50 protein-coding genes, 1 tRNA gene, 1 pseudogene and 1 riboswitch (2 of these 53 cut by a window edge) are annotated in these 57,671 nt (G+C 49.5%); of the genes and pseudogenes, 24 read left to right on the plus strand and 28 right to left on the minus strand.

The annotated features are described in order from the left end of the window. A protein-coding gene (fadR, locus tag AACH44_RS09935; RefSeq protein ID WP_261847518.1) for a fatty acid metabolism transcriptional regulator FadR crosses the window boundary here: on the plus strand, nt 1-93 show its end. The gene continues 627 nt to the left of window position 1, outside the view; only the last 93 of its 720 coding nucleotides appear in the window; its start codon lies off the left edge, out of view; the stop codon is at nt 91-93. A gap of 97 nt (nt 94-190) precedes the next feature. Here fadR and AACH44_RS09940 read toward each other — a convergent pair whose 3' ends face one another. Beyond that, nucleotides 191-1,732 carry a SpoVR family protein gene (locus AACH44_RS09940; RefSeq protein WP_261847517.1) on the minus strand — a complete coding sequence of 514 codons (1,542 nt, stop codon included), beginning with the start codon at nt 1,730-1,732 and terminating at the stop codon, nt 191-193. A gap of 344 nt (nt 1,733-2,076) precedes the next feature. Here AACH44_RS09940 and AACH44_RS09945 point away from each other — a divergent pair, with 344 nt between their 5' ends. Further along, the gene (locus tag AACH44_RS09945) at nt 2,077-3,330 is read left to right on the plus strand and encodes a D-amino acid dehydrogenase (protein ID WP_338659581.1); all 1,254 of its coding nucleotides are present in this window, start codon (nt 2,077-2,079) and stop codon (nt 3,328-3,330) included. A gap of 24 nt (nt 3,331-3,354) precedes the next feature. Here the strand turns inward: AACH44_RS09945 and AACH44_RS09950 are convergent, their stop codons facing one another. From AACH44_RS09950 to yeaG, 3 genes are all read right to left on the minus strand, one after another. Continuing rightward, a complete protein-coding gene (locus AACH44_RS09950; protein WP_261847516.1) occupies nt 3,355-4,554 on the minus strand; it encodes a multidrug effflux MFS transporter in 1,200 nt (399 codons plus the stop codon). 156 nt (nt 4,555-4,710) lie between these two features. Continuing rightward, entirely contained in the window at nt 4,711-5,985 is a 1,275-nt protein-coding gene (locus tag AACH44_RS09955; protein ID WP_261847515.1) for a YeaH/YhbH family protein, read from the minus strand. 36 nt (nt 5,986-6,021) lie between these two features. Further along, nucleotides 6,022-7,956, minus strand: a complete 1,935-nt coding sequence (gene yeaG, locus AACH44_RS09960; protein WP_261847514.1) for a protein kinase YeaG — start codon at nt 7,954-7,956, stop codon at nt 6,022-6,024. A gap of 454 nt (nt 7,957-8,410) precedes the next feature. Here yeaG and AACH44_RS09965 point away from each other — a divergent pair, with 454 nt between their 5' ends. Next, the gene (locus AACH44_RS09965; RefSeq protein WP_261847513.1) at nt 8,411-9,160 is read left to right on the plus strand and encodes a MipA/OmpV family protein; all 750 of its coding nucleotides are present in this window, start codon (nt 8,411-8,413) and stop codon (nt 9,158-9,160) included. A gap of 158 nt (nt 9,161-9,318) precedes the next feature. Continuing rightward, complete coding sequence (locus tag AACH44_RS09970; RefSeq protein ID WP_261847512.1) at nt 9,319-10,170, plus strand: aldo/keto reductase; 852 nt, start codon at nt 9,319-9,321, stop codon at nt 10,168-10,170. 61 nt (nt 10,171-10,231) lie between these two features. Here AACH44_RS09970 and AACH44_RS09975 read toward each other — a convergent pair whose 3' ends face one another. Both AACH44_RS09975 and gapA read right to left on the minus strand, forming a co-directional pair. Next, nucleotides 10,232-11,101, minus strand: a complete 870-nt coding sequence (locus AACH44_RS09975; protein WP_261847511.1) for a D-hexose-6-phosphate mutarotase — start codon at nt 11,099-11,101, stop codon at nt 10,232-10,234. Nucleotides 11,102-11,208: 107 nt separating this feature from the next. Beyond that, nucleotides 11,209-12,204 (minus strand): glyceraldehyde-3-phosphate dehydrogenase, encoded by a 996-nt coding sequence (gene gapA, locus AACH44_RS09980; RefSeq protein WP_165325068.1) that lies wholly within the window; start codon nt 12,202-12,204, stop codon nt 11,209-11,211. A 342-nt stretch (nt 12,205-12,546) separates the two neighbouring features. Between gapA and msrB the strand changes: the two genes are divergently transcribed. Both msrB and AACH44_RS09990 read left to right on the plus strand, forming a co-directional pair. Beyond that, nucleotides 12,547-12,972: a peptide-methionine (R)-S-oxide reductase MsrB gene (gene msrB / locus AACH44_RS09985; RefSeq protein ID WP_261847510.1), complete on the plus strand. Its 426-nt coding sequence runs from the start codon at nt 12,547-12,549 to the stop codon at nt 12,970-12,972. A 131-nt stretch (nt 12,973-13,103) separates the two neighbouring features. Next, nucleotides 13,104-13,382: a YeaC family protein gene (locus AACH44_RS09990; RefSeq protein WP_261847509.1), complete on the plus strand. Its 279-nt coding sequence runs from the start codon at nt 13,104-13,106 to the stop codon at nt 13,380-13,382. 52 nt (nt 13,383-13,434) lie between these two features. Here the strand turns inward: AACH44_RS09990 and pncA are convergent, their stop codons facing one another. The 3 genes from pncA to sppA all read right to left on the minus strand — a co-directional run bounded on the left by pncA (nt 13,435) and on the right by sppA (nt 17,071). Next, a complete protein-coding gene (gene pncA / locus AACH44_RS09995) occupies nt 13,435-14,082 on the minus strand; it encodes a bifunctional nicotinamidase/pyrazinamidase (protein ID WP_261847508.1) in 648 nt (215 codons plus the stop codon). 19 nt (nt 14,083-14,101) lie between these two features. Beyond that, nucleotides 14,102-15,121 carry an asparaginase gene (gene ansA / locus AACH44_RS10000; protein ID WP_261847507.1) on the minus strand — a complete coding sequence of 340 codons (1,020 nt, stop codon included), beginning with the start codon at nt 15,119-15,121 and terminating at the stop codon, nt 14,102-14,104. Between the two features lie 99 nt (nt 15,122-15,220). Beyond that, the gene (sppA, locus tag AACH44_RS10005; RefSeq protein WP_261847506.1) at nt 15,221-17,071 is read right to left on the minus strand and encodes a signal peptide peptidase SppA; all 1,851 of its coding nucleotides are present in this window, start codon (nt 17,069-17,071) and stop codon (nt 15,221-15,223) included. 268 nt (nt 17,072-17,339) lie between these two features. Between sppA and AACH44_RS10010 the strand changes: the two genes are divergently transcribed. The 3 genes from AACH44_RS10010 (at nt 17,340) to AACH44_RS10020 (ending at nt 20,203) form a co-directional block, all read left to right on the plus strand. Next, on the plus strand, nt 17,340-17,891 hold the full coding sequence (locus AACH44_RS10010) for an NAD(P)H nitroreductase (RefSeq protein ID WP_261847505.1): 552 nt from the start codon (nt 17,340-17,342) through the stop codon (nt 17,889-17,891). A gap of 96 nt (nt 17,892-17,987) precedes the next feature. Beyond that, nucleotides 17,988-19,913, plus strand: coding sequence for a DNA topoisomerase III (locus AACH44_RS10015; protein WP_261847504.1), 1,926 nt, complete (start codon nt 17,988-17,990; stop codon nt 19,911-19,913). Continuing rightward, nucleotides 19,910-20,203: a YnjH family protein gene (locus AACH44_RS10020; RefSeq protein WP_261847503.1), complete on the plus strand. Its 294-nt coding sequence runs from the start codon at nt 19,910-19,912 to the stop codon at nt 20,201-20,203. The genes AACH44_RS10015 and AACH44_RS10020 overlap by 4 nt, the downstream gene beginning before the upstream one ends. 108 nt (nt 20,204-20,311) lie before the next feature. Here AACH44_RS10020 and xthA read toward each other — a convergent pair whose 3' ends face one another. Next, the gene (gene xthA / locus AACH44_RS10025; protein WP_261847502.1) at nt 20,312-21,118 is read right to left on the minus strand and encodes an exodeoxyribonuclease III; all 807 of its coding nucleotides are present in this window, start codon (nt 21,116-21,118) and stop codon (nt 20,312-20,314) included. A gap of 309 nt (nt 21,119-21,427) precedes the next feature. Beyond that, nucleotides 21,428-21,523: riboswitch (glycine riboswitch) on the plus strand. A 21-nt stretch (nt 21,524-21,544) separates the two neighbouring features. Here xthA and AACH44_RS10030 point away from each other — a divergent pair. Both AACH44_RS10030 and AACH44_RS10035 read left to right on the plus strand, forming a co-directional pair. Beyond that, the gene (locus AACH44_RS10030; RefSeq protein WP_137739659.1) at nt 21,545-22,171 is read left to right on the plus strand and encodes a trimeric intracellular cation channel family protein; all 627 of its coding nucleotides are present in this window, start codon (nt 21,545-21,547) and stop codon (nt 22,169-22,171) included. Between the two features lie 171 nt (nt 22,172-22,342). Continuing rightward, nucleotides 22,343-22,654 carry a type VI secretion system tube protein Hcp gene (locus AACH44_RS10035; RefSeq protein WP_261847501.1) on the plus strand — a complete coding sequence of 104 codons (312 nt, stop codon included), beginning with the start codon at nt 22,343-22,345 and terminating at the stop codon, nt 22,652-22,654. A gap of 1,197 nt (nt 22,655-23,851) precedes the next feature. On the opposite strand, the gene AACH44_RS10040 is transcribed toward AACH44_RS10035, so the two are convergent. The 3 genes from AACH44_RS10040 to AACH44_RS10050 all read right to left on the minus strand — a co-directional run bounded on the left by AACH44_RS10040 (nt 23,852) and on the right by AACH44_RS10050 (nt 25,490). Further along, nucleotides 23,852-23,936: transfer RNA gene (locus tag AACH44_RS10040), tRNA-Tyr, on the minus strand. Nucleotides 23,937-24,090: 154 nt separating this feature from the next. After that, nucleotides 24,091-24,939: a formyltetrahydrofolate deformylase gene (gene purU, locus AACH44_RS10045; RefSeq protein WP_005968735.1), complete on the minus strand. Its 849-nt coding sequence runs from the start codon at nt 24,937-24,939 to the stop codon at nt 24,091-24,093. A gap of 83 nt (nt 24,940-25,022) precedes the next feature. Continuing rightward, nucleotides 25,023-25,490 carry a YchJ family protein gene (locus AACH44_RS10050; protein ID WP_261847500.1) on the minus strand — a complete coding sequence of 156 codons (468 nt, stop codon included), beginning with the start codon at nt 25,488-25,490 and terminating at the stop codon, nt 25,023-25,025. A gap of 132 nt (nt 25,491-25,622) precedes the next feature. On the opposite strand from AACH44_RS10050, the gene rssA reads away from it, so the two are divergent. The 3 genes from rssA (at nt 25,623) to galU (ending at nt 28,775) form a co-directional block, all read left to right on the plus strand. Further along, nucleotides 25,623-26,534 carry a patatin-like phospholipase RssA gene (gene rssA, locus AACH44_RS10055; RefSeq protein WP_261847499.1) on the plus strand — a complete coding sequence of 304 codons (912 nt, stop codon included), beginning with the start codon at nt 25,623-25,625 and terminating at the stop codon, nt 26,532-26,534. 113 nt (nt 26,535-26,647) lie between these two features. Continuing rightward, complete coding sequence (gene rssB, locus AACH44_RS10060; RefSeq protein ID WP_261847498.1) at nt 26,648-27,664, plus strand: two-component system response regulator RssB; 1,017 nt, start codon at nt 26,648-26,650, stop codon at nt 27,662-27,664. A 199-nt stretch (nt 27,665-27,863) separates the two neighbouring features. Next, a complete protein-coding gene (gene galU / locus AACH44_RS10065) occupies nt 27,864-28,775 on the plus strand; it encodes a UTP--glucose-1-phosphate uridylyltransferase GalU (RefSeq protein WP_261847497.1) in 912 nt (303 codons plus the stop codon). 141 nt (nt 28,776-28,916) lie between these two features. Here galU and hns read toward each other — a convergent pair whose 3' ends face one another. Next, the gene (gene hns / locus AACH44_RS10070; protein WP_261847496.1) at nt 28,917-29,324 is read right to left on the minus strand and encodes a histone-like nucleoid-structuring protein H-NS; all 408 of its coding nucleotides are present in this window, start codon (nt 29,322-29,324) and stop codon (nt 28,917-28,919) included. Between the two features lie 394 nt (nt 29,325-29,718). Between hns and AACH44_RS10075 the strand changes: the two genes are divergently transcribed. Further along, nucleotides 29,719-30,315 carry a thymidine kinase gene (locus AACH44_RS10075; RefSeq protein ID WP_137739666.1) on the plus strand — a complete coding sequence of 199 codons (597 nt, stop codon included), beginning with the start codon at nt 29,719-29,721 and terminating at the stop codon, nt 30,313-30,315. A 143-nt stretch (nt 30,316-30,458) separates the two neighbouring features. Here AACH44_RS10075 and adhE read toward each other — a convergent pair whose 3' ends face one another. After that, nucleotides 30,459-33,134 carry a bifunctional acetaldehyde-CoA/alcohol dehydrogenase gene (gene adhE / locus AACH44_RS10080; protein ID WP_261847495.1) on the minus strand — a complete coding sequence of 892 codons (2,676 nt, stop codon included), beginning with the start codon at nt 33,132-33,134 and terminating at the stop codon, nt 30,459-30,461. A 1,036-nt stretch (nt 33,135-34,170) separates the two neighbouring features. Here adhE and oppA (AACH44_RS10085) point away from each other — a divergent pair. The 6 genes from oppA (AACH44_RS10085) to oppF all read left to right on the plus strand — a co-directional run bounded on the left by oppA (AACH44_RS10085) (nt 34,171) and on the right by oppF (nt 41,529). Further along, nucleotides 34,171-35,769, plus strand: coding sequence for an oligopeptide ABC transporter substrate-binding protein OppA (gene oppA / locus AACH44_RS10085; protein ID WP_261847494.1), 1,599 nt, complete (start codon nt 34,171-34,173; stop codon nt 35,767-35,769). Nucleotides 35,770-35,964: 195 nt separating this feature from the next. Next, nucleotides 35,965-37,602, plus strand: a complete 1,638-nt coding sequence (oppA, locus tag AACH44_RS10090; RefSeq protein WP_261847493.1) for an oligopeptide ABC transporter substrate-binding protein OppA — start codon at nt 35,965-35,967, stop codon at nt 37,600-37,602. A gap of 54 nt (nt 37,603-37,656) precedes the next feature. Continuing rightward, nucleotides 37,657-38,577, plus strand: coding sequence for an oligopeptide ABC transporter permease OppB (gene oppB / locus AACH44_RS10095; protein WP_005968711.1), 921 nt, complete (start codon nt 37,657-37,659; stop codon nt 38,575-38,577). Nucleotides 38,578-38,588: 11 nt separating this feature from the next. Continuing rightward, a complete protein-coding gene (gene oppC, locus AACH44_RS10100) occupies nt 38,589-39,497 on the plus strand; it encodes an oligopeptide ABC transporter permease OppC (protein WP_137739669.1) in 909 nt (302 codons plus the stop codon). An 11-nt stretch (nt 39,498-39,508) separates the two neighbouring features. Continuing rightward, the gene (locus AACH44_RS10105; RefSeq protein WP_261847492.1) at nt 39,509-40,504 is read left to right on the plus strand and encodes an ABC transporter ATP-binding protein; all 996 of its coding nucleotides are present in this window, start codon (nt 39,509-39,511) and stop codon (nt 40,502-40,504) included. After that, nucleotides 40,501-41,529 carry a murein tripeptide/oligopeptide ABC transporter ATP binding protein OppF gene (gene oppF / locus AACH44_RS10110; RefSeq protein ID WP_261847491.1) on the plus strand — a complete coding sequence of 343 codons (1,029 nt, stop codon included), beginning with the start codon at nt 40,501-40,503 and terminating at the stop codon, nt 41,527-41,529. The genes AACH44_RS10105 and oppF overlap by 4 nt, the downstream gene beginning before the upstream one ends. A gap of 96 nt (nt 41,530-41,625) precedes the next feature. On the opposite strand, the gene AACH44_RS10115 is transcribed toward oppF, so the two are convergent. The 3 genes from AACH44_RS10115 to cls all read right to left on the minus strand — a co-directional run bounded on the left by AACH44_RS10115 (nt 41,626) and on the right by cls (nt 45,185). Beyond that, on the minus strand, nt 41,626-43,098 hold the full coding sequence (locus AACH44_RS10115) for an IS1182 family transposase (RefSeq protein ID WP_338659582.1): 1,473 nt from the start codon (nt 43,096-43,098) through the stop codon (nt 41,626-41,628). Between the two features lie 123 nt (nt 43,099-43,221). After that, the gene (locus AACH44_RS10120) at nt 43,222-43,545 is read right to left on the minus strand and encodes an HI1450 family dsDNA-mimic protein (protein ID WP_005968702.1); all 324 of its coding nucleotides are present in this window, start codon (nt 43,543-43,545) and stop codon (nt 43,222-43,224) included. Between the two features lie 179 nt (nt 43,546-43,724). Next, on the minus strand, nt 43,725-45,185 hold the full coding sequence (gene cls / locus AACH44_RS10125; protein WP_261849777.1) for a cardiolipin synthase: 1,461 nt from the start codon (nt 45,183-45,185) through the stop codon (nt 43,725-43,727). A 213-nt stretch (nt 45,186-45,398) separates the two neighbouring features. Here cls and AACH44_RS10130 point away from each other — a divergent pair, with 213 nt between their 5' ends. Next, complete coding sequence (locus tag AACH44_RS10130; RefSeq protein ID WP_133169874.1) at nt 45,399-45,575, plus strand: YciY family protein; 177 nt, start codon at nt 45,399-45,401, stop codon at nt 45,573-45,575. Between the two features lie 75 nt (nt 45,576-45,650). Here the strand turns inward: AACH44_RS10130 and AACH44_RS10135 are convergent, their stop codons facing one another. Further along, the gene (locus AACH44_RS10135) at nt 45,651-47,324 is read right to left on the minus strand and encodes a Tar ligand binding domain-containing protein (RefSeq protein WP_261849778.1); all 1,674 of its coding nucleotides are present in this window, start codon (nt 47,322-47,324) and stop codon (nt 45,651-45,653) included. 130 nt (nt 47,325-47,454) lie between these two features. Further along, nucleotides 47,455-47,751 (minus strand): YciI family protein, encoded by a 297-nt coding sequence (locus tag AACH44_RS10140; RefSeq protein WP_338659609.1) that lies wholly within the window; start codon nt 47,749-47,751, stop codon nt 47,455-47,457. Between the two features lie 251 nt (nt 47,752-48,002). On the opposite strand from AACH44_RS10140, the gene tonB reads away from it, so the two are divergent. Continuing rightward, on the plus strand, nt 48,003-48,758 hold the full coding sequence (gene tonB / locus AACH44_RS10145; RefSeq protein WP_261849807.1) for a TonB system transport protein TonB: 756 nt from the start codon (nt 48,003-48,005) through the stop codon (nt 48,756-48,758). A 132-nt stretch (nt 48,759-48,890) separates the two neighbouring features. Here the strand turns inward: tonB and yciA are convergent, their stop codons facing one another. From yciA to AACH44_RS10160, 3 genes are all read right to left on the minus strand, one after another. Continuing rightward, the gene (gene yciA / locus AACH44_RS10150; protein WP_261849808.1) at nt 48,891-49,313 is read right to left on the minus strand and encodes an acyl-CoA thioester hydrolase YciA; all 423 of its coding nucleotides are present in this window, start codon (nt 49,311-49,313) and stop codon (nt 48,891-48,893) included. A gap of 22 nt (nt 49,314-49,335) precedes the next feature. Beyond that, nucleotides 49,336-49,902, minus strand: a complete 567-nt coding sequence (locus AACH44_RS10155; protein ID WP_261849809.1) for a septation protein A — start codon at nt 49,900-49,902, stop codon at nt 49,336-49,338. 198 nt (nt 49,903-50,100) lie between these two features. Then, nucleotides 50,101-50,853: a YciC family protein gene (locus AACH44_RS10160; RefSeq protein ID WP_261849810.1), complete on the minus strand. Its 753-nt coding sequence runs from the start codon at nt 50,851-50,853 to the stop codon at nt 50,101-50,103. 347 nt (nt 50,854-51,200) lie between these two features. On the opposite strand from AACH44_RS10160, the gene ompW reads away from it, so the two are divergent. After that, the gene (ompW, locus tag AACH44_RS10165) at nt 51,201-51,833 is read left to right on the plus strand and encodes an outer membrane protein OmpW (RefSeq protein WP_261849811.1); all 633 of its coding nucleotides are present in this window, start codon (nt 51,201-51,203) and stop codon (nt 51,831-51,833) included. Between the two features lie 126 nt (nt 51,834-51,959). On the opposite strand, the gene AACH44_RS10170 is transcribed toward ompW, so the two are convergent. The 5 genes and pseudogenes from AACH44_RS10170 to trpD form a co-directional block, all read right to left on the minus strand. Further along, entirely contained in the window at nt 51,960-52,679 is a 720-nt protein-coding gene (locus AACH44_RS10170; RefSeq protein ID WP_261849812.1) for an oligogalacturonate-specific porin KdgM family protein, read from the minus strand. Between the two features lie 384 nt (nt 52,680-53,063). Next, entirely contained in the window at nt 53,064-53,870 is an 807-nt protein-coding gene (gene trpA, locus AACH44_RS10175; RefSeq protein WP_261849813.1) for a tryptophan synthase subunit alpha, read from the minus strand. Then, on the minus strand, nt 53,870-55,063 hold the full coding sequence (gene trpB / locus AACH44_RS10180) for a tryptophan synthase subunit beta (protein WP_261849825.1): 1,194 nt from the start codon (nt 55,061-55,063) through the stop codon (nt 53,870-53,872). Before trpB ends, trpA begins: the two co-directional genes overlap by 1 nt. Before the next feature lie 13 nt (nt 55,064-55,076). Continuing rightward, nucleotides 55,077-56,444, minus strand: a complete 1,368-nt coding sequence (trpCF, locus tag AACH44_RS10185) for a bifunctional indole-3-glycerol-phosphate synthase TrpC/phosphoribosylanthranilate isomerase TrpF (protein ID WP_261849814.1) — start codon at nt 56,442-56,444, stop codon at nt 55,077-55,079. 7 nt (nt 56,445-56,451) lie between these two features. Further along, nucleotides 56,452-57,671: pseudogene (gene trpD, locus AACH44_RS10190) on the minus strand (bifunctional anthranilate synthase glutamate amidotransferase component TrpG/anthranilate phosphoribosyltransferase TrpD); it runs 426 nt beyond the window's last position.

The raw sequence follows: 57,671 nt of genomic DNA on the forward strand, positions 1-57,671 counted from the left end.
GATGTCGTCAGACATTACGGTAAAGAAAGCGGGGCGATCTGGCACAGTATGCAGAGCGCCATCCCGCGGGATATCGCGGAAGTACGCCGCTAAGGCTCATACCGCAGTTTCATTGTGAAAAGGGGATTCAGGCAATAGCCTGAATCCCCTTTGTCTTTGGTCGTGTTGCTGACCTGTTAGGCGAGTTCCGTTATGCGGATGCAGTTCCGTTACGCTGCGGGCAGCGTTCAATCAACTCGATGCTGCCATCCGAGTTAGCCTGTTCCAGATAGACGTCAAACCCCCATAGGCGATGGACGTGTTTTAACACTTCCTGGCTGCTTTTATCGAGCGGTGCACGGTTATGCGGAACGTATCGCAGCGTCAACGCGCGATTGCCGCGTAAATCCACGTTCCAGACCTGAATATTTGGCTCCAGATGACTCAGGTTATACTGTGCGGACAGCTCTTGTCGGATCAAACGATAGCCTTCTTCGTCGTGAATCGCGGAAATTTCCAGATAGTTATTGCGGTCATCGTCCAGCACGGTAAATAGCCGGAAATCGCGCATCAATTTAGGCGACAGGAACTGGCTGATGAAACTTTCATCCTTGAAATTCTGCATCGCGAAATGCAGCGTATCCAGCCAGTCTTTACCCGCGATATCGGGGAACCAGTAGCGGTCTTCCTCTGTCGGCGTCTGACAAATACGTTTAATGTCCTGAAACATCGCGAAGCCCAGTGCATACGGATTGATGCCGCTGTAATACGGGCTATTGTACGGCGGCTGATAAATCACGTTGGTATGGCTGTGCAGGAATTCCAGCATGAAGCGCTCAGAGACCCGACCTTCATCATAGAGATGGTTCAGGATAGTGTAATGCCAGAAGGTGGCCCAGCCTTCATTCATTACCTGAGTCTGTTTCTGCGGATAAAAATATTGGCTGACTTTTCGCACGATGCGCAACACTTCTCGTTGCCAGGGCTCCAGCAGCGGGGCGTTTTTTTCCATAAAGTAGAGTAGGTTTTCCTGCGGCTCTTGTGGAAAGCGTCTTGCTTGTTCTGGCGCAGCACCCTGTTCACGGCGCGGTAGGGTTTTCCAGAGATCGTTGACCTGGCTTTGCAGATAGGCTTCACGGCTTTTCTGGCGGGACTTTTCCTCTTCGAGCGAGATTTTCTGCGGGCGCTTATAGCGGTCGACGCCGTAATTCATGAGCGCATGGCAAGAGTCTAACAGGTGCTCGACCTCATCCACGCCATAACGTTCTTCACATTGTGCAATATACTGCCGGGCAAACAGCAGGTAGTCGACGATAGAGCTGGCGTCGGTCCAACTACGGAACAGATAGTTGCCTTTGAAGAACGAATTGTGTCCGTAGCAGGCGTGTGCCATGACAAGCGCCTGCATTGGCAGCGTATTTTCTTCCATCAAATACGCGATACACGGATCGGAGTTAATGACGATTTCGTAAGCCAGCCCCTGCTGCCCGTGTTTGTACCGCTGTTCGGTTTCGATAAATTTTTTCCCGAACGACCAGTGGGCATAGTTGATAGGCATACCTATGCTGGAATAGGCATCCATCATTTGTTCTGAGGTGATTACCTCGATCTGATGAGGATAGGTCGCCAGACGATACAACTTGGCTACCCGATCAATTTCATCAAGATAAACCTGCAATAACTCAAACGTCCAGTCCGGTCCATCACTCAGGCGAAGTGTTTTTTTTACCTGATTATCCGTCGATATAGCCATCAGCGCGCCCCCTACGTGACCAACCTGTACGCAATCGCACAGGCATAATTAATCGTAGCTCAATCTGATAAAAGTGATGAGAAAACGGTGGCTTGGCGCAATAAATTGGCAGATAGCAGCAATAGCGAAATGCTATCGTTATGGCGGATGACAATTTCTTGCCAAATGGTAGAGTAGTCTTGGTTTTTGTCTTTTAGCTAGTGTTTTACCCCATAAAATAAGCATTTTTCCAGCGTATTAGCCCTTAAGTAATTCAAGTTGCAGGAAAGGCAGCGCACAGGTAGCTTGAAATAGAGTGGGTAGCGGCAAACAGTCGAGAACGGTGCAAAAAGGAGAGTAGTCGCATGCGGGTTGTGATTCTAGGAAGTGGCGTAGTGGGCGTAAGTACCGCCTGGTATCTTGCGCAGGCAGGGCATGATGTCACCGTTATCGACAGGCAACCAGAGCCTGCGTTGGAAACCAGCGCAGCGAATGCAGGGCAGATCTCACCCGGTTATGCTGCGCCGTGGGCGGCACCCGGAATACCGCTGAAAGCGATAAAATGGATGTTCCAGCGTCATGCCCCGCTGGCTATTCGGCCGGATTTCACGGCGACACAGCTTTGCTGGATGTGGCAAATGTTGCTCAACTGCGATGCGCGCCACTATAAGATCAATAAAGCTCGGATGGTGCGTCTGGCGGAATATAGTCGTGACTGCCTGCAACAACTGCGGCGTGATACCGGCATCCAGTACGAAGGTCGACAGGGGGGAACGCTGCAACTGTTCCGCACTGAACAGCAATATGACAATGCGACACGGGATATTGCCGTGCTGGAAGAGGCTGGCGTGCCTTATCAACTGTTGACACGACAGGCGCTGGCCTCGGTTGAACCTGCGCTGGTGAGTGTGGCGGAGAAGCTCACCGGTGGGCTGCGGTTACCTCATGATGAAACCGGCGATTGCCAACTGTTCACCCGTCAACTGGCGGCGATGGCCGCTGACGCAGGAGTCATCTTCAAACTGGGGCGTCATGTTCGTCAGTTGCGGGTTGAAGGGCAAAACGTCACGGGGGTGCAGTGCGATGATGAAATGATCGTGGCGGAGTCCTATGTGATGGCCTGCGGCTCCTATTCTACGGGGCTACTGCGCCAGTGGTTCGATATTCCGGTCTATCCGCTGAAAGGTTATTCACTGACGATTCCGCTGGCGGATGATGCTGCTGCACCCGTTTCTACCGTGCTGGATGAAACGTACAAAGTAGCGATTACACGTTTTGATCAGCGTATCCGCGTTGGTGGCATGGCGGAAGTGGTGGGGTTTAACACCGATCTGAACCTTAAACGGCGTGAGACGCTGGAAAGGGTGGTGCGCGATCTGTATCCCCATTGCGGGCCGATTGAGCAAGCAACATTCTGGACAGGGCTGCGTCCGATGACGCCGGACGGTACGCCGCTGGTGGGACGCTCTCCGCTGAAAAATCTGTATTTGAACACGGGTCACGGTACATTAGGCTGGACGATGGCCTGCGGTTCGGGGAAATTGCTGGCAGATATTCTGTCAGATAAATCACCGGAGATTGAGTCCGATGATTTATCCGTGTCTCGCTATACTCGGTAACGTATCGGTATGCTGTTTTTTGAATTATGTGCGGGGCAGCGGCGTAATGCTGCCCTTGTGGTGCCGCGTGAGCAGACGGGCGCGTATCGCCAGCAGGGCGGCACAGAGCATCACCAGCGCCAGTGATATTTTTGACGGCAGAGGGAGCGCCATAGCAATCAACCCCAGCGCTGCACCGCCCGCCATCTGCACAAACCCTACCATTGCCGATGCAATTCCCGCCTCGTTAGAATAAGGCTCCAGCGCATAGCTGGTGGACGGCCCAATCAAAAATGCCAGACCCGCACAAGCTAGCGCGACGGGTAACATATACGTTGGCCAGGTGTCTTGCATCGCGTCGGGCAAGAGCGCGACACCGCCAAGTAGAGAAAGAAAACCTGCCCCCATCAGCAGACTACCAACGGCCAGACAGCGTGGCCGACCGACTTTGCGGATAATACGATTTGCAAAGAAACTGACCAGCATGATCCAAAAACCGTTCGCGCCGAAGGCAATAGAAAACTCAAGCGGGGTGAGCTGTGCCTGATTCATTAACACTACGGGCGAGAACGTGACATAAGTTAGCGCCATCCCCATTGCCCCCGCGTTGACTGACGCGAACCCTAGAAAATGACGATCGGATAACAGACGGGCATATTGCCGCAGCGGTAAACCATGTACCGCTAAGGTTGAATCTGGACGCGTTTCTGGAAGAAAGCGGATGACCAGTACCAGTACCACAATGCTGTAGCCTGCAAGGAACCAGAAGGGCGCACGCCAGCCGAAAGCTTCGGCTAACAGTCCACCTAATAGCGGAGCCAGCGCGGGCACAATGTTCAACGTGCCGTTAAGAAAACCATAGGTTCTGGCGGCATCGTCGCCATTCAGTTTGTCACGTACGCTGCTGAAAATGGCAACGGCGGTACAGCAGACGGCCAGTCCCTGAAAAAGACGTGAAAGGACGAATAGCGTGGCGTTGGTAGCTAGTGCCGCCATGATCGCGCCGATGAGGTAGATAACCACACCTGCCAGCGCCATGGGACGCCGACCGTACTTATCGACCAGCGGCCCCGCCAGAAGCTGGCCTAATCCCATGACCAGAATAAAGAGGGCAACGGTGGACTGAATCAGCGATTCAGGGCTGTTCAGCGCGATGGCGATAGCGGGAATAAGCGGTAAATAAATGTCGATACCCAGCGGGCCGAGTAGAACCAGAGTCAGTAAAATCAGAACAAATCGTTGCATAACAAAACAGGAATCTACGTTTTATGGGTTCGACAGGGTAATGCGCACAGTAGCGGAAAGGAAGTGTTATCTTTGTGACAATGTCACGAAAATGGCAGTCAACCTGTTGGGAAAGGAATCAGCCAGTTAACAGATAACTGGCTGATTGAGAGGCGACTAATGTCCTACGGTTTGCTTGCGGAAGAGTTCACGGAAGACCGGGTAAATATCATCCTGATCGCGGATATGCTGCATGGCGAAATTGTCGAACGTATCGCGCAGCGTTTCATATTCGCGCCAGAGTGTCTGGTGTGAACGTCGGGTGATTTCAATGTAGCTATAGTAACGCACCATCGGCAGAAGCTGGTTCGCCAGAATCTGGTGACACAGCGGCGAATCATCTGCCCAGTTGTCGCCATCTGATGCCTGTGCGGCGTAGATATTCCACTGTGACGGATCGTAACGCTCACGCACCACTTCCTCCATCAGCTTTAACGCACTGGAGACAATGGTGCCGCCGGTTTCCTGAGAGTAGAAGAACTCCTGTTCATCGACCTCTTTTGCCTGCGTGTGGTGGCGAATATAGACAACGTCGACGTTTTTGTAATTTCTGCTGAGGAACAGGTACAGCAAAATATAAAAGCGTTTCGCCATGTCTTTCGTCGACTGATCCATCGAACCAGACACGTCCATCAAACAGAACATCACGGCCTGGCTCGATGGCTCGGCTCGACGCTCGTAGTTCCTGTAACGCAGGTCAAATGTATCGATAAAAGGTACGCGCGCGATTTTCTGGCGCAGTTCGGTAATTTCCTGCCGCAGCCGTTCCTCTTCCAGCAATTGTGCCGGTTCGGTGTGCGCCAGCCGTTCCAGCGAGTCTTCCAGTTCATGTAGCGTGCGGCGTTTACCCGCCGTCATCGCCATACGGCGTGCCAGCGAGTTTTGCAGCGAGCGTACCACGCTGATATTGGCAGGAACGCCGTTAGCGGTATACCCGGCACGGTGCGTTTTGTATTCGGTCATCTGCCGATGCTGGGTTTTCTTCAGATTCGGCAGCGCCAGATCTTCAAACAGCAGGTCTAGATATTCGTCTTTGGAAATCTGAAAGACAAACCCATCCTCGCCTTCGCCGTCTTTACTGGCATCCCCCTGACCAGAACCACCGCTGCCACCTCCTTGTGGCCGCTCGATTTTGTCATTCTGTACGAAGTGATCGTTGCCCGGGTGGACGCGGTGGCGACGTCCTCCACGGCCCTGATGGAACATCGGTTCGTTGATGTCTGCATTGGGGATCGACACCGACTCCCCGCTTTCGATGTCGGTCACCGAACGCTTATTAATGGCCTCGGAAATCGACTGTTTTATTTGCGACTTATAGCGGCGCAGAAAGCGTTGGCGATTTACCGTGCTTTTGTTTTTGCCGTTCAGTCGTCGGTCAATAAAATAGGCCATGTTTCCCCCAAACGCTGTTGCCAGCATCGTGCGTCATTATGATGATTTCCTCACCCGCAGATACCATTCGCACAGCAAACGCACCTGTTTCCGGGTATAGCCTTTCTCCATCATGCGATCGACGAAGTCATCATGTTTTTTCTGTTCATCCGTTGAGGTCTTGGTATTAAACGAAATTACAGGCAACAGCTCTTCCGTGTTGGAGAACATTTTCTTCTCGATAACCGTGCGCAGTTTCTCGTAACTGGTCCAGTTTGGATTCCGGCCGCTATTGTTGGCGCGGGCACGCAGGACGAAGTTGACTATCTCGTTACGGAAGTCTTTAGGGTTACTGATACCCGCAGGCTTCTCGATCTTTTCCAACTCGGCGTTCAACGATTCACGATCAAATAGCTGACCAGTATCTGGATCACGGTACTCTTGATCCTGAATCCAGAAATCCGCATAGGTAACATAACGGTCAAAAATGTTCTGTCCGTATTCGGAATAGGATTCGAGATAGGCAGTCTGGATCTCTTTACCAATAAACTCAGCGTATTTCGGCGTCAGATACCCTTTCAGGTGCTCCAGATATTTCTCTGCCAACTCCTGCGGGAACTGCTCACGCTCGATCTGTTGTTCCAGTACATAGAACAGGTGTACCGGGTTGGCGGCAACTTCGCTGTGATCGAAGTTAAACACGCGCGACAGAATTTTGAACGCGAAGCGGGTCGACAGACCGTTCATCCCTTCATCCACGCCCGCGTAATCGCGATACTCCTGATAGGATTTCGCCTTTGGATCGGTATCTTTCAGGCTTTCTCCGTCGTAAACCCGCATCTTGGAGTAGATGCTGGAGTTTTCGGGATCTTTCAGGCGCGACAGAATGGAAAAACGGGCCAGCGTTTCCAGCGTGCCGGGTGCGCAGGGGGCATGCGTCAGTTCGCTGTGATCCAGCAATTTGTCGTAGATTTTGACCTCTTCGGATACGCGCAGGCAGTACGGCACCTTCACGATATACACGCGGTCAAGAAACGCTTCATTGTTCTTGTTATTACGGAACTGCACCCACTCGGATTCATTGGAGTGCGCCAGAATAATCCCGTTGAACGGCAGGGCAGCAATGCCTTCCGTCCCGTTATAATTGCCTTCCTGTGTGGCGGTCAGCAGCGGATGGAGCACCTTGATGGGGGCTTTGAACATCTCAACGAACTCCATAATGCCCTGGTTCGCACGGCACAACGCGCCGGAGTAGCCGTAGGCATCGGGATCGTTCTGGGCAAAATGTTCCAGCTTGCGGATATCGACTTTACCGACCAGCGCGGAAATATCCTGATTGTTCTCATCGCCGGGTTCGGTTTTCGCGATCCCGATTTGCGCCAGAATGGATGGCCACACTTTGACGACTTTGAATTTGGTAATGTCGCCGCCAAAGTCCTGCAAGCGCTTGGCTGCCCACGGCGACATGATGGTGCCAAGGTAACGCCGTGGGATCGTGTACTCTTTTTCGAGTATTGCCGCATCTTCCTGCGGGTTGAACAGGCAGAGCGGGTGGTCGTTTACTGGGCTGCGTTCGCCGTTGGCGCTGAGGATATAAATCGGCACACGCTGCATCAGCGCTTTCAGTCGTTCGGCCAGAGAGGATTTCCCGCCGCCGACCGGCCCCAGCAAATACAGAATCTGTTTCTTCTCTTCCAACCCCTGCGCGGCGTGTTTCAGGTAGGAGACAATCTGTTCGATAGCCTCTTCCATACCGTAAAATTCTTCAAAAGCAGGATAACGGGCAATTACCCGGTTCGAGAATAGGCGTGACATGCGTGATTCTTGGGCGGTATCCACCATTACAGGTTCACCGATAGCCGTTAACAATCGTTCAGCCGCATTCGCATAAGCATTGCGATCCTGCTGACAGATAGTAAGGAATTCCTGCAGAGTGAACTCTTCGTCCTTGGCAGCGTCGTAGCGCTGGCGGTAGTGATCAAATATGTTCATAGCGATGCCCGTCCTTCGTCGATTAGCACAGATTAAGAGAGCGCGTGGAATATATGCCTATTAATGTATTGCCCCCGAAAGGATAAATCTTCTTAGCCCAGCAACCCTTATGCCAACTTGCCGCGTCAGGGTGTCGTGATTTTATTCATACCAGTGGGTCAGGAAGATGTCACCTTCTGTATTAAAGCGTAGTTTGCATCCGCAAAATTTCCTCTAGTCCACGGACGTATTTTTAAGATATTTCAAGGACTCACTTTCAGGAAAATCCGTGTAACATTATAGAGAATGGGCGTTCAGCCTTAAGGACACTGGTTATTACCGACGTTAGCGCACGTAAAACCTATCGAATAGTTAGGTTATTCGTTAATGTTATTTTTATATAACCTGAACGCAAACGTGTGTAATTGGCCTATCATGTTTCATGATATTTATCTGTAATAGGAAATAGAAAACTGTGAAAAAACCTCAACTATGTATGCTGGCCGCGCTGATTTCTGGTGCCGTGCTCGTGCCTTCAGTCTATGCCGCAGATATCTCTCTGGGTCTTGGCGCTGCGGGTTCAACGTCTGTATACCGTGGTGTTGATAATGACGTTTATCCGCTTCCTGTACTGAATTATGAAAGTGAAAATTTTTATTTCCGCGGACTGGGTGGGGGATATTACCTGTGGAATGACGGCGTAAATCGTTTTTCTTTAACGGCCTACTACCTGCCTTTAGGTTTTAAACCGGGAGATAGTGACGATCAACGCATGAAACAGTTGGACAAACGCCGTGGTACGCTGATGGCGGGTGCGGCTTATCGCCATACCGCTGACTGGGGTGAAATCCGTACCGTTCTGGCGGGCGATACGCTGGATTACAGCAACGGCTTCGCATGGGACACCGCCTACCTTTATCGGTTCACTATGGGCGATCTGAGCCTGACTCCGGGGATCGGTGCGACCTGGTTCAGCGAAAATATGAACCAATATTACTACGGCGTGAGTGCGCAAGAATCTTCGCGTTCTGGATTTAACCAGTACAGCCCTGGTGATGGCTGGGCTCCGTATCTTGAACTGAGCGCGGGTTATCAGATTAACGAGAGCTGGAGCGCGTGGGCAGTCGGTCGTTACACGCGTTTGTCTGACGAAATGAAAGACAGCCCGATTGTTGATAGTAACCACAGCATTTTAATGAGCGCGGGCGTCAGCTATCGCTTCTGATGCTTTTCGTGAGCGCTTTTAATGCTCTTCGTAAGCATGGTGCATCTGCCGTACAATAATGGGGTGATATCACCCCATTTGCACATTTATGGTGCGCCGAATGCTAGGTAAGGTTGACGGCAAACCAGTCACGTTGACGGTAGCCAAGGGAGGGACTCATGACAAAAGCGATTCGTTTTCCTGATGACACGCGTGTACCAGCGATCGGTCAGGGAACGTGGTACATGGGTGAAGATGCCCGAATGAGAGCACAGGAAGTGACGGCGCTGCAAGCGGGCATCGACCTTGGGTTAACGTTGATTGATACAGCGGAAATGTACGCGGGAGGCGGGGCAGAGGACGTGGTCGGTGAAGCGATACGTGGCCGTCGTGACAGCGTTTATCTGGTGTCGAAAGTCTACCCGCACAATGCGGGAGGCGAAAAGGCGATACAGGCGTGTGAGCGCAGCCTGAAGCGACTGAAGACCGAGCGTATTGATTTGTATCTGCTGCACTGGCGCGGTGGCATCCCATTAATCGATACGATTGCGGCGATGGAGCGGTTGCAGCAGGCAGGTAAAATCGGGCAGTGGGGCGTGTCCAATCTTGACCTTGAGGATATGCGGGAGCTGTGGTCGCTAGAGGGCGGACAGCGCTGCATGACCAATCAGGTGCTGTACCATGTGGCATCGCGCGGTATTGAGTTTGATTTGTTGCCGTGGTGTCTTCAACAGCAGCTTCCCGTGATGGCGTATTGCCCGCTGGCACAGGCTGGACGTTTGCGCGAGGGGGTATTCTCGCATCCGGTGGTGAAGCGTATTGCGCGAGAACACAGCATCACGCCAGCTCAACTTCTACTGGCATGGGTGATTCGCCAGCCGGGCGTGATCGCCATTCCAAAAGCCAGTTCTACAAAGCATGTGCAGGAAAATGCGAAAGCGCTGGATGTGGTGTTGTCTGAGGATGATCTCGGGCAGTTGGATCAGGCTTTTCCACCACCGATGTGCAAACAGCATTTGGATGTGGTGTAGCGAAAGCATTTACAGAAGAGGGGGGGTATGGCGAACCGTGTCGCCATACACATAACGGAGGTTATTTCTTGATGCGGATAACCGTCGTCAGACGAGCCGGAGCTTTGACTGACGCGACAAACGGCTGATTAATTCGCGCGGTTTCTACGCACACGAATGTTTTATATCCCTCATCAGGCATATCGCTAATTGTACGAGACAGTTCTGCACCAGGGTTCCATGACACCACATCGCTATGGTGCGTATGGTGTACTTCAATAGTGCGTTTCAGTACTGCATCATGTACCACGCTGGTGTCCTGCGGTTGGGTATAGATACGGTCTGTACGGTCGGTAAAGACCAAATCGCCTTGCTGCGTAGACAGCTTGCCCTGATCCACTTTATCGATGAATGACTCACCCAGACCGGCAATGCGAATATTACTGATGTCACCAATATTGAAATAGGTGTGCAGCGCGCTGGTAATGCTGTAATCACCATGCGCTTCCAGCTCAATACCGCACGCTTTACCCAGCTTGAAACGGGCGATGAGAGTGAACTCATGCGGCCAACTTTTACGTGTTTCTTCATTATCGCGCAGCGTGAACGTGAGCTGCACACCGTGCTCATCTTCGCTGTGGGCGGTAAACTCCCATGGCAGTAAACGAGCAAAACCGTGGTTAGGCTCGGCGAAAGGGCCGAACCACGGGAAACAGATAGGGACACCGCCGCGAATAGCAACGTGCTGAGTAAAAGGCGTATTGTCGCTCAGCCAAAGCACCGGCTCTTCGTTTGTCGGCTGCCAGCTCAGTAGGTGTGCCCCTTGCAATGCGACCGCTGCGCGAACTTCAGGATGATCAACGACGATGACGGGTAATTGCTCCAACTGACGCTGACTGAGGGTTGCGCTAATTTGTTGAGTGACGGGGAGTGAGAAAATTGTGTTATGCATGATAGTGCCTTTTTTTGATTGTTTTTCGTTGTAAAAAGAAATCTGCAATTAACAATAAAAAAGGGCGACATCACGTCGCCCTTTTTTCACCGAATCATCGCTGACACTTATTTAGAAATGTGAGCAATCAGATCCAGAACCTTGTTTGAGTAACCTGTTTCGTTGTCGTACCAGGAAACCAGTTTCACAAAGTTGTCGTTCAGTGCGATACCGGCTTTGGCATCGAACACGGAAGTCAGTTTTTCACCGTTGAAATCGGTAGAAACAACGTCGTCTTCGGTGTAGCCCAGAACGCCTTTCAGTTCGCCTTCAGCAGCGGCTTTGATTGCTGCACAAACTTCTTTGTAAGACGCTGGTTTTTCCAGACGAGCGGTCAGGTCAACAACAGACACGTTCGGGGTAGGAACGCGGAACGCCATACCAGTCAGTTTGCCGTTCAGCTCAGGAATCACTTTACCTACTGCTTTAGCTGCACCGGTAGAAGATGGGATGATGTTCTGTGCTGCGCCGCGGCCGCCGCGCCAGTCTTTGTGAGACGGGCCATCAACCGTTTTCTGCGTTGCAGTGGTGGCGTGAACGGTGGTCATCAGTGCTTCAACGATACCGAAGTTGTCGTTGATGACTTTTGCCAGCGGTGCCAGGCAGTTAGTGGTACAAGATGCGTTAGACACGATGTCTTGACCCGCGTAAGTTTTGTGGTTTACGCCCATAACGAACATCGGGGTGTCATCTTTAGATGGACCCGTCAGAACGACTTTCTTCGCACCCGCAGCAATGTGCTTACGTGCCGTGTCGTCAGTCAGGAACAGACCTGTTGCTTCAGCAACGATATCAACGTTGACTTCGTTCCACTTCAGGTTTGCAGGATCGCGCTCTGCGGTAACACGAATGGTTTTGCCGTTAACAACCAGGTGGCCATCTTTAACTTCAACGGTGCCGTTGAAACGACCATGAGTTGAGTCGTATTTCAGCATATACGCCATGTACTCAGCGTCTAACAGGTCGTTGATTGCAACGATCTCGATGTCAGAACGCTCTTGTGCAGCGCGGAAAACAATACGGCCGATACGGCCAAAACCGTTGATACCTACTTTGATAGTCATATATTCCACCAGCTATTGGTTTGTGAATAAAAGGTTGGTTGTAAAATTACAAAAACCTTGCTGAGCGTCAAGCGGAATCGTGTCAATAGTTGCTGTAAGTCAAACCTATGACCAAACTTTGTGCGAAAACCGCTCGACCCTGTAACTAAGTAACACCTAAGACTGATATGAGGGCGGAATGCATCATATAAAGCCTGTGTTGTCACAATATGTGATGTACATCACAATTAAATATTCATGCTAATAACATTGCTAATATTAGGTCAGAACGGCCTGTCAGGTTGTTAATTTTTTGTTATAATCAGTGATTAATTGAAGAAATAACACCGCGGTGAGACTTCCATGACTAACGACTACGACTCTGCTTCGCACACTTCGCCCGACAACACTGAACTGACAGAGATGCAGCGCTATGTCACTCAACAGCGCGGTACGGAGCCTGCGTTTTCAGGTAAATTGCTGCATAACAAGCGCACGGGTGCTTATCACTGCCTGTGCTGTCAGGCTCCGCTATTTTATTCTGACAGTAAATATGACTCCGGCTGTGGCTGGCCAAGTTTCGATCAACCCGTGTCCTCAGAGGCGATTCGCTATCTGGAAGATGATTCACACAACATGCGCCGTATTGAGATCCGCTGCGGGCAGTGTGATGCGCACCTGGGGCACGTTTTCCCTGATGGTCCGAAAACCACGGGAGAACGCTACTGCGTGAATTCTGCTTCGCTGAGCTTTATCGATGACGTTGATGGCGGACGCGTTGACGGGTAATCTGTTTGTGAGCGGTGTGGCGGTGACAGTGTGATAATGTTTTGCTTTAAACGGTTCAGCTGACGTAAAGCGCTGCCCGCACAGGAATCCCGCAATAATAAATCTGACCTTTCTCGGAGCAGAAACCGGATATGGAACTCAATGATCTGATCGACGCCATGACGCCAGAAATCTATCAACGGTTGGTCACGGCAGTAGAGTTGGGCAAATGGCCAGACGGTGTCGCGTTGACCGCTGAACAGAAAGAAAACTGTCTGCAAATGGTGATGATGTGGCAGGCTCGCCATAATGAACAGGCTGAGCACATGACCATTGGCACCAATGGCGAGATTGTGATGAAGAGTAAGCAAGAGTTGAAGCGCGAGTTTAACATCGCTGACACCATTATTACGTTGAAACCCAACGCGTAACGTGTGAGCAGGCAGCCTCATTGGCTGCCGCTATTTTCAGTTGTCAGTCGCGTTAACGGGCAGAAGACAACGTAGTAAGAAACTGCGTCATATCCGTCAGTATCGCACCACGCTGCGCCATTTCCCGTAAAGCGTACTCACTGTCGTCGGATGAAAGATTAACGCCACGACAGCCGTCCACCAGGACTTCGGTGTGATAGCCCAGCGCAATCGCATCCAATACGCTGAACTTGACGCAATAATCTGTTGCCAGCCCCAGAATCGTCAAATGGGTGATGTGATTAGCATGTAGCCACGTATCCAATTCGGTTTTAACCCGATGCCCATTATCGAAAAAAGCGCTATAGCTATCGATCTCCGGCTGCGTCCCTTTTTGTACGATCCACTGAATGGCCGACTGATTCAGCGCTGGATGAAAATCAGCCCCGGTGGTTCCCTGCACACAGTGAACCGGCCACCAGATCTGCGGCCATCCGTTTAATTCACCGAGTTCTCCGACCCTGGTATTCGCATTAACCGCAAAGCTGCCGTGATTAGCCGGATGCCAATCCTGACTGGCAATCACCGTGACGCCAGCGGCCAGACAAGCCTCAATAGCACGATTGGCAACGCCAATGACGCGGTCGCCTTCGTTAACGGCCAATGCGCCGCCGGGGAAAAAATCATTTTGCAAATCAACTAATAGCAATGCTTTTTTCATTATCTACTCCGTGATTAACTCAATCTTTATCGCTCAATTCCCCATGCAGGTTCTGCTGCATCAACTGGCGGATTTCATCGGCGCTTAAGTCTTGCTGGCTCAATAAGTAATGCAGCTTGGTCAAGGCGGCTTCGACGGTCATATCAAAGCCACTGATGACGCCCGCATGCGCCAGCGCATTGCCCGTCGCATAGCCTCCCATGTTCACGCGGCCGGAAATGCACTGCGTCAGGTTGACGACCACAATACCGCGTGCGGAGGCTTCACGTAACTCGTGCAGCAGCCCAGGGCTTTGCGGCGCGTTGCCGACGCCATAGGAGCGCAGGATAAGCGCTTTCACCGGCTGACGGAGGAAATTGCTGATGACATCGGCAGAAATGCCGGGATAAATCGTAATCACCCCAATAGGCTGCGGCGTAATGTGATGCACTTTCAACGGCGGACAGTTGCTGCATTCCACGGTAGGTGCCAGCCGGCGAATATGGATACCGGCTTCCAGCAGCGGCGGATAATTAGGGGATGCAAAGGCATCAAAACCATCCGCATGGGCTTTGGTAGTGCGGTTGCCGCGTAATAATTTGTTATTGAAGAAGAGGGCGACTTCATTGATCGGATGGTTAGCCGCCACGTATAGCGCGTTCAACAGGTTAGTCTGGCCGTCCGAGCGCAATTCCGCGAGCGGTATTTGTGACCCTGTCACGATAACTGGCTTGGCAAGATTCTCCAGCATAAACGAAAGGGCAGAGGCGGTGAACGCCATGGTGTCAGTGCCATGCAGAATCACGAAACCGTCGTAATCATCGTAGTGGGCTTGAATATCGTCTGCGATGGATTGCCAATCCGCGGGCGTCATGTCAGACGAATCGATTAGCGGGTCATATTCATGAATCGTGAACGATGGCATTTCCTCGCGGTGGAATTCCGGCATTTTTGCCAATTGCTGCTGTAAATGACCGGATACTGGGACATAGCCATTGGCGGATCGCTGCATACCGATGGTGCCGCCCGTATAGGCGACATAAATGGATTTCTTTCGCATGGTGGTGTGAGTCAGGATCAAAACAAGAGTATAGAGGGAAAAGGAGCCCGGTAATATCACCATAAGCAATGACTATTATCGGGCTAGTAATGGTAAACCTTACCGGACTTCTCCGCAGGTGAGGCAAAATGCGTACCGATTTTGCGGATCATTCAGGTTATTCATGATGGACGGCTGTGAACGCATGGCTTCTGCCAGTTGCGCGACCGGTGCTGGCAGCATGGACTGGACAGCAACGGGTAACAGGGCGTAGACCGAAGCGTTTACCTGATTCAGCATGGTGTCGAGCAAGCCTGGTTGTTCGGCATACCAATTCAATTGATATTGTCCCAGTTTAGCTAACTCAGCGGCCTTCTTCACGGCATCATCAAAATCGCCGATCTGATCGACCAGACCATTCTCTTTCGCGTCGCTACCGACCCAGACGTGCCCTTGCGCGATCTGATCGATTTGCTCCGGTGTTTTCTTACGTGCCTGTGCCACGATATCGATGAAATTCTTATAACCGCGTTCGATGCTCAACTGCATCATTTGCGAGAACTCAGGTGGCAATGACTTGGTGATCGACAGATCGGCCAGCGGGGAGGTGGCAACGCCGTCCGTATGGACGCCAAGGCTTTCCAGCGAATCTTCGAACGTGGTAATCACGCCAAAAATACCGATAGAGCCAGTCAGTGTACTGGCGCTGGAGATGATCGCGTTGGCTGGTGTTGAGATCCAATAGCCACCGGATGCCGCCATGCCCCCCATGGATACCACGATCGGTTTACCGGCCAGACGCAGCGCCATCAATTCGGAGCGAATAAGCTCTGACGCAGTGACGCTGCCGCCGGGGCTATTGACGCGCAGTACCAACGCTTTGACTTTAGGATCGAGGCGGGCAGCACGAATTTGTGCCGCCGTGGTATCACCACCGACCATTCCCGGTGTTTCCGGCCCATCAATGATGGCGCCATTGGCAAAGACAACCGCGATCTGGTTGTTATTTTGCACCGGCGGTTTGACGACATAGTCGTAGATACTGATGAAGTTAAAGTGGTTCTTCTGGCTATTCCAACCGAATGCTTTAACCAGCGATTGTTCGGTCACAGAACGTGAGGCGACTTCATCAACCAGTTTGTTATCGAGCGCATAGCGGGCGGTATCGCCCTGAACGGCCTGCAAGCCCGCAAGAATGTTGGTTGCACCGGGGAAAAGTTGCTGGGGCGTAATTTGGCGGTTAGCGGAAACGGTATTTAAATACTGCTGCCACAGAGCGTTAATCCAGCGACCATCGGCATCGCGCGCAGCAGGTGACATATCGTCACGCAGATATGGCTCAACGGCTGATTTATAGGTTCCCACGCGGAAGATATTGGTGGTCACTTTCAGTTTGTCGAGCATGGATTTGAAATAGAGGTTGTTGGTCGCGAAACCGTGTAGATCGATACTGCCTTGTGGCGTCAATGACACTGTATTGGCAAAACTGGCCAAATAATATTGAGACTGGTTGTAGCTATCACCGACGGCATAAATAGGTTTACCGCTATCGCGAAATTCGCGCAGCGTCTTACCGATATACTGCATAGAGGGTTGGTCGGCACCGGTAAAATCGCTGAGATCCAGCACGATCCCCGTGATGTTATCATCGCTTTTTGCCTGACGAATGCTGTCGACGATATCAAACAGTGAGTTTTCCTGCCGACGATTATTGGATGCGCCAAAGAACTCGCGCCCTAATTGACGCAGTTTGTTATTGACGGAGGGCTGATCAACCACCACGCCCGTCAGATCGACCAGCAGTGCTCCTTTCGTGGCCTCTTCCGGCGTCGTTTTTACCTGTGAGTAGATCCCAACGCCAACTAAAATCAGTGCGATAAGGAAAATATTGAGAATAAATTCTCTGATAAAATTAAGCAGACGCCATGTCCACTTAAAAAATCCGCTAAAAATTCGCCACAATGTGCGCATGATATCTCCATGAACGGGTAAACAGCGTGTGCCATACGTCCTTCAACTGGCCTTCTGGCAAGCGGTGAAGCACAAGGAGTGATAGTATCCTAATGAGCGGGCAGTAAAAAGTCAGCATTAAATCATCGTAGGCGCGCGCGCTGTTGGGGCTATCTTGTAACAAAACTTCTACTTGTGCTAACGTGGCGCGCAACGTTGCCCTATAACCGTTTTTTGCCGATAAATCGGTTGTATCGCAGAAATTATATTGCCAGACAGGAGATGTGCGATGGATGCTCTTGAGTTGCTATTGAATCGTCGTTCGGCCTCGCGCCTGACCGCGCCAGCACCCGCGGGTGATGCATTGAATAACATTATCCACGCTGGTATGCGTGCGCCGGATCATGGTGCGATGCAGCCATGGCGCTTTTTTATGATCGAAAATGATGGTTTGGATCGGTTTAGTACGGTACTGACTCGTGCGGCGCAGCAGGAAGGCCTGGATGAGGCTGGTATCGATAAAGCGCGTCAGGCTCCTTATCGTGCGCCACTGATTATCACCGTTGTTGCACATTGTGAAGAGAACCCGAAAGTGCCGCTCTGGGAACAAATTGTTTCCGCAGGCTGTGCGGTTCAGGCGATGCAGATGGCGGCATTAGCGCAGGGCTTTAATGGCATCTGGCGTAGCGGTGCCTGGACGCACAATGCGCTGGTACGTGAAGCATTCCACTGCCGCGAGCAGGATGAAATTGTGGGCTTCCTCTATCTAGGTACACCACAGCTCAAAGCCTCTACTACGGTCACGCCGCTTGATACTGACACGTTTGTTCACTATTTCTGATCGCCATCTTTTGAATAACATCAATTTCCACCCCGTTTTACAGCGTGCTTTCCCGCGAGTTATGCGGGAAATGCCCAGTCTGCTTAATGGTGAATAATGCGACTTTTTATTGCCGAAAAGCCCAGCCTTGCGCGGGCGATTGCAGACGTGTTACCCAAACCGCATCGACGCGGCGATGGCTTTATTGCCTGCGGTCAGAATGATGTTGTGACGTGGTGCGTAGGACACCTGCTGGAGCAGGCGCAGCCGGATGTTTATGATGCGCGCTATGCGCGCTGGTCTCTTGCTGACTTACCTATCATTCCCCAAAAATGGTTGTTGCAACCGCGCCCTTCGGTTAGCAAACAGCTCAACACCATAAAAAAGCTGCTGAATGACGCCAGCGAAGTGATTCACGCGGGAGACCCCGATCGTGAAGGACAATTGTTGGTCGATGAAGTACTGGAATATCTTTCTCTGGCAGAAGAGAAACGCCAGCAGGTACGTCGTTGTCTGGTCAACGATCTCAACCCACAGGCGGTAGAGCGTGCGGTTTCTCGTCTGCGTGAGAACAGAGAGTTCATTCCTTTATGTGTCTCGGCCTTGGCGCGCTCGCGTGCAGATTGGCTCTACGGCATTAACATGACCCGCGCTTATACGATATTAGGGCGTAATGCGGGTTATGATGGCGTGCTGTCGGTTGGTCGTGTGCAAACACCTGTGCTGGGGCTCGTTGTACGCCGAGATGAAGAGATCGAAAACTTCGTTTCCAAAGACTATTTTGAAGTTAAAGCCCATATCGTGACGCCAGCCGATGAGCGCTTTATCGCTATCTGGCAGCCCAGCGAATCGTGCGAACCTTATCAGGATGAAGAGGGGCGATTGCTGCATCGATCGTTGGCGGACCATGTCGTTAAACGTATCGAAGGCCAGCCAGCATTCGTCACCAGCTATAATGACAAACGGGAATCAGAAACCGCACCGCTGCCTTATTCGCTCTCAACGCTCCAGATTGAGGCGGCGAAACGCTTCGGGCTGAGCGCGCAGCAGGTGCTGGACGTCTGTCAGAAGCTGTATGAAACCCATAAATTGATCACGTACCCGCGTTCTGACTGTCGCTATCTGCCCGAAGAGCATTTTGCCGGGCGTCATGCCGTCTTGAATGCGATCGCCGTGCATCAGCCCGATCTGTTGCCGCAGCCCGTCATGGATGTCGAACGGCGTAACCGCTGCTGGGACGACGGGAAGGTTGACGCTCACCATGCGATTATTCCCACCGCGCGTAGCGCAAGCGCCTCGCTAACGGAGAATGAACGCAAGGTATATGGCTTAGTCGCACGGCAGTACATCATGCAATTCTGCCCAGACGCCGTATTTCGCAAGTGTGTCATTGAATTGGATATCGCGGGGGGGAGATTTATTGCCAAAGCGCGTTTCCTGGCCGAGGCGGGGTGGCGCACCTTGTTGGGAGGCAAAGAGCGGGATGAAGAAAACGAAGGCATGCCGTTGCCCGTGGTGGCAAAGGGAGATGAATTGCTGTGTGAACACGGCGAAGTCGTTGAGCGTCAAACCCAGCCGCCACGGCCTTTTACCGATGCGACACTGTTATCGGCGATGACGGGCATCGCACGTTTTGTGCAGGATAAGGAACTAAAGAAAATCCTGCGGGCGACCGATGGTTTAGGCACAGAGGCGACGCGAGCGGGTATTATCGAATTATTGTTTAAGCGGACGTTTCTGTTTAAGAAAGCCCGCTATATTCACGCAAGTGAAGCGGGGCGAGCATTAATTCACTCACTGCCTGACAGCGCGGCGCACCCGGATATGACTGCACATTGGGAAGCCACATTGACACAGATTAGCGAGAAGAAATGCCGCTATCAGGATTTTATGCAACCGCTGACGAACACCTTACAGGCGTTGATTCAGCAAGCGAAACAAAACGGCGCGGTGAAAGCGTTCAAAGGGCTTTCTGCGCCGCCGTCGGGTGCCTCAAAACGGCGCAAACCGCAGGCTAAAAAAGCGAAGGAGCAGAAGCAATGAAATTGTTGGTGTCTTTGTTTTTCGCCAGTGTGATGCTAGTGCTGCCTACGCTGGTGCAGGCTAACCGTGGCGGAACGGATATTGTCGTTCCCGTTCCACCGGAAGTGTGGGGCGCTGGGACGACGACGGTACGCGAGCAGAACAATAACTGCCTGCGCTGCTGTGTGTATGAAAACCGTAACTATTCTGAGGGTGCGGTGGTAAAGGTTGAAGGTGTGATTCTGCAATGCGTGCAGGACAAGCAAACGCTGGGAACAAACAACCTGATATGGCAACTGGTGAAGCAATAAATGTGAAGTAAGAAAAGACGTGCTTCAATGCTCAACATGGCAATCGATGTTAACCACCGCTGTGGTTTTACCGCACAGCGGTGATGTTATTTTTACTACACACGCGTTTTAAAGCGTGAACTCCGCCCAGATCGGGGCATGATCGGACGGTTTTTCCATTCCTCGAATATCGTAATCAATACCCGTAGCGATGCAGCGCTCTGCCAGGAAGGTACTGGCGAGAATCAGGTCGATACGCAAGCCACGGTTGTCATCGAACCCGGCAGAGCGATAGTCAAACCACGAAAAACGATCGTGACTCTCTGGATTCGCGGCACGGAAGGTGTCAATGAGCCCCCATCCTTGCAAACGTGCCATCCATTCGCGCTCTTCCGGTAGGAAAGAGCACTTGCCCGTACGTAGCCAACGCTTGCGGTTCTCTTCGCCGATTCCGATATCCAGATCGGTTGGGCTGATATTGACGTCACCCATCACAATCAACGGTTGTGTCGCGCTGTGGTGTTGCTCCAGATAGGTTTGTAGATCCTGATAGAAGCGCGTCTTGGCGGGGAATTTCACCGGGTGGTCGCGGCTTTCTCCTTGCGGGAAATAGCCGTTAACGACCGTCAACGTGCCATGTTCGGTAGCGAAGTCCGCCATGATAATCCGGCGTTGCGCATCGTCTTCATCCGTTGGGAAACCGCGACGAACCGCAATGGGCTGCGTTTTACACAGCAGTGCGACGCCGTAGTGACCTTTTTGTCCGTGATAATAAACGTGGTAACCGTACTGGCTGACATCCTCTAACGGAAACATGTCATCGTGGACTTTGGTTTCCTGCAACCCGATCACATCTGGCTGGTGTTGTTCGATAATGGCGGCCAACTGATGAGGGCGCGCCCGCAGGCCATTGATATTAAAAGATACAACTTTCATGTTCGCTGCCATTCGCTAAAAAATGTGACCAGATGGTAGCAGAAAATAGAGCGTGGCGTCACGGCGAGGCTGCGCTTTCGAATAGGGTTACTGGGCTTATTGCTGTGGCTTTAGAGACGGTTGGCGCAGATGAGAATCGTTAAAAATAAGATTCACTTATATTCAGTTGAACATGAGGCTTGTCGACCGCTATACTCCGCACCTCGCAGGAGAGAGGGCGCATACCCGTCATTATTTAGGGTATATATGACGCTCCGCCGAAGGCGCAAACTCCCATAATCGCTCAGGCTACCCTAACTGCGAATTCCATTGAAGCCAACTGGAGAGAGGTTGCGATGCAACCCACCGAAGGGGCAAGCAGCTCTGCTGCGTAAACTCTCAGGTAAAGCGGACAGAGGGAGTGGCACATTTCACAGGATAACTTGTGTGCTGACTTACATCTATCTGATCGCGATTACGGCAGAAGGGATGTCCGGGGCGCTGGCCGCCGGGCGTCGTAATATGGATATTTTTGGTGTAGGCATGATTGCCTTCATTACCGCGCTTGGCGGTGGCACCGTGCGCGATATTCTCCTCGGTAATTATCCCATCGGCTGGACGCAGCATCCCGGCTATATTTACCTCACCATTGGTGCAGGTCTTTTCACGATTATCATTGCGCGCTTCATGCACCATCTGCATCGCCTCTTTCTGGTACTGGATGCGATGGGGCTGATTGCCTTTACCATTATTGGCTGCAATGTGGCGCTGAAGTTGAATTATTCGATGACGGTGGTGGTCATGGCGGGTATCGTGACCGGTATTTTCGGTGGAATATTGCGTGATATTTTCTGTAACCGTACACCAATGGTGCTGAAGAAAGAGCTGTACGCCAGCGTTTCGCTGTTAGTTGCGCTATTATATCTGGGGCTAAAATCGTTTAACGTTAACCACGATATTAATCTGCTGGCGTCATTTACTATTGGTCTGGCTGTGCGTCTGGCGGCAATTCGCTGGTCATGGCAACTCCCTGTGTTCTCTTATGTACCGGGACGCTGGAAAGGGAAGGCATAAGACTCTATTTTTTGCTACCACGCCATGGAATGTCGCGCTGATGATGAGTGTTCGTTGTTAATCTTATAAATTGCAGGGATAAGATTAACAGCGTAGACTACTTTTCTGACGACGTTTTCATCATAAATCAGTGTTTCATTATTGGATTATTATTTCCAGGAGGAGATTTTTATGGCTAGTTTGATCTATATGAGCGTAACCGGTAGTAAACAAGGATTAATATCATCAGAATGTTCAACGGTTGCCTCAATAGGAAATAAAGCGATACCATTATTTGCGCAAGCATTAGATGATAATGAAAAGCTATACTGTGAATTTAAGTTCTATCGAACGGCCCCGATAGGGGGAAATGAATACTGTTTTTTACTACGGTTAAAAAGTGCGATTATTACCGATCTTCGTTTCTTTTTTCCCAATTCTATGACGCATAATGGAATGCAACCACAGGAAAGCGCTTCTTTAAAATATGCAACAATAGAATAGGAGCATATTGGAGCACGCACCAGTTCGTGTCTCTTCTGGCAGGACTCTTCTTATTAAGTTTTTGCTAATAAAAATCTCGAGAAACTGTCAGTAAGTTTAAAAACGCATAGTGATTCAGTGATGAACACTGTGTTTTATTCTATCTATCTGTTTATTATAGTTATTTTTTGTCTTCATGATATACCTCCCATCCTACAAATCCACTGATCAAACCAAATATGAAAGAACTGTAATGGGCAGGGTCATTGTTTTCAATAGATATGTCAATAAATGATATTTTCCCATCGTGATAGGTGTAAAAATGGAAAAGCATTAATGTGCAAGAGATGAGGATGCCAAAAAACTTATAGTAAACATCGTCATGCTCGGTAAGTTTTTTTATAGAAAAATAGGCGAAAATAAGAACGACTGTTGATATCGATATGTAAGTAAATGCCATTTTTAGTAATCTTTCAATATTTTTAACTTCGGTTGTGTGCTATCGCGCAGGTAGTCGCACACAGTAAAGCGAATATAAAAGAACTATTGTAGATAAATTCATTATCTTTTATGGAAATGCTTAGAATCGGTATTTCTTCTGTATGAAAAATATAAAGGTGAAAGCACATAAAAACGGTAGCTAACAGAATTGCGGTAAATCTAGTATAGATAAATTCAGAGGCTGTCAATTTCTTCACAGATAAGTAGAGCGGAACAAGAGAGATTGTTGAAAAAAGAAGGTATAAGAAGGTCATAATAATATAATTAGCTCGTAATTATACATGGCTTTATTAGATGTCTTTCATGACTTCTAATCTTCGTGATGAGCTGCCCAGCCTACAAACCCGCTGATAAATCCAAATATAATAGAACTGTAGTGAACCGTATCATTACCTACAATAGATATGTCAAAAAAAGGAATTCTTTCGGAATGATAAGTATAGAAATGAAAAGACATAAATGCACAAGAAGCAATAATTCCGCCAAATTTATGATAAATATCTTCTGATGAGGTAAGTTTTTTTATAATAAAGTAAGTTGGAATGAGCATAAGAAGAGATAAAAAAATGTAAAAAAAGGCATAATAGTTCTCTGCTATTTTTTTAGTGAGGGATACAAGAAAAGGGACTTAGTCTTAGTCGAAAGTTCTCACCTTCTCCCTTGACGGAAATGTGATATTTCTGCGTTGGGATGTCATTCAGAGGTGTTACTTTGAAATGGTGGTGGGGGAAGGATTCGAACCTTCGAAGTCTGTGACGGCAGATTTACAGTCTGCTCCCTTTGGCCGCTCGGGAACCCCACCACTGGCCTTGCTGCAAGACGCTTTCGCTTCAAGCGGGGCGCATCATATCAAATGACACACCCCTGTAAAGGGCTATATATCAAAAATAAATTCGCTTGCCGTTTTTTTATTCCGTTCGGTGCATCCTTATACAAAAAGATGTCCGATCAACCGATTACAGAATAATGGTGCGGTTACCGTAGACAAAAACACGCTGCGCCAGTACGCGATATAGGGCGCGGCTGAGGACGTTTTTCTCAACGTCACGGCCTGCACGCATCATGTCATCACCCGAGTAAGTATGGTCAACGTGAATGACGTCCTGCATGATAATTGGGCCTTCATCCAGATTATCGTTGACGTAGTGTGCTGTCGCGCCAATGATTTTTACGCCGCGTTCGTAAGCCTGATGGTATGGGCGGGCACCGATAAAAGCGGGTAAGAACGAATGGTGAATATTAATCACCTGATTCGGGTAGTGCTGAACAAATGCCGGTGTCAGGACTCGCATGTATTTCGCCAGTACGACGTAATCCGGTTTGTATTGGTCGATCTGCGCGATCATCTGTTGATCGTGTTCTTCGCGCGTTAACCCTTCATGGCTAACTAAATGGAAGGGAATATCAAACCGTTCAACCAATGTCTGTAAAGTATCGTGGTTACCGATGACGGCAGCGATTTCTACATCCAGGCCGCCATAGGCGCTTTTCATCAACAGATCGCCCAGACAGTGAGCCTCTTTCGTCACCAAAACCACGATACGACGGCGGCCCGCTGCGGTTAATTCGCGGGAAGATCCTTCGGGAAGCGCGCTGTCCAGATCGGCTAACAGCGTGGTGTCGTTGAAAATCCCTTCCAACTCGGTCCGCATGAAAAAACGGCCAGTGCGATGATCAACAAACTCATTGTTTTGTACGATGTTCAATTCGTGCTTATAACAAATATTCGTAATTTTCGCGATGAGCCCTTTTGCGTCGGGGCAAATGGTTCGTAATACTTTTCTTTGTATATTTTGGGATTGCATGAGCGTGTGGATCCTGTCCGAAAACTAAAATAACGATCTTATGGTAACGCAGCGATAAAGCTACGTGGACGACTGCCGGTGTTCTATTGTCCGCAACACTTTTTGTATTTTTTGCCGGAACCACACGGGCAAGGTTCATTTCTGCCTATCTGCAAATGAACGCCGTCTATATAGTACCAGCGATCCTGCTGGCGAAGGAAGCGTGAGCGCTCTCGCATCACTTCTGTTCGCTGGCTGTCAGTTTCCGAAAGATAACGTGCGGCGAATTCCACATAGCCTTCATCAGGCGTTTTTCCAGGGGACGTTGCCAGTATAGTAAGGCCGAGCCACTGTGAATTCTGGCAGCTTGCAGCGAGCGACTCACGCCAATTATCGGGCTGGCAATCGGGATGCCACGTAGCGATAAGGTAGTCGACATCGTGTTTGACGTAAGCCGTGTAACGCGATCGCATTAACAGAACGGGGTCGGCCGCTGTTGCGGCATGCGTGAGATAGGGCTGACAGCATGCGCTATACTGCAACCCACTGCAACAGGGGCAAGATTCTGACACAACGTCTCCTGAAGAAAATTTAAGATAAAAAATGATAGATAATAAACAGATCCCTATGCAGGATACCGATATGTTACCTAAGAAGCTCTACGTGTAGCAATGTGCGCTAAAATGAAGGAGGGTGGAGCAATCATGCAGCGGAAAAAGATTGGCATAGCCTTGGGATCTGGGGCTGCGAAAGGATGGGCGCATATAGGGGTATTTAATGCGTTAACAGAGCTGGGGATCGATGTCGATGTTGTTGCGGGTTGTTCTATTGGCGCGTTGGTTGGTGCGGCGTATGCGACAAACAATTTGCCTTCCATGGATCGGTGGGTGAGGGGTTTTGGCTACTGGGACGTGATTCGGTTGATGGATCTTTCTTGGCAGCGTGGCAGTTTGTTGCGTGGCGATCGTGTTTTTAATAGTGTGAAGCATTTGTTACATACAACACAGATTGAAGACTGTGCTATTAAATACGGCGTAGTGACGACCAACCTCAGTACAGGGCGTGAACTGTGGCTGACCGAAGGTGACTTGCATCAGGCAATGCGGGCATCTTGCAGTATGCCAGGCTTGCTATCCCCGGTTCGATTTAACGATTACTGGCTGGTGGATGGTGCAGTGGTTAATCCTGTTCCCGTTTCTCTGGCGCGGGCAATGGGCGCTGATATCGTGATTGCTGTCGATCTCCAGCACGATGCTAGCCTCAATCATCAGGATCTGCTGTCGATCAAGCCAACGGCATCAGAGGCCGACATTGATATAGAAAATGTTCCGCAAGATTGGCGGAGTAGAATCCGGGAACGTTTACTGAGAGGCAGACGTCAGCCAGCAGAAAGTTCACCCACGGCGATGGAGATAATGAGCACATCGATCCAGATACTGGAAAACCGGTTAAAAATGATGCGAATGGCGGGCGATCCACCTGACGTACTGTTACAACCCAATTGTCCCCAGATCGCGACGTTAGATTTTCATCGGGCGCAGGAGGCGATCGAGGCTGGCTATAAGGCGGTGGAAAAGATGCGTGATGAATTGTTGCCGTTAGCAAAAAAAGCATAGCAAAACGTGCATGCAGTTGAGACAACAAATGAAGAAGACAGGGTGTGCCATCTATCCGGCGCATTGGCGCTAAAGAAAGTGTGATTATTCGGTGTTTGAAGTAAGGGGTACTGATGGAACAACCACTGGCGGGTAAGCATATTTTAGTCATTGATGACGAGGCCGTTTTTCGATCTGTGCTCGCTGGTTATCTGACTTCTCTTGGGGCTTCTATTCAGGAAGCGATTAATGGACTGGATGCGCTAAGTATTCTTGAACATTACCAACCCGACTTAATGATTTGCGATCTGAAGATGCCGACGATGGGAGGGATCGAGTTCCTTGAACACCTGCGTTTGAAGGATAACGACACGCCAATACTTGTCATTTCTGCAACCAGCCAAATGGCGGATATTGCTAAAGTCTTGCGTCTCGGTGTCCAAGATGTATTGCTTAAGCCTATTCGTGATTACACGCGTTTGCGTGAAGCGGTGATGTCCTGCCTCTATCCTGATATGTTCACCTCGCAACTTAATGAGATGGATCAACTGATGCAGGATATGGATTCCCTCAATCAATCGCCTGAGGCGATAAACAAACTGCTTGCTCAATTGCAACCCCCTGTTCAGCAAACGCTTGCTCGCTGCCGCGTTAACTACCGACAGTTGACGACGGCGGAACAACCGGGACTCGTGTTGGATATCGCCGCGCTTTCCGAGGATGAATTGGCATTCTATTGTCTCGATGTCACGCAGGGTGTCAATAATAATGGGACGCTGGCAGCGTTACTGCTTCGAACGTTGTTCAATGGATTACTTCAGGAGCATTTGGTCGATCAACAACATCGTTTACCGTATTTACCGACGTTATTAAAGCAGGTGAACCAACTGCTACGGCAGGCGAGTTTAGAGGGGCGTTTTCCTTTGCTTGTGGGGTATTATCATCGGCCACTGAAACAGTTGATACTTATCTCCGCCGGGCTAAACGCCACGCTAAATGTTAACGAACAGCAGGTTGTATTGAATAGCGGGATTCCGTTGGGAACACTTGAAGGAGCCTATCTCAATCAGCTTAATTATCAGTGTGGAGCATGGCAATGTCAGATATGGGGTGGTGGTGGCCGCTTACGACTTATGTTGACGACAGAATAGCCTGATAGAACGAGACGGTGCGGGTAATACCTACCTTTCGGTATTATTCTTTATTTCTTACGATGTAGGGAGTTATCTTATTTTTTATTGAACGGTAACGTTGGGACAAGCACACCCTTGTTAAAGTCGTTATACTCCATTGGTTATCTTACTTAGATAAATAAAGTTCATTATTTGAACGGTATATAAGAGGCTGTCTATGTCTAGTGTGAATAAAAAAGTAAAAAAAGCGGTCATACCGGTTGCGGGATTAGGGACGCGTATGTTGCCTGCTACCAAAGCTATCCCTAAAGAAATGCTGCCGTTGGTAGATAAACCGCTGATCCAATATGTTGTTAATGAGTGTATCGCCGCAGGGATTAATGAAATTATTTTGGTTACACACTCGTCTAAGAATTCTATTGAAAACCATTTCGATACCAGTTTTGAACTGGAAGCGATATTGGAGAAACGGGTTAAGCGTCAGCTATTGGAGGAAATTCAATCCATCTGCCCTAAACACGTTACCATCATGCAAGTACGTCAGGGATTAGCGAAAGGATTGGGCCATGCTGTATTGTGCGCGCACCCGTTAGTTGGGGATGAGCCTGTCGCGGTTATTCTGCCGGATGTGATTATTGATGAATATGAATCCGATCTGAAGAAAGATAACCTGAGCGAAATGCTGCAACGCTTCTCTACTACCGGTCACAGCCAGATTATGGTTGAGCCAGTTGAGAATGTCAGTAGCTATGGTGTGGTTGATTGCAAAGGCGTGGAATTAAAAGCAGGGGATAGCGTCCCCATGGTTGGCGTGGTTGAAAAACCTAAAGCTTCCGAAGCACCGTCTAATTTAGCCGTCGTTGGCCGTTATGTGCTTTCTGCTGATATTTGGTCCCTGTTGGAGAAAACCCCACCGGGTGCAGGTAATGAAATTCAGTTGACTGATGCCATTGCGATGTTGATGGAAAAAGAAACGGTAGAAGCGTATCACCTGAAAGGTGTAAGCCATGACTGTGGTAATAAACTCGGTTATATGCAGGCATTCGTGGAATATGGCTTACGCCATGACGGTTTAGGTCAAGATTTCGCACAATGGTTGCAGGAAACGATTGATGCAGAAGAAAAATAACAGAAGGTAATTATTGCTCTCTGTTTACGCCAAACAGAGAGTTGGCAAGACGGTAATCTATCTGTTTTTTTCTTAAAAGGCGTATCAAAGAAAAACCCCCGATGTTATCGGGGGTTTTTAGTATTCAGAGTTTATGCAAAATTACAGCAGGAAATCGTCTAAAGATTTACCTTGCTCTTCGATTGCTTTTTTGATCACTGCTGGTGTACGACCTTGGCCGGTCCAGGTTTTAACTTCGTTGTTTTCGTCAGTGTATTGATATTTTGCAGGGCGGGCAGCGCGTTTGCTTTTACCTGCAACTTTCACTGAACCTGAAGACTGTAATAATTCGTTAGGGTCAATACCATCGGCAATCAGCATATCGCGATATTGTTGCAATTTACGCGCACGTTCTTCAACTTCAGCCTGAACCTGGCTATCCTCTTCGCGGCGTTCATTAACCACGACTTCCAGTTTCTCCAGCATTTCTTCTAAAGTATCCAGGGTACATTCTCTTGCCTGGGCACGCAGAGTACGGATGTTGTTAAGAATTTTTAGTGCTTCGCTCATTGTGATAATCTCAAATTAATATTATTGGTGGCGTGTAGTGTGATAATAGAGTGCTATTTTCTTTTCTGCAATAGTCAAATTTGTAAGTTTGTTAAAAAACATCATTTTTAAAACAGAACTCACATCGTATGTTACATAAATATAAATACTTTCTGGTTATCAAAAAAATACATTTGGTATGCCGTTTTTCTACCTCAAACGACAGTAAATGGCTTATTGATGCCGTACCGTTGTTATAAGGAATGTTTATATCCTTTATCGCAATGTACCGAAACTAGCGGGCATATGGACAAAAGGTGGTCGAGGAATAGCCCATTGCGCAGCATGAAGACGAGTTGTTACAATAAGTTTTTACGACACGAAGATCATATAGCCTGCCTTTTGGAGTAGCTGAGTGGCCCAACTTTATTTTTATTATTCTGCAATGAATGCAGGGAAATCGACGGCGCTATTGCAGTCGTCATATAACTACCAGGAACGTGGGATGCGCACGCTAGTGTTCACCGCAGAAATAGATAATCGACACGGTGTGGGGATAGTCAGTTCACGGATAGGCCTTTCTTCTCCGGCATTATTGTTTAATCCGCAGACACCTTTATTTGGATTGCTGGAGAAAGAGCACCGTACCCAACCTGTAGATTGTGTATTAATTGACGAATGTCAATTTTTAACCCGTGAGCAGGTGAGTGAGCTTTCCGATGTCGTAGATCAATTAGATATCCCAGTATTGTGTTACGGATTGCGCACTGACTTTCGTGGTGATTTGTTTTCTGGGAGCCACTATTTATTGGCATGGGCTGATAAGTTGATCGAGTTAAAAACAGTCTGTCATTGTGGTCGTAAAGCCAACTGTGTATTGCGATTAGATGCGCAGGGTAATGCTGTCCATGAAGGCGAGCAGGTTGTTATTGGTGGTAATGAAAGTTATGTTTCTGTCTGCCGCAAGCATTATAAAATTGCGCTGGGATTAACCCGTAAAGAAAGCGAGTAAGGCGGCTAAATAGCTGACGACTTAGCTATTAATAACCTAGATCCTAAGACGCTCCGGCATTGAGTTCCTGTAATAAAAATACCCAACCCTAAGAGGGTTGGGTATAGCAAAAAAGATAACTTAAATCGCTAATCACCGATGTGTTAATGTGCGGCTTTCTTACCCGTTTTTGCAGCTTTTTCTACAGGTTCAACCGCTTCCGTTTTTATCTCTTCAGAGAACTTACGACCATAGTAAGTATCCAGCAGAATCTGTTTCAATTCAGAAATCAGCGGATAGCGCGGGTTAGCGCCAGTACACTGATCGTCGAACGCATCTTCTGACAACTTATCGACCTTGGCCAGGAAATCGGCTTCCTGTACGCCAGCTTCACGGATAGACGTTGGGATTCCCAACTCGGTCTTCATTTCTTCCAGCCAATTCAGCAATTTATCGATTTTCTGCGCGGTGCGATCGCTGGGTGCAGTCAGGCGCAGGTGATCGGCGACTTCAGCGTAACGACGGCGTGCTTGCGGACGGTCATACTGACTGAATGTCGTCTGTTTGGTCGGGTTGTCATTCGCGTTATAGCGAATCACGTTAGAGATCAGCAGGGCGTTAGCCAAACCGTGCGGAATATGGAACTCAGAGCCGAGTTTATGTGCCATTGAGTGACAAACGCCGAGGAAGGCGTTGGCAAACGCGATACCTGCAATTGTCGCGGCGTTGTGCACGCGCTCACGAGCAACAGGATTTTTTGCGCCATCACGGTAGCTATCTGGCAGGTTCTCTTTCAGAAGTTTCAGCGCTTGTAACGCCTGTCCGTCTGAATATTCGTTTGCCAGTACGGAAACATAGGCTTCAAGTGAGTGCGTTACGGCATCGAGCCCACCAAATGCACACAGCGATTTCGGCATGTTCATTACCAGATTGGCGTCAACAATCGCCATATCTGGCGTCAGCGCATAGTCTGCTAACGGGTACTTCTGTCCGGTTGCATCGTCGGTTACGACGGCAAACGGCGTAACTTCGGAACCCGTGCCGGATGTGGTCGTAATCGCCACCATTTTGGCTTTGACACCCATTTTCGGGAACTTGTAGATACGTTTACGGATATCCATAAAGCGCAGTGCCAGCTCTTCAAAATGCGTCGTAGGATGTTCATACATCACCCACATGATCTTGGCCGCATCCATTGGTGAGCCGCCACCCAGCGCGATAATGACATCCGGCTTGAAGGAGTGCATTTGTTCTGCGCCTTTACGCACGATGCTCAGTGTCGGATCGGCCTCAACCTCAAAGAACACTTCGGTTTCCAGTCCGTGGTGTTTCAGCACGGAAGTTACCTGATCGACATAACCATTATTGAACAGGAAACGGTCGGTCACGATAAATGCACGTTTTGCGCCATCGGAGGCGACTTCTTCAAGGGCAATTGGCAGTGAACCGCGACGGAAATAAATAGATTTGGGAAGTTTATGCCACAACATATTCTCTGCTCGCTTGGCTACCGTTTTCTTGTTGATCAAGTGTTTCGGACCGACGTTTTCGGAGATGGAGTTTCCTCCCCAAGAGCCACATCCCAGCGTCAGAGACGGGGCGAGTTTGAAGTTGTAGAGATCGCCGATACCGCCCTGAGACGCCGGTGTGTTAATCAAGATACGCGCCGTTTTCATCATATTGCCGAAATGATTTACGCGTTCTGGTTGATTGTCCTGATCGGTATACAAGCAAGATGTGTGACCGATACCACCCATTGCGACCAGTTTTTCCGCTTTAATGACGGCGTCATTGAAGTCTTTCGCACGGTACATCGCTAGCGTTGGCGACAGTTTTTCATGGGCAAACGGTTCTGATTCATCAACGGCCGTCACTTCACCGATCAGCACTTTAGTGTTCGCAGGGACGGTGATCCCCGCCATCTCTGCGATTTTCGGCGCAGGCTGGCCCACAATGTCGGCATTCAATGAACCGTTTTTCAGCAGAATACCCTGTACAGCATGGAGCTCTTTGCCTCTCAGCATGTAGCCGCCGTGGGTAGCAAAACGTTCACGCACGGCATCATAGGCGCTGTCTACCACGATAACGGACTGCTCTGACGCACAAATGACGCCGTTATCGAAAGTTTTCGACATCAGAATAGAGGCGACGGCACGCTTGATATCCGCGGTCTCGTCAATGACTACCGGCGTGTTACCTGCACCTACGCCGATGGCTGGCTTACCTGAGCTGTATGCCGCCTTCACCATGCCTGGGCCGCCAGTAGCCAGAATCAGGTTGATATCTGGGTGATGCATCAATTGGTTGGACAAGTCGACAGAAGGTTGATCAATCCAGCCAATGATATCTTTCGGTGCGCCTGCGGCAATCGCGGCTTGCAGAACGATGTCTGCGGCTTTGTTGGTGGCATTTTTTGCGCGTGGATGGGGAGAAAAAATAATCCCGTTACGGGTCTTCAGGCTGATCAACGCTTTAAATATCGCGGTAGAAGTGGGGTTGGTGGTGGGAACAATACCGCAAATCAGGCCGATAGGCTCTGCAATGGTAATCGTACCGAAGGTGTCGTCAGTAGAGAGGACGCCGCAGGTTTTTTCATCCTGATAGGCGTTATAAATGTACTCGGATGCGAAATGGTTTTTGATGACTTTATCTTCCACGATCCCCATGCCCGATTCGGCAACGGCCATTTTTGCCAGTGGGATACGGGCATCTGATGCAGCGAGTGCGGCAGCGCGGAAGATCTTGTCCACTTGTTCCTGAGTGTAAGTGGCAAATTCCTGCTGTGCTTTTCTCACTCTTTCGACCAATGCGTTAAGTTCAGCAACGTTGGTTACGGCCATAATGCTCTCCTGATAAATGTTAAACTCTTTCAGTCAATTGTTCGCCGGATAGAACAGTATAGATAAATGAGAAGGGAGCGTTTCCCTTACCTTGCTATTCTTTTCTACCTATTTCGTATCAATTGACTCAAAGAGCTTGCCAGCTACCGTTGTGGTGCGATCGCTGCTTTTTAAAATACTGTAATCGACGATATCGTTAATTTTTAAAATATTGTTTTGAAAATACGTAAAAATTAAGATTATTTGCGCACTCATTACGGTATGGAATTAGCATACCCATTTGCGGGGGCTTTTTTTGTGATCAATATCGAATTTTCTTTAAGCTGACACCATTCAGCATGATGGTATTGATAATGGCTATCATTAACAAGGTAAGGCCAGAGGCTTTCTTCTCTAACCTGGCGTGGTTGGGAGGTAGTTGTGGCGGCAACGTGGCGCACGACCTATTCGTATAAAATGTGTTCGTATAAATAACGCTTATATCTTAATCGAATGCGTTATTCTTGCACACAGTCTATAGCAGAGGAATAGCGTGCGAGTGGCGAGCCGTGTTAGTAATAAAACTGTTAAAATAATAACATTTTGCTCAGATAATGATGCAAACAGATAAGTACTCGTCATCATTTTTGTGCTGTGAAAACGATGAAATCTACTACGATGTTTTTTTGCTCAAAATCTATAAATTGTTGAATATTTAAAAATTACGTAAAATAAACATAAAAAACATTGATTATCATGTGGTTAATTATTATTTTACCATGTTGTGATGAAAATCATGTCGGACGGTGGTGAAGAAAATTAAGCAACATCAATGTAAAAATATTGGCGAATGTGTCCGCTTTTGATAGCTTCGAGTGTCGACCTGTTATTCGTTATATACTCATAAAATAATCTTATGATTTATTTGGATAATGGGCGATCTTTTCTGCTCTATGTGATGGCGATCTTTAGACATAGAGTTCGATATGGCGTTGTATCAAGACAGGGGCGTTATAAAGTGAAAATTCGCAAAACAAAACGATGCTTTGTTACTAGTATGATTGCCGCAGCAGTGATGGCGTCATGCGTGAATGTTCAGGCCGCTAATGTACCCGCTGGTGTTGAGCTGGCGAAAGAACAGGTTCTGGTGAGAAACAACGGCGCTGAAGTGTCATCGTTGGATCCACATAAAATAGAAGGTGTACCGGAATCCAACGTCGCGCGTGATTTATATGAAGGGTTGGTGATTTCCGATCCGGACGGACACCCGATTCCCGGTGTGGCAGAACGCTGGGAAAGTAGCGATTTTAAAGTCTGGACGTTCCATTTACGTAAAGACGCCAAGTGGTCAAACGGCGAGCCCGTTACCGCGCAGGATTTTGTTTATAGCTGGCAGCGACTGGCCGATCCGAAAACCGTTTCTCCTTACGCCAGTTATTTGCAATATGGTCATCTGCTGAATATCGATGACATTATCGCCAGCAAAAAATCTCCCGATACGCTGGGCGTTAAAGCACTCGACGACCATACGCTGGAAGTGACATTAAGTGAGCCGATCCCTTATTTTTATAAATTACTGAATCACTCATCTTTGTCTCCGGTAAATGAAACGGCGGTGGAGAAATTTGGTGATAAATGGACCCAGCCGGAAAATTGGGTGGGAAATGGCGCTTATCGTCTTAAGTCCTGGATCGTGAATGAGCGACTGGTGCTGGAGCGCAATACCCAATATTGGGATAACGCCAAAACCGTGATTAATCAGGTCACCTATCTGCCGATTGCGTCTGAAGTGACGGACGTTAACCGTTATCGTGCGGGGGAAATTGATGTCACCAATAATAAATTACCCATCGAGCTATTTCAGAAACTAAAAAAAGAAATCCCACAAGAAGTTAACGTCAATCCTTATCTCTGCACGTATTATTACGAAATCAATAATCAGAAACCGCCATTTAACGATGTACGGGTACGTGCGGCGCTGCGTATGGGTCTCGATCAAGACATCTTGACTAATAAAGTGAAAAATCAGGGGGATATTCCTGCCTATGGCTATATTCCTCCTTTTACTGACGGTCTGAAAGCGCATACGCCGGAATGGTTTACCTGGCCACAGGCGAAACGTAATGAAGAGGCGAAAAAACTGCTGGCAGAAGCAGGCTATACCGCAGAGAAACCGCTGACGTTTAATCTGCTCTATAACTCGTCTGATTTGCATAAAAAGATGGCGATCGCGGCGGCTTCGATCTGGAGACAGAATCTGGGCGTTGACGTGAAGTTGGAAAATCAGGAGTGGAAGACCTATCTCAGTACGCGTCATCAAGGCAATTATGACGTTGCGCGTGCCGGATGGTGTGCGGACTATAACGAACCCACCTCGTTCCTGAACAGCATGTTGTCAGGCAGCAGCAACAACACGGCGCATTATAAGAGTGCGGTGTTCGACAAGCTGATGGCGCAGGCGGTTCAGGCGAAAACGGACGATGAACGCGCACAGATTTATCAGCAGGCGGAATCTCAGTTGGATAAAGATGCGGCGATCGTACCGGTCTATTACTACGCGAATACCCGACTGGTAAAACCTTATGTCGGCGGTATTACCGGCAAAGATCCGTTGGATAATCTGCGGGTGAAGGATCTCTACATCATTAAGCATTAATCCGTCGTGATGTTATTTACGGTTTGATGCAAATGAAATGAGCGAGCAGCGATTAATTTGGTGTTTACTCTATGCTTACCCATTCCTACTCTGTGGGAATGGGCGTGGGTTGAATCGATTAATCGTTTTTTTCACAGGGTGCAATTCAGGAACCGTGTAGGTATTACTAACACGCCAACATTACAGGAGAAAATAATGACACACATCACAACTAAAAAAAGAATAGCGGCCGCTATTATCGCGGCATTGAGTAGTTCGATGGCTGTTTCTGCCTTCGCTGCGACCGTTCCCGCAGGCGTTCAGTTAGCAGAAAAACAGGAATTGGTTCGTAACAACGGTGCGGAAGTTTCTTCCCTCGATCCGCATAAAATCGAAGGTGTACCCGAATCCAACGTGTCGCGCGATCTGCTTGAAGGGTTGGTTATTTCTGATATTAACGGCAAGACCAGTCCCGGTGTAGCCGAAAGCTGGGATAACAAAGAGTTTAAAGTGTGGACATTCCACCTGCGGAAAGATGCTAAATGGTCCAATGGCGAACCGGTTACCGCACAAGATTTTGTCTACAGCTGGCAGCGTTTAGCCGATCCAAAAACGGCATCGCCTTACGCCAGCTACCTGCAATATGGTCATCTGCTCAATATCGATGACATCATCGCTGGCAAGAAATCCCCTGATACGCTGGGCGTAAAAGCGATCGACGATCATACCTTTGAGGTTACGCTGTCCGAAGCGGTGCCTTATTTCTATAAGCTGCCTGTTTACGCGGCCATGTCGCCTGTCAATAAAGCGGCGCTTGAGAAATTTGGTGATAAATGGACGCAGCCACAAAACTGGGTCGGCAATGGTGCCTACAAACTGAAAAGTTGGGTCGTGAACGAAAAATTGGTACTGGAGCGTAACCCGCAATACTGGGACAACGCGCATACCGTGATTAACCAAGTGACGTATTTGCCGATCGCGTCTGAAGTGACGGACGTTAACCGCTACCGCAGCGGTGAAATTGACATGACGTACAACAACCTGCCGATCGAACTCTTCCAAAAGCTGAAGAAAGAGATCCCGGATGAAGTGAAGGTTAACCCGTACCTGTGTACCTACTACTACGAAATTAACAACCAGAAGCCGCCATTTAACGACGTACGAGTCCGTACCGCGCTGCGTCTGGGGCTGAGCCAGGATATTCTGGCCAACAAGGTGAAAAATCAGGGTGATATTCCTGCCTATGGCTTTGTTCCTCCGTATATTGATGGCCTGAAAGCGTCAGTACCGGAGTGGTTCACCTGGTCACAGGCGAAACGTAATGAAGAAGCGAAAAAACTGCTGGCAGAAGCGGGCTATACCGCAGACAAACCGCTGACCTTGAACCTGCTGTACAACACCTCCGATCTGCATAAGAAGATGGCGATTGCAGCGGCTTCTATCTGGAAACAGAATATCGGAGTGGACGTTAAGCTGGAAAACCAGGAATGGAAAACCTTCCTCAGCACCCGTCATCAGGGAACCTATGATGTTGCACGCGCCGGATGGTGTGCAGACTACAACGAACCGTCAACGTTCCTCAATAGCATGCTGTCAGATAGCAGCAGTAACACCTCCCACTATAAGAGCAAAGAGTTTGATGCACTGGTGGCGAAGTCCTTGCAGGTGAAAACCGATGAGGAACGTGCAGACGTTTATCAGCAGGCTGAAGCTCTGCTGAATAAAGACGCGGTTACCATTCCCGTCTATTACTATGCGAATACCCGTTTGGTGAAGACGTATGTTGGGGGCTTAACAGGCAAAGATCCTCAGGATAATGTCTACGTGAAAGATCTTTATATCATCAAGCACTAATAATAATGGCTGGCGGCACGCAACGATGTCGCCAGCCTTTTATAGGTACGAGCAATGTTAAAATTTATTCTTCGCCGCTGTTTAGAGGCGATCCCAACACTATTTATCCTAATCACTATCTCATTCTTCATGATGCGATTGGCGCCCGGTAGCCCTTTTACCGGTGAACGAAATTTACCGCCGGAAGTGATGGCGAATATTGAAGCCAAATATCATCTGAACGATCCCATCCTGACGCAGTACGGTAACTATTTACTGCAATTGGTGCAGGGTGATTTTGGTCCTTCGTTTAAATACAAAGATTATTCCGTGAACGATCTGGTCGCGACGTCTTTCCCAGTTTCTGCGAAATTAGGGTTCGCCGCATTCATTCTTGCCATTGTTTTTGGTGTGAGTGCGGGGGTGATCGCTGCGCTGAATCAGAATACGAAATGGGACTATACCGTGATGGGTTTTGCCATGACGGGGGTGGTTATTCCCAGCTTTGTGGTCGCACCGCTGCTGGTACTTATTTTCGCTATTACGCTGCGTTGGTTGCCAGGAGGTGGCTGGAACGGTGGGGCACCGAAATACATCATTTTACCGATGGTGGCGCTGTCTTTGTCTTATATCGCCAGTATCGCGCGTATCACCCGAGGATCGATGATCGAGGTCTTACACTCTAACTTTATCCGCACGGCTCGCGCTAAGGGACTACCGATGCGTCGTATCGTGCTGCGCCATGCGTTAAAGCCCGCATTGCTACCGGTACTTTCCTATATGGGGCCTGCGTTTGTCGGGATCATTACTGGCTCAATGGTGATCGAAACCATCTTTGGCCTACCCGGTATCGGACAACTTTTTGTGAATGGTGCGCTGAACCGCGATTACTCACTGGTATTGAGCCTGACGATTTTAGTCGGCGGCTTAACCATTTTATTTAATGCGATCATTGACGTGCTCTACGCTGTTATCGATCCGAAAATTCGCTATTAATTGGGGGCGCTATGTTTTGGAATCGAAAAAACGTTGAAGCGTTAGAGAACTTCACCGAACAGTCTGAAATTGAAGGGCGTAGCCTGTGGCAAGATGCGCGTCTGCGTTTTATCCATAATCGTGCGGCGCTGGCTAGTCTGTTTGTTCTGGCTGTGATTACCCTTTTCGTGGTGTTTGCGCCGATGCTGTCTGCATTTGACTACGCCGATACGGATTGGGGAATGATGTCAGCCGCGCCGGATATGACGTCTGGACACTATTTCGGCACGGATTCTTCTGGCCGCGACCTGCTGGTTCGTGTTGCCATCGGTGGCCGTGTGTCGCTGATGGTCGGCGTGGCGGCAGCGCTGGTTGCCGTGATCGTCGGGACGCTGTATGGCGCAATGTCCGGCTATCTGGGGGGGAAAGTGGACTCGGTAATGATGCGTCTGCTTGAGATCCTCAACTCATTCCCCTTCATGTTCTTCGTTATTCTGCTGGTCACGTTCTTTGGGCAGAACATGCTGCTAATTTTCGTGGCTATCGGCATGGTGTCTTGGCTAGATATGGCGCGTATCGTGCGCGGCCAGACGCTGAGTCTGAAACGTAAAGAGTTCATTGAAGCGGCAATGGTTTCTGGCGTTTCCACGCGCGGTATCGTTTTACGTCACATTGTTCCTAATGTGCTCGGTGTGGTAGTGGTTTATGCCTCTCTGTTAGTACCAAGCATGATTCTGTTCGAATCCTTCCTGAGCTTCCTCGGTCTGGGAACGCAAGAGCCGTTAAGCAGTTGGGGAGCGTTGCTGAATGATGGGGCGAACTCAATGGAAGTGTCGCCGTGGTTACTGTTCTATCCGGCGGCGTTTCTGGTTGTCACGCTGTTTTGTTTTAACTTTATCGGCGATGGCCTGCGTGATGCCCTCGACCCGAAAGATCGCTGAGGAGCATCAACATGAGCAACATTGAGTTAACGGGTGCGCACGACGCGCTGCTACATGTTCAGGATCTCCGAGTCACGTTCAAGACACAAGATGGGGACGTGACGGCGGTTAACGACTTGAATTTCACGCTCAATGCCGGTGAAACACTGGGGATTGTCGGTGAGTCAGGTTCGGGTAAATCGCAGACGGCGTTTGCGTTGATGGGATTGCTGGCTCGCAATGGGCGCATTGGCGGTTCGGCGCGTTTTCGTGGCAAAGAGATTCTCAATTTACCAGAAAACCAACTGAATAAACTGCGTGCTGAAGAAATCAGTATGATTTTCCAAGACCCGATGACGTCACTGAACCCTTACATGCGCGTCGGCGAACAGTTGATGGAAGTGCTGATGCTGCATAAACGCCTGAGCAAAAATGAAGCGTTTGAAGAGTCGGTCAAAATGCTGGATGCGGTCAAAATGCCGGAAGCGCGTAAGCGAATGAAAATGTATCCGCATGAGTTTTCCGGTGGAATGCGCCAACGCGTGATGATCGCGATGGCGCTGCTGTGTCGTCCGAAATTGTTGATTGCCGATGAACCGACAACGGCATTGGATGTGACGGTTCAGGCGCAGATTATGACACTGCTGAACGAGCTGAAGCGCGAGTTTAATACTGCCATTATCATGATCACCCATGACTTAGGTGTCGTTGCGGGTATTTGTGACAAAGTGTTGGTGATGTACGCGGGGCGCACCATGGAATATGGTGTCGCGCGCGATGTCTTTTATCATCCGAGCCATCCGTATTCTGTCGGTCTGCTCAACGCCGTGCCGCGTCTGAATGCAGAAGATGAGGTGTTGGCGACCATCCCTGGTAATCCGCCTAACTTATTACTCTTACCGAAAGGGTGTCCGTTCCAGCCACGTTGCCCGTATTCAATGGATGTCTGCCACAGTGCACCTGCACTGGAGTCTTTTGGTGATGGTCGCTTGCGCGCCTGCTTTAGAGCGATTGAGGAGGTGGTATGAACCACGCGGACGAAAAAAAGGTGTTGTTAGAAGTGGACGATCTGAAAGTTCACTTTGATGTCAGAGATGATAACCAGTGGTTCTGGCAACCGCCGAAAAAACTGAAAGCGGTCGATGGCGTAACGCTGCGCCTATATGAAGGTGAAACGCTGGGCGTGGTAGGGGAGTCTGGCTGCGGTAAATCTACGCTGGCGCGTGCCATTATCGGGCTGGTAAAAGCGACTGACGGTCGCGTCACCTGGCTAGGGAAAGACCTGCTGGGCATGAGCGCCGATCAATGGCGTGCAGCACGTAGCGATATTCAGATGATATTCCAGGATCCGTTGGCGTCGCTGAATCCGCGTATGAACATTGGCGAAATTATTGCCGAACCGTTGAAAGTTTATCATCCAGAGCTTGATCGGCAGACGGTAAAAGATCGCGTGAAAGCGATGATGATGAAAGTTGGTCTGTTGCCTAGCCTGATCAACCGTTATCCGCATGAATTCTCTGGTGGTCAGTGTCAGCGTATTGGTATCGCCCGCGCGTTGATTCTGGAGCCGAAGCTGATTATCTGTGATGAACCGGTTTCCGCATTAGACGTATCGATTCAGGCACAGGTGGTTAACCTGCTGCGTCAGTTACAGCGCGAAATGCGCCTGTCGTTGATTTTTATTGCCCATGACTTATCGGTAGTGAAACACATTTCTGACCGCGTATTAGTGATGTATCTGGGTCATGCAGTAGAACTGGGAACTTACGATCAGGTCTATCAAAACCCGCAACATCCCTATACCCGCGCGTTGATGTCTGCTGTGCCGATTCCCGATCCCGATCAGGAACGCAACAAGCAGATACAGCTACTGGAAGGGGATTTACCTTCACCGATCAATCCGCCCTCCGGTTGCGTGTTTTGCACCCGTTGTCCGATTGTCGGCCCTGAGTGCTCGAAAACCCGTCCATTACTGGAAGGGAGTTTTGCGCACGCCGTGTCATGTCTGAAGGTCGATCCGCAGGCGCTGTTACCGGAAACCGAAGCGCAATAACTCGTTTACGGTTACCGATGTAAAAAAGGCGTCTCCTGTGGGAGACGCCTTCAGACTGCTGACTAACCCCACTTTTTCAGGTGGGGTTCTTCTTTTTTAGCGACCGCAGGTCGCGATCGCGATATTTTTCCACAACCTCGTCATTTGAGCTTTCTGCTTGCCCAAGGCGGCGTATTGACCTTCACAAGACCTTTTCAGCCACACATAAAGACAATAAAGAAGCGCCAGCAGCGCCATCTTCTTCATATTTTGCGCTGTGGCCGCAAGCAGGCACTGCATCTGTACTTTCGACAGTCCACGGAACCGGGCATATCGATGACCATGGTGCTGTTTCGCATCCGCGAAGCTTCTCTCCACCGTTTCTTTACGCCGGGCGTATATCTTTTTGCCCCATTTCGTCAGCCGTAACCTGTTGGCTTCCTCTTTCGATGCTTCCCAGACGTGCCGGGTTAGCGTTTTCTGCGCTTTGCTGTTCTGCGTACACTGCTGTCTCTGCTCACACCGTTGGCACACTGTCGGGTCTGAACGGTAATGTTGATAGCCGTTACGGTCTGTCGTGCTGTAGTTCAGTAACTCCTCTGCCGGGCACACATACACATCGCGCTCCTCATCGTACCTGAAGTGCTTCTTCTGGAACGCGTTCTGACCCTTGTGTGGCCGGCGATAGCCCGGAACCAACGCGATACCCATCTCCTGAGTGAGCTGGCACACCGCCGCCGTGAAGTAACCCGCGTCCACGCCCACCGCCACCGGCTCCAGACCGAAGCGTTCTACCTGCCGCTCGAGTCGCCCGATAAAGGGCTGGCTGTCGTGCACATTGCCTGGTGTCACATGGGTATCCATGATGATGCCATGCTTTCCGTCTACTGTGCGGTGGTCCAGATAGAAGAAGCCTTTCGGCTTGTTGTCCCGGTGCATAAAGCCGCTTTCCGGGTCGGTGGTGCTCACTTTGGTGTTTTTAACGGCGTCGTTTTGGGTTGCTTTTCTTGCGGCGGGCAGCGGCTTTTTTTCGCGTTGTTTCCTGTCGGCCTCCACCGCGTCATTCAGTTGCGTGAAGTATTCACTGACCCCTTCAGGGCGCAGTTCATTCACGGCTTTGCGCGGGTTGGCATCGGCTTTCAGGTGGGTGCTGTCGGTGTAGAGCACACGACCGTTTGCCATACCCTGACTCAGGGCCTGTAACACGATATGGTCAAAAATCTGCTGGAAGACATCGCTGCCGTTAAATCGACGGATACGGTTCTGGCTAAGGGTAGAGGCGTCCGGGACCTTCTCGGTCAAGCCCATGCGCAGGAACCAGCGGTAAGCGACATTGACCTGGATTTCCTTGACCAGACGGCGTTCAGAGGGGACACCGAAGAGGTAGCCCAACCGCATCATTTTAATCAGGCGAACGGGGTCGATAGCAGGCCTGCCGTTATCGGGGCAATAGAGGTGGGAAACGGCATCGCGGATAAATTCAAAATTGATGGCAGCATCGATTTTACGGACCAGATGGTCTTCTGGGACAAGTTCGTCGAGGGTGATGGTTTCAAACTGGTACTGCTGCGGGGAGAGTTCTCTGAGCATGGCGGTCAGTCCGTTTTTTGCACTAACCTTATTAGATCAAAATCCTGGCTTCACGGCCAGGACTTTGTCATCAATCTGAAGGCGTCTCCTGTGGGAGACGCCTTGCGTTTAAGCGAGAATAACTCATTCTTTCCACAGAATATGGCAAAGTTTGTGGTCTTTTTCCCGGCAAATTAGCACGCGGGCAAAAATATCAGTAATTTCTTCCCCGTCTTGTTCGGCCAGCCCAATCACGACTTCGGCAAAGAAATCAGGATTCAGGTCGAAATCAACGTGCTCGGCCCAGTCTTCAGCGGGGTCGAATAATTCAGCACCGCCGCGCTCTTCGAATTGCAGGTTGAAAAGCAAAATATCTGCCGGATCGAGATTGTCAGCAGCCAGTTCTAAGAAAATGTCGTAGGCCTGTTCCAATGCTTCGTCTTCGGTCAGGCGATTATTCAAATCCATAACGTCGTTCCTGTTGATTCCCAATAGCCTTATTAGAACATGGGAAAACGCGTATTTATAGCAGGAATGCCGATCGTCTAAGAATCGAGATACCGGGGTTACCACGGTGTGAGGCATCCCTGCGGGAACCTCATCACCGTGTTTCACCTAAATCCATGCTGAAGTGACCAACATTCTTTTTATAGAAGGGGGCTGAAAAAGTAGAACAGTCGCTCGACGATGCGTTGCCAGTAAGGGCGGTTTTGCCACTGTGCGGCGTTTAACAGCCGTGAGCGGGCAATATAATCTTCCTGTACGCAGGCTAAATCACTGCCGAACCCGGCATCGTCGATCACCAGCGTAATTTCAAAATTCAGCCACAGGCTGCGCATATCGAGATTCACTGTGCCAACCAGGCTAAGCTGCCCGTCGACCAGCACGCTTTTGGTGTGCAGCAGTCCGTCCTTGAATTGATAAATTTTTACGCCTGCGGCCAGCAATTCTGTGAAGAACGCACGGCTGGCCCAGCCGACCAGCACAGAGTCGTTCTTGTGTGGAACAATAATACTGACATCGACCCCGCGCTGGGCGGCAGTACAGATGGCGTGTAGTAGATCGTCGCTGGGTACGAAGTAGGGGGTTGTCATGATCAACTGCTTACGTGCCGAGTACACGGATGTCAGCAGCGCCTGATGAATCATCTCTTCTGGGTAACCGGGACCGGAAGCAATAACTTGAATCGTGTGGCCACTCTCTTGTTCAAACGGCATGACGTTAACATCTGGCGGCGGCGGAAGCAGACGTTTTCCCGTTTCCATTTCCCAGTCACAGCAGTAAATAATTCCCAACGTGGTCGCCACCGGACCTTCAATACGCGCCATCAGATCAATCCATTGCCCAACGCCTGCATCCTGCTTGAAGAAGCGAGGATCGACCATATTCATGCTGCCGGTATAGGCAATCCGGTTGTCGATCAGGATAATTTTACGGTGTTGTCGCAAATCCATGCGGCGCAGGAAAGCACGAAATAGATTTACTTTCAGGGCTTCGACCACTTCTATTCCGGCGGTGCGCATGAGTTCGGGATGGTGCTGGCGGAAAAATTGAACGCTGCCAGCCGAGTCCAGCAGAATACGGCAATGTACTCCGCGTCGTGCCGCTGCAATTAGGGAAGACGTAATTTGCTCGACCAGACCACCGGGTTGCCAGATATAGAACACCATCTCGATGTTGTTACGTGCGAGTTCAATATCGCGTAATAGCGCTTTAATGGTGTCATCAAATGTGGTCATCAACTGCAACTGGTTGCCTTTGACGCCACCCACGCCTTGTCGACGTTCACAAAGCTGGAATAGCGCGCTGGCGACTTCACTGTTTTCCGTCGAGAAAATACGGCGATATTCCTTTAATTCGCGTAGCCATTTAGCCGTTGATGGCCACATTTTACTGGCACGTTCAGCCCGACGTTTGCCGAGGTGGAGTTCGCCAAACGAAAGGTAAGCGACAATACCGACAAGTGGCAGAATATAAATCACCAGTAGCCAAGCCATCGCCGAAGGCACAGCCCGGCGTTTCATCAGAATACGCAAGGTCACACCCGCGATCAGCAACCAGTAGCCAAAAACCAGTAACCAACTTATTACGGTATAAAATGTCGACATAAAAGCAGCACAGTTCCCTTCTGCAAAGAATTAACAGAGTGTACGCATAGATTTATAAAAGGGGAAATGCCTTTCCTCTGAATATCCTCGTCATACTTCAAGCCACATGTCCGTTGGCTGGTCAAATTCGTTCCCGACGGATTTTTCCTTTTCTTGCCGCCACGCAGTAGGGGGTTATAATGCTCACGCGAGTGGATTAACAAGAGTCGCATCATGAAACGCAGTCGGAATGAAGTGGGCCGTTGGCGGATGTTACGTCAGGTCCAGCGTAGAAGAGGTCGTTGGTTGGAAGCGCAATCACGCACTTACCGCCATATTCGCTCTGCTCGTTATTTGCAGCAGAAGCACCAACGGCGGGCATTACTCTATGCGGTAGCCTACGAGTGGTAAGGTAGTGTGGAAAATAGCGGCCCGAAGTATGGTCGCTATTTTTTATCAATGCCATTGAGCTATTCCATCATCGGCTCATCTCATTATTGGAATGCGTTGCGCGATTTCTCCCTGGTCAATCATCTGATTAACCTCAGCTTCTATTGAGGGAAGGATAAACAATGATACCGAGGCACTGAGACGTTCCGTTTGCTCCAACAGTGAAGTGAACGTGCGCGCGGAGGCTTCAACCTGACCCGCATTCTCTCTTACCGTATCGTTCAGCGTGCTAAGTCGGGCAGTCACTTCATGAATGCTTTCATTTTGTTGGTGCGATATTTCCGAGATTTCACTCAGAAATGTGCCGGTTCCTTTTGCCGTTTGAATGATGTTATGTAGGCTGTCATTCAGCTTATTTACCAGCCGCGTTCCTGCGGTTACGCTGTTGTCTGAATCACGGATGAGCACATTAATATTCTGTGCAGAGTGACTGCTTTGCGAAGCCAGTGTGCCGACTTCTCGCGCGACAACGGCGAACCCGCGCCCCATTGCCCCAGCCCGTGCGGCTTCAATCGCGGCGTTCAAAGACAAAATGTGCGTCTGGAATGCGACGTTTTCAATCATCCCAATCGCTTCCGTCATTTCTCGCGTTCTGCCTGCGATATCTGACATCGCTGCTTTGACGTCATTCATCATCGTTTCACCCTGTGTGGCAATTTTGCTGGTGTCTTCCGCATGCAAATTGGCCTGTTGGGTATGCAGGGTATTTTGTTCCAGATGCTGGCTGAGCTGAATAACGTGTTCAGTCGTGGCTTTAAGCTCGCGGGATTGGCGGTTTGCCTGTTCGGAAAGCTGTTGGTTATCCGCAGCGACGCGATCAACCTGTGTCACCATGTGGTCAACACCCTGACGAACTTGATTGACCAAGGTAACCAGACCTTCCTGCATTTGAATGACGTTGATATTGAGCTGTTCTACTTCGCGTGTACCGAGGGTTTCTGTGTTGACCGTATGAGAAAGGTCGCCAGCAGCGATCCGTTTTAAATGGGTAATGATTTGTGTCAATGGACGAATAATGACCCGATTAACGCCTACCCACACCGCAATGGCGATCGCCAATAAGAGCCCCAAAACCGTGATAAAAATGGTTTTCGCGCGATCGAGAGAGGATAAGAATTGTTGGCCGTGCTGCTTTTGCAGGGCATCGGTATCTTGCAGATAATGTGAATACTTTTGGGTAAAATCACTTTGGTAGGCCTGAACTGGGACAGCAAAGAAAATATCGATCTGATTGGTGGCTTTTATTCCCTCGGCCAGCTCGACAAGCCCGGAATAAAGCTGGTTGTAACTTTTTTTCAAATCGACAAAGGCGGGTGTGTCTGCTTCATCCGTCGTGGCTGTTTCCAGTAACTGGTAGTGCGCTTGCGCCTGTTTTAGAGAGACTTCTGCTTCATCCATCAGGCTATGCCAGCTGCCTTCAGAGCCTGTTTCCTTGTCTACCAACAAATAAATACCCGCGCGGTTGAGTTTGTCGCTGGCATTCATCACTTCCATCCGTGCTTTATCCATTACCGCTTGTTGCTGGCGAAGGCTCTCGTTCGCGGAAATATCCTGTCTAACCTGAGTCATCGTTTGAGAAATGACGCCAATAGAAACCAACTGTAGTAAAGAAAATAGCCCAATGATCAATAACAATCCGGCGAGAATACTTAGGCGATGACGGCGGCGGATAGTAGCAATTCCGTTTCGCAAAATCGCAGGCATTAACATGATTGTTGACTCTCTATAGTGGAATAGCGGTCAAATTATCACGGTTAAATGACTAAAATATTTCAGCTTTTGGTGAAGCGGTAAGAGGCCATGATTTTTTCTCCGATCATGACCTATATCAACGGATCCCTTAAAACACTTTTTTAAATGGTTTCACACTGACGTGTTTGTAGACATCGGCTGTGATGTAAGGGTCAGCATTGGCCCATGCCGTAGCGTCATCCAGCGATGCGAATTCGGCGATAATGACAGAACCGCTAAAACCAGCCTGACCGGGATCGTCGCTGTCGATAGCAGGTAACGGGCCAGCAGTAATCAGCCGACCCTGATCGCGTAATACCTGTAAACGGGCAAGATGGTCTGGTCTGACTGACAGACGTTTCGCTAGGGAATCAACATTATCTTCGGCATAAATGACATAGAGCATAGTGGCCTCACGGGTAGGAAGGTAAATTCTCGCGTTCGGGATTCCGGGTAAGGTTTCCCAACGACCAAACACTATCGGGTAAGAGAAACGTGTTTCTACCATCATACGTGATGTTGTTCGAGGACAATAGGTTGATTTACCAGAGTAATCCCCCCACGATTTCTGTTTTTTTTACAATTCCATGGGTTGTTATTGAATATGATTGCTATTTGCATTTAAACTTGGGCGGCATAAGAGGATAAAGACAGACTATGCCGCAAAAAAAATTTTTTTTGACTCGTCGTTACTCATGGCCATTTATACTTTCAGTTGGTTTCCACGGTTCACTGATTGCAGGTTTGCTGTACGCTTCGTTTAATAATTCAATCGAATTACCGCAAGAGTCTAAACCTATCAGTGTAGTGATGGTAAACCCTGCGGCCTACGAAGCGGCACCGGCTGCAAAATCTGCCCCGGAACCCGAACCAGTGAAACAGCCAGAACCAGAGCCGGAACCTATTCCAGAGCCGGAGCCAGTGCCACCGCCGGTAGCTATACCGTTACCCGAACCAAAGCCCAAGCCGCAACCGGAGCCTAAGCCTAAGCCCGTGAAGAAGGTTGAGCAGCCGAAACCCGTTAAACGTGAACCGACTGTTGAAAAACAGCCGCCTTCGCCGTTTACCAGCGAAGAGCCGACGCGCAATGTCAATAATGCACCAGTGAAGCAAGCACCCGCTCCGGCAGCAAGCTCACAGTCGAGTGGGCCGCGTCCGCTGAGCCGCGCGCAGCCACAGTATCCAGCCCGTGCGTTTTCTTTACGCGTAGAAGGGCGCGTGAAAATGCAGTTTGATGTGGATGAGTCTGGGCGCGTTGACAACGTTCGGGTACTTTCTGCTGAACCGCGCAATATGTTCGAGCGCGACATCAAACAGGCGATGCGAAAATGGCGTTACGAAGCAAGTAAGCCGGGTAAAGATCTGGTTGTGACCATCGTGTTTAAAATTGACGGTGGGGCAGCGGTCGAATAATACGTGGCAATACATAAAAAGAAACGGGGCATCGTCTTTGATTGGCGATGCCCCGTTTTCGTGAGTTCGATATAGCGTCAATGAATCAGGGCTGGCAGCATCGTGTTGATGCAGCAAGCGTTCAGTCTTGTGTTACTCGCTTGGTGTGAAGTTGCTCTTACCCGCTGGCAGCTCACGTGGATGGCCTTCTTCATCGACGGCGACGTAGGTAAATAACGCTTCGGTGGCCCGATAGCGCTGACCAATCGGCTCAGACGAGACTTTCTTTACCCATACTTCAATGTTAACGTTGATAGAACTACGGCCTGTGCGTAAGCAACGCGCATAGCAGCAAACCACATCGCCGACGGCAACCGGTTTTAGGAATGACATCCCATCAACCCGTACAGTAACGACACGCCCTTCGGCGATTTCCTTCGCTAAAATGGCGCCGCCGATGTCCATTTGCGACATTAACCAGCCGCCAAAAATATCCCCGTTCGCATTGGTATCGGCTGGCATTGCTAGCGTACGGAGAACCAGTTCACCCTGTGGTAACACGTTTTGTGTGCTCATTGCGTATGCCTCGGTTTAGCGATTACTGTTGCTCGCTTTTTTCTTCTTCTGATTTCGCTTGGTCGTTAGGTAAGTGGCGATAAATATAAACGCCACAAACCAGCGTAAATAGTAGCGTTACACCGGTTAGCCCAAAGACTTTGAAATTTACCCAAACGCTTTGCGGTAGCCAGAAAGCAACATAAATGTTAACTAATCCGCACACCAGAAAGAACATGGCCCAGGCAAAATTCAGTTTCCCCCAGACAGGCTGCGGTAAGGTCAACTCTTTACCCAGCATCTTCTGGATCAGTGTCTGTTTCATGACAAACTGGCTAACCAGCAGAGCAATGGCAAACAAGGCGTAGATGATGGTCACTTTCCACTTAATAAACAGATCATTATGGAACACTAGCGTTAGTGAACCAAAAACGACGACCATCGCAAAGGTGACCAGCGTCATTTTCTCTATTTTACGGTATATCACCCAGGTGACTGCGAGTGACAGCGCCGTTGCCGCAATCAGCGCACCCGATGCGATATAGATGTCATAAAGTTTATAGGCCGCAAAAAAAACGACCAACGGTATAAAATCAAGAAGTTGCTTCATTATGTCAATCCATCACTCAACTGTGTCGTAATCATAACCCGCAAGAGTTACCCGATAGCGCAAGCCATTATCCTTTATTGTGGATCACCATTCCCGCGATATTGTAATAATTTGCAGAAAATTACGATTGGATCGGTAATGGCCAAGGGACTGCGAAGCCTGTGCCACCCGCGGAGTGGCACAGGCTGGGAACGGTAATTAAGCGCGTAGCAACATATAAAGGCGGAACAGATAAATGAGCAAGATGGCAGAGATTAAGTTGCTCAAGCCGTTCAGAACCACGCCGAGTACTGTGGGTGAGGAAATGGGTAACTTTGACACGACCAGCAAAATAACGATTTTAGCCAGCAGCCACATCACGATGGCGGGCGCAGTAGCACGTAAGTTGCCATAGGCCAGCTTAGTACTTGCTTTAATCGCGTTGAAAATCCCACTTTTTTCCGTTACCACAATCACTGGTGACAGGCTCAGCGCAATAGCCAGCAACACGCCAGGGATGATCAGCAGCATCATACCAAGCTGGATGAGCAACGTGCACAGCAGAATCAGGAAAAGCAGGCGGAATAAAAAAGGTGCGGATGCGCCAATGGCGCGCAGCGCGCTGGTGCGGTGTCCGTCAGAAACCAGTTGGATCAGCATCAGAACCCCGCCCGTCAGCAGCACATTACCTACTAACGCAGCAAAGGTGCCTGCCGCCGACATTTTCAGCAACACGGTTTGTTGTTCCGGCGTCATCTGCTGAATCAAGTCCATTAAGCCAGATTCGACAGAAGAGGACAGATCGCTGCTGGAACCGCTCAGAATCCGTAACTCGTCTACAGAAGGCGATAGCGCATGATTCAGTATGACAGTAATGAATGCCGTCAGCAGTGACATCATTAAGATGCTGATGAACTGGTTACGGGTAAAATTCATTGTGTCACGGTACAACGTGTTAGCCGTGATAGGCATGCAGGCTCCTTGAAAAAGATAAATCGACAGAAAGAACTTAACTCGCGATTGTAACCTGTTAATTCGCGCTGTGGCACCCCGTTAGCGATGCAATGCTGTTTTTCCCTTCGTTGAGGATCAATGTGACAGGGTTGCTCATTGTTATTTTCCTCATCATCAATGACGCAATTTATTTGTCGCACCGTTTTTGATCTGGATCAATTACATGGATTTTAATTGGTTAGTGATAAATGATTCAATTCAATTTGGGCGTAAAACCTTTAAAGGATGTGATCTGGCTTAAAACAATAATACCCACTTAGGGGTATATTTTGCCCGAAATTTAAACCCTATAAATGGAGTGGGTAATGAAAAAAACATCTTTCTTATTGTTGGCAGCGGCGCTCATGCCTGCATTTGCGCAGGCTCATCAAGCGGGGGATTTCATTGTTCGGGCGGGAACGGCTACTGTGCGTCCTGCTGAAAGCTCGGACAACGTGCTGGGGCTGGGGGAGTTTCAGGTTAGCAACAATACTCAACTGGGTCTGACTTTTAGCTACATGGTGACGGACAATATTGGTGTTGAATTGCTCGCCGCAACGCCGTTCAAACACAAAGTTGGCACATCGGGTACGGGGACGATTGCGGAAGTTAAGCATCTGCCACCGTCACTGGTAGCACAATACTATTTTGGTGATGCGCAAGATAAATTACGTCCCTATTTGGGCGTTGGTTTGAACTATACGATGTTCTTTGATGAAAAATTTAATAGCACAGGGACAAATGCTGGGTTGAGCGATCTTAGCCTGAAAAATTCCTGGGGCATTGCCGCGCAGGCAGGGTTGGATTACAACCTGGACAAGAATTGGTTAGTCAATATGTCCGTATGGTGGATGGATATTGATACCGATGTGAAATTTAAAGCCGGTAACGATCAGCAAAATATCCATACTAAACTTGATCCATGGGCCTTTATGTTTGGCGTGGGCTACCGCTTCTGATTGTTAATTTAATTTGATGTAAAAAACGGCGACGTAAATAACGTCGCCGTTTTTAGAGACAGGAAATAACAAACCAATAAAAATAACGCTATTTTATTACAGCAATTATCTAGATGGTGTTAGCCATTAGAAATTGTATTGTACACCAACGCGGTAGCGAGTTTGACGCTCGTCAGTGAATTTGCTACCAGAAACGTTACCGACTTGAACGTAAGGTGTCCAGTTTTTGTCGAATTTGTAAGCCAATTTCACATCGTGGGTCATGTCATGGTTCTCGTTGTCAGCGAGGTAGCCAACAGAACCGGCTTTAGTTTTCTTGTCGTATTCAAATTCGTATTCAATGACAAAATTCGCTGGCAGTTTGTAACCCAGTGTACTGGTGATGGTGTAGCCTTTCATATCGGAAGGGGCTGTAGTGCCGATGCTGTCACTTTTACGCAGGTAAGATGCACGGTAGCGCAGACCGTAGTACAGTGAATCGGTAATGTTAGCGGTACCTTTGACATAAGGACGATAGTTATTGTCTTTTGAAGACGAAACCATATTCAAACCAGTTTCAACCCCAAAGGTTTTGTTGAACTTGTACTGATAGCTCGCGGTCACTTCAGTACCGGTGCTAACCGTCTCGTTATAGGGTTTATTTGGCGTCTTATCGTTGTCAGATTGTCCCCATTTGGCTTCCATTGACAGGCCAAAACCGTTGTCAAAACGGTGGGACATCAGCAGGCGATCTTTATGATCGTTCTTTGCCGTATCTTTCATTTCATGGCGATAGTCAATGGTCACAGCCATAGAGCTTAAACTGATTAAGGAAGTTACCACCATCGTCAATATTTTAGCTTTCATTTTATTATCCCAAGTCAAAGAGAATTATTATTTAAAAACGCGCTGCCACTTTTGTTCAGCGATTTCATTCTATTTATTTTATCTCGCAGTAATGTGAACAAGATCTTTAAAAAGAGAAAATTTTAAATGATCTCAATTCTGTGATTTTCTTCGTGGATTATTCGTGGGATTTATGCGGATTAAAAAATAATGGGGAATTAATTTATTTATTTGATGAGGAATTAAATAATTATTTCAGTTTGAAAAAATTTCTTACAATTATTGAAATTTGGAAATTAAATAATTCTTGAATGTACTTTCCGTTAATTAAATAAGAAATAATTTGAAATACTATTCGCGCGCGACATGACTTGCGCTAAATACATATCGCGCGCCTGAAAAGCGTTATGAATGCGTAGCCGCTTTCATTTCACTCACAAAAGTGTGTAATTCTGACAGCAGTAGACTGGGCTGGTTCAGATTTTTTTCGATAATCCGCACGATCGCAGAACCAGAAATGGCGCCCGCCGCGCCTGACGCTAATGTTTCCCACACTTGAGCTGGATCGGAGATGCCAAATCCTTGCAGTGGTGGGGCGGCATGGTACTCATTCAGTTTGGCAATCAGATGATTCAGCGGTAGTTGGGCGCGCTTTTCTGCTCCGGTCACGCCTGCGCGTGAAACCAGATAGGTATAGCCACGGCTATAAGAGGCGATCTCGCGCAACAGTTCATCATCAGCATTAGGTGGGCAAATGAAGATAGGGGCAATACCGTGTCGTAGCGCTGCCGTACGGAAAGGGGCTGATTCCACCACTGGGACATCCGCCACTAAAACCGAGTCGACGCCAACTTCGGCACAACGCTGATAAAATGCATCGATACCGTTGCTGAAAACCAGATTGGCATACATCAGCAGGCCAATCGGAATTTCCGGGTATTTCTGACGTATGGTCGCCAGCATCTCGAAACATTGCTCTGGCGTGACGCCCGCGGCAAAAGCGCGCAGATTGGCTGCCTGAATGGTTGGGCCATCAGCCAGCGGGTCAGAAAAGGGCACGCCCAGTTCCAACGCGTCGGCACCCGCGGCAATCAGCGTATCGATAATTTTTAGTGACTGCTCAGGGGATGGATCGCCCAGCGTGACAAACGGGACGAACGCGCCTTCTTTTTTCTCTGACAGGCGTGCAAATAGCTGTTGGTAGCGCTCCATTAGATTTCTCCCCGATCTTTCAAAATATCGTGCACGGTAAAGATGTCTTTATCACCACGGCCGGACAAATTGACCACCAGCAGTTGCTCTTTTTCAGGTTCCGCTTTGATCATCTTCAAGGCGTGTGCCAGCGCGTGGGATGACTCCAGTGCGGGAATAATCCCTTCACCACGGCAGAGCGCTTTGAAAGCCTCTAATGCCTCATCATCGGTAATCGAGACATAGTCGGCACGGCCGATGCTGTTCAGGTAGGCGTGCTGTGGGCCTACGGATGGAAAATCCAGTCCGGCAGAAATAGAGTAGGACTCTTCAATTTGCCCGTCAGACGTTTGCATCATCGGAGACTTCATGCCGAAATAGATACCAACGCGGCCATGTTTTAACGGTGCACCGTGCTGCCCAGATTCAATGCCTAAACCGCCAGGTTCAATGCCGATCAGTCGCACGCTGGTATCGTCGATAAAATCAGCGAACATCCCAATCGCGTTAGAGCCACCACCGACGCAGGCTAGTACCGCATCTGGCAAGCGACCTTCTTTTTCCAGAATCTGCGCTTTGGTCTCTTCGCCAATCATGCGTTGAAACTCGCGCACGATAGTTGGGTAAGGGTGCGGGCCTGCTGCTGTTCCCAACAGGTAGTGTGCCGTTTCATAGCTACCGGACCAGTCACGCAGCGCTTCGTTACAGGCATCTTTCAGCGTGGAAGAACCGCTATGAACCGGAATCACGTCGGCACCCATCAGGCGCATGCGGAAGACGTTCGGCGACTGGCGCTCGACGTCTTTTGCCCCCATATAAACGCGGCATTTCAGGCCCAGCAGGGCGCAAGCCAGCGCCGTTGCGACGCCGTGTTGGCCCGCGCCGGTTTCAGCGATGATTTCGCTTTTGCCCATGCGCTTAGCCAACAATGCTTGTCCAAGTACCTGATTCGTTTTATGCGCGCCGCCATGCAGCAGATCTTCACGCTTCAGATACAACTTCGTTTTCGTCCCAGCGGTCAGGTTTTTACACAAGGTTAACGCGGTTGGGCGACCTGCATAGTTTTTCAGCAGATCGGTAAATTCGGCCTGAAATTCAGGATCTTTCTGCGCACTGACGAAAGCCTCTTCCAACTGGCGTAACGCTGGGATGAGGATTTGCGGAACAAATTGTCCGCCGAATTCACCGAAGTAAGGGTTGAGTAATGTCATAATTTTCCCGTCTGTTTTAGTGCTGCGGTTGACGTAACGTCGCAAAAACCGTAGCAATTTTATGTGAGTCTTTTTTTCCCGGTTCGCTTTCTACCCCGGAATTGAAATCCAGTCCTGCGCAACCTTGCTGTGCCGCCAGTGCGCAGTTATCGCTATTCAGGCCACCGGCCAACAGCACGTTATCCAATGACTGATTCGCCAGCAGCGACCAATTAAAGGTTTTACCGCTACCGCCCTGAGCGTTATCAAACACATAGCGATCGACGTGGCTGAAATTGCGCTCTGGCAGCACGTCTGAGATGCTCAGCGCTTTCCAAATCTGGCAAGCCGCAGGCAATTGCTGTCGTAGCTGGTTGATTGTCTGTTGATCTTCATCGCCGTGCAGTTGGACGGCCGATAACCCCAACTGCGTCGTGATAGCAACGATGTGTTCAACGGGCGCATTGCGGAAAACACCGACATAGCGCAGTGGAGCTCCGGCCATAACGTCAGTGGCTTGTTTGGCGTCAACATAGCGTGGGGAACTGGCGACGAAGATTAACCCGCCGTAGAGCGCACCCGCTTGATAGGCAGCCAGTGCATCTGCGGCACGTGTTAGGCCGCAGACCTTGTTTTCTCCCAAAATAACGCGGCGTACTGCACCGGTCAGGTCTGGCTCGGACATCAGCGAGCTGCCGATCAAGAATCCCTGAGCAAAGGTGCTGAGTTCACGAATCTGCGCATGGCGGTTGATACCGGATTCACTGATCACGGTGACGCCAGCAGGCAGACGCGGAGCGAACGATCGGGTACGGTTGAGATCAATAGAGAGATCACGGAGGTCGCGGTTGTTGATCCCGACGACGCGCGCGTCGAGCTGAATGGCACGCTGTAGCTCTTCTTCATTACTGACTTCCGTCAGCACGCCTAGCTTCAGACTGTGCGCCACCTCAGCCAGTTGCTGATACTGCTCGTCGTCCAACACGGACAGCATCAGCAGAATGGCATCGGCCTGATAGTAGCGCGCCAGATAAATCTGGTAGGGCGAAATAATGAAGTCTTTGCACAACACGGGCTGGTGTACCGCCGCACTAACCTGCGGCAGAAAGGCAAAGTCGCCCTGAAAATATTTCTCGTCGGTTAAAACGGAAATGGCGGACGCATAATCTTTATAGACCTGGGCAATCGCCACCGGGTCAAAATCGTCGCGAATTAATCCTTTTGACGGCGACGCCTTTTTGCATTCCAGAATAAAAGCGGGTTTATCCTGTTTCAGCGCCTGATAAAAGTCGCGCTGGCTGGGGACTATCTCATGTTGAAAAGAGGCCAGCGGTTGTGCTTTCTCACGTTCTGCAACCCAGAGTGCTTTATCACGCACAATTTTATGTAATACGGTTTCCTGCATGGTTCTATTATCCTCTGGTGGACAGGGCGACAACGCGCTGATAAGCCTGTACACTATGAATGACGTCAAGTGCCTGTTGCGCATTCTGGCGCAGATCTTCGTGTCCGAACAGTCTCAGAAGCAACGCAACGTTGGCGGCAACCGCAGCGGCGTGGGCGCGTTCACCTTTACCTTGTAGCAGCGACGCGAGAATGTCACGATTTTCTTCCGGCGTTCCGCCTTGTAATGCCGACAGCGGATACGATTCCAGACCGAAGTCGCGATGTGTCAGTTCGTAGGTTTCGATCTCGCCGTTATTGAGCTCGGCAACCTGTGTCGGCGCATGAATCGCGACTTCATCCATTCCGCCGCCGTGTACAACAGCGGCACGTTGGTAGCCCAGTACCTTCAGCGTTTCAGCGATAGGGCGAACCAATTCTGGGCTATACACGCCAATCAGCGCCAGTGGCGGGCGAGCCGGGTTAACCAGCGGCCCCAGCACGTTGAAAACGGTGCGGGTTTTTAGCTGCTGGCGTACTGGCATAGCATGGCGGAAACCCAGGTGATATTGCGGGGCAAACAGGAAACACACGCCCAAATCGTCCAGCGCCTGGCGTGAATCCTGTGCGCTCATATCCAGCTTAATGTCGAAAGCGGAGAGCAAATCGGATGAACCAGAACGGCTGGAAACGCTGCGGTTACCGTGCTTGGCGATTTTCAGACCACAGCTGGCGGCAACAAATGCACTGGCGGTTGAGATGTTGATGCTGTTTGTGCCGTCACCGCCGGTGCCGACGATATCGGCAAATAAATAGTCGGGGCGAGGAAATGGCTGAGCATCGGCCAGCAATGCCGTAGCGGCACCAGCAATTTCATCGGGATGTTCACCGCGCACTTTCATGCTAATCAACGCGGCTGCCAGTTGGCTAGCTTCCAGTTCACCGCGGATAATGGCGCTAAACAACGCCTGACTTTCCTGACGGCTGATGCTTTCCGCACGGTATAATTTTTCCAGTATGTTTTGCATGATAAATACATCCTGAGCAGTAGACGGTTCCAAAGTCGCAGAAGACAGTTGCATAATCGTATCCCTCGTTAGGCTAGCGCCCAGTCAAGCGTTTGTTCTAACAGTCGAGCGCCGTGTGTGGTCAGGATCGACTCTGGGTGGAATTGGAAACCGCAAACGCGATCCACATCATTACGTACGGCCATCACCATCGCATTGAAGTGCGCATTGACGGTCAACGT

Origin of the sequence: Pectobacterium araliae, from assembly GCF_037076465.1 — a bacterium.
GTDB lineage: Bacteria > Pseudomonadota > Gammaproteobacteria > Enterobacterales > Enterobacteriaceae > Pectobacterium > Pectobacterium araliae.

Coding starts and splice junctions, on each gene's coding strand:
- AACH44_RS10105 (WP_261847492.1), top strand. CDS start 39,509: ATGAGCAACATTGAGTTAACGGGTGCGCACGACGCGCTGCTACATGTT.
- AACH44_RS10115 (WP_338659582.1), bottom strand. CDS start 43,098: ATGCTCAGAGAACTCTCCCCGCAGCAGTACCAGTTTGAAACCATCACC.
- AACH44_RS10140 (WP_338659609.1), bottom strand. CDS start 47,751: ATGCTCTATGTCATTTATGCCGAAGATAATGTTGATTCCCTAGCGAAA.
- cls (WP_261849777.1), bottom strand. CDS start 45,185: ATGTCGACATTTTATACCGTAATAAGTTGGTTACTGGTTTTTGGCTAC.
- trpCF (WP_261849814.1), bottom strand. CDS start 56,444: ATGCAGGAAACCGTATTACATAAAATTGTGCGTGATAAAGCACTCTGG.
- AACH44_RS10120 (WP_005968702.1), bottom strand. CDS start 43,545: ATGGATTTGAATAATCGCCTGACCGAAGACGAAGCATTGGAACAGGCC.
- yeaG (WP_261847514.1), bottom strand. CDS start 7,956: ATGAACATATTTGATCACTACCGCCAGCGCTACGACGCTGCCAAGGAC.
- AACH44_RS09945 (WP_338659581.1), top strand. CDS start 2,077: ATGCGGGTTGTGATTCTAGGAAGTGGCGTAGTGGGCGTAAGTACCGCC.
- oppB (WP_005968711.1), top strand. CDS start 37,657: ATGTTAAAATTTATTCTTCGCCGCTGTTTAGAGGCGATCCCAACACTA.
- gapA (WP_165325068.1), bottom strand. CDS start 12,204: ATGACTATCAAAGTAGGTATCAACGGTTTTGGCCGTATCGGCCGTATT.
- adhE (WP_261847495.1), bottom strand. CDS start 33,134: ATGGCCGTAACCAACGTTGCTGAACTTAACGCATTGGTCGAAAGAGTG.
- AACH44_RS09975 (WP_261847511.1), bottom strand. CDS start 11,101: ATGCATAACACAATTTTCTCACTCCCCGTCACTCAACAAATTAGCGCA.
- yciA (WP_261849808.1), bottom strand. CDS start 49,313: ATGAGCACACAAAACGTGTTACCACAGGGTGAACTGGTTCTCCGTACG.
- AACH44_RS09990 (WP_261847509.1), top strand. CDS start 13,104: ATGGAACTCAATGATCTGATCGACGCCATGACGCCAGAAATCTATCAA.
- rssB (WP_261847498.1), top strand. CDS start 26,648: ATGGAACAACCACTGGCGGGTAAGCATATTTTAGTCATTGATGACGAG.
- AACH44_RS10020 (WP_261847503.1), top strand. CDS start 19,910: ATGAAATTGTTGGTGTCTTTGTTTTTCGCCAGTGTGATGCTAGTGCTG.
- AACH44_RS09950 (WP_261847516.1), bottom strand. CDS start 4,554: ATGCAACGATTTGTTCTGATTTTACTGACTCTGGTTCTACTCGGCCCG.
- AACH44_RS09970 (WP_261847512.1), top strand. CDS start 9,319: ATGACAAAAGCGATTCGTTTTCCTGATGACACGCGTGTACCAGCGATC.
- oppA (WP_261847493.1), top strand. CDS start 35,965: ATGACACACATCACAACTAAAAAAAGAATAGCGGCCGCTATTATCGCG.
- ompW (WP_261849811.1), top strand. CDS start 51,201: ATGAAAAAAACATCTTTCTTATTGTTGGCAGCGGCGCTCATGCCTGCA.
- AACH44_RS09955 (WP_261847515.1), bottom strand. CDS start 5,985: ATGGCCTATTTTATTGACCGACGACTGAACGGCAAAAACAAAAGCACG.
- rssA (WP_261847499.1), top strand. CDS start 25,623: ATGCAGCGGAAAAAGATTGGCATAGCCTTGGGATCTGGGGCTGCGAAA.
- msrB (WP_261847510.1), top strand. CDS start 12,547: ATGACTAACGACTACGACTCTGCTTCGCACACTTCGCCCGACAACACT.
- pncA (WP_261847508.1), bottom strand. CDS start 14,082: ATGAAAAAAGCATTGCTATTAGTTGATTTGCAAAATGATTTTTTCCCC.
- oppA (WP_261847494.1), top strand. CDS start 34,171: ATGATTGCCGCAGCAGTGATGGCGTCATGCGTGAATGTTCAGGCCGCT.
- oppF (WP_261847491.1), top strand. CDS start 40,501: ATGAACCACGCGGACGAAAAAAAGGTGTTGTTAGAAGTGGACGATCTG.
- sppA (WP_261847506.1), bottom strand. CDS start 17,071: ATGCGCACATTGTGGCGAATTTTTAGCGGATTTTTTAAGTGGACATGG.
- oppC (WP_137739669.1), top strand. CDS start 38,589: ATGTTTTGGAATCGAAAAAACGTTGAAGCGTTAGAGAACTTCACCGAA.
- ansA (WP_261847507.1), bottom strand. CDS start 15,121: ATGCGAAAGAAATCCATTTATGTCGCCTATACGGGCGGCACCATCGGT.
- AACH44_RS10155 (WP_261849809.1), bottom strand. CDS start 49,902: ATGAAGCAACTTCTTGATTTTATACCGTTGGTCGTTTTTTTTGCGGCC.
- AACH44_RS10010 (WP_261847505.1), top strand. CDS start 17,340: ATGGATGCTCTTGAGTTGCTATTGAATCGTCGTTCGGCCTCGCGCCTG.
- xthA (WP_261847502.1), bottom strand. CDS start 21,118: ATGAAAGTTGTATCTTTTAATATCAATGGCCTGCGGGCGCGCCCTCAT.
- AACH44_RS10160 (WP_261849810.1), bottom strand. CDS start 50,853: ATGCCTATCACGGCTAACACGTTGTACCGTGACACAATGAATTTTACC.
- tonB (WP_261849807.1), top strand. CDS start 48,003: ATGCCGCAAAAAAAATTTTTTTTGACTCGTCGTTACTCATGGCCATTT.
- AACH44_RS10170 (WP_261849812.1), bottom strand. CDS start 52,679: ATGAAAGCTAAAATATTGACGATGGTGGTAACTTCCTTAATCAGTTTA.
- galU (WP_261847497.1), top strand. CDS start 27,864: ATGTCTAGTGTGAATAAAAAAGTAAAAAAAGCGGTCATACCGGTTGCG.
- trpA (WP_261849813.1), bottom strand. CDS start 53,870: ATGGAGCGCTACCAACAGCTATTTGCACGCCTGTCAGAGAAAAAAGAA.
- AACH44_RS10130 (WP_133169874.1), top strand. CDS start 45,399: ATGAAACGCAGTCGGAATGAAGTGGGCCGTTGGCGGATGTTACGTCAG.
- AACH44_RS09940 (WP_261847517.1), bottom strand. CDS start 1,732: ATGGCTATATCGACGGATAATCAGGTAAAAAAAACACTTCGCCTGAGT.
- AACH44_RS10135 (WP_261849778.1), bottom strand. CDS start 47,324: ATGTTAATGCCTGCGATTTTGCGAAACGGAATTGCTACTATCCGCCGC.
- purU (WP_005968735.1), bottom strand. CDS start 24,939: ATGCAATCCCAAAATATACAAAGAAAAGTATTACGAACCATTTGCCCC.
- AACH44_RS10015 (WP_261847504.1), top strand. CDS start 17,988: ATGCGACTTTTTATTGCCGAAAAGCCCAGCCTTGCGCGGGCGATTGCA.
- hns (WP_261847496.1), bottom strand. CDS start 29,324: ATGAGCGAAGCACTAAAAATTCTTAACAACATCCGTACTCTGCGTGCC.
- AACH44_RS10035 (WP_261847501.1), top strand. CDS start 22,343: ATGGCTAGTTTGATCTATATGAGCGTAACCGGTAGTAAACAAGGATTA.